This is a genomic window from Vibrio sp. 1F279, assembly GCF_041439815.1.
Classification (GTDB): domain Bacteria; phylum Pseudomonadota; class Gammaproteobacteria; order Enterobacterales; family Vibrionaceae; genus Vibrio; species Vibrio tasmaniensis_A.
Genome location: NZ_JBGOOU010000022.1, coordinates 1 through 57671, shown reverse-complemented (window position 1 = coordinate 57671; position 57671 = coordinate 1). Strand labels below are relative to the sequence as shown.

The following is a 57671-nucleotide window of genomic DNA, read 5'->3' as shown; positions in this document are numbered from 1 at the left end:
GAGCTCAATGGCTATCAGGAACTCGCTCATCGATACGCGAAGAATATACTACTTGGCAGTTGGCTTTGGAGAAATAGAGAGTGTCGACAATTGTCGATAGAAGTGACCACCAGTGATTCGCAAACCTTGACTATAGAAAACGCAACAAGGCTTTCTTGGTATGGTCATTGGGATGAGGCTTCAGCAGAATGCCTAGAAAAGCTCACAGCCTATTTGATGCGAGCCTTTTCCGATCCGACCGAATATTTCTACATGGATGTCAAAGCTAAAATTGGAGTTGGTTGGGGAGATGAGGTTTACCCAAGCCAAGAGTTTTTAGATAGCCGAGAAGATGGTGTTCCGACTAAGCAGTTAGCTACCGTCGAACTATTGAACGGAAAGGAAACCGTTGCGTTTCATGGTCAAAAAGTTGGAGCCGCGTTGCAATCGATTGACGATTGGTGGCATGAAAACGCAGATAAACCCTTAAGAGTGAACGAATATGGGGCAGATCGAGAATACGTTATAGCAAGGCGACACGTGTCCCATGGAAATGACTTCTATCAACTGCTCAGAAATACAGAGAACTGGATTGAAAGTATGACAGCTTCTCAAGTCATCCCAAATGATGTGCACTTCATCATGTCTGTCTTGCTCAAAGGCGGCCTATTCAATTGTTCTAAAGCGAAGTAAGGGATAGATATGACTAAGCGTTACTATTTCTTAATACGTTACATGCCTGCACAAGCCGACCATGAATTATTGGCTGGAAGGTGTATATCCCAAATGCACTTGTTTATGGTCAATAACCGACAAGCCATGAATAAAATAGGTGTGAGCTTTCCCGACTGGAGTGATGTTACGGTTGGTCAAACCATAGCTTTTGTTGCTGAAGATAAAGAGGTGATGATTGGGCTCTCTTTTCAGCCTTATTTTTCTTTGATGATAAATGAGGGTTTATTTGAGGTATCTAGTGTTTGTGAGGTGCCAGACACTGCGGCTGAGGTGAGGTTTGTCCGTAACCAAACGATCGGGAAAAGCTTTTTAGGCTCTAAGAAACGCCGAATCAAGCGTAGCATGGCGAGAGCCGAACTATCTGGTGTTGAACCATCGTTACCAGTAACGAACGAAGAGCGTGTCATCGATAGCTTCCATCGAATACCAATCTCCAGCGGTTCATCAGGGGAAAGTTATATTTTGTTTGTACAAAAGGAGTTTGTCGGTGAGCGCGGTGCAGCAAACTTTAATAGCTATGGTTTAGCCACAAACCAAGAAAGAAAAGGGACGGTACCTGAGTTACGTTTTTGCCCCTCTTTCTAAAGCTCTTTTTAGAGAAGTAAAAACAAGGGCTTACAGAAGTAAGAAGAAAAAGGGTACTTTGGTTAATTATGACTTAAAGCACGCTGAATCAGGTGGTTAGAGACTATATTCTACAGTGTCCTGCCGAATAGGCAGCTAAGAAATATTTTGACTGAAATTGAAGGTTTTGAGTTAGGTGTCCTGCCGAATAGGCAGCTAAGAAAGAAAGACAAGTTCACATGATGTCTAATGGTCAGTGTCCTGTCGAATAGGCAGCTAAGAATAGGCCAGGAAGAAAGCAACCTGCCTGCTGAACAAGCAGTTAGAATAAAAACCATCAAGTTTAAGCTTGGTGGTTTTTGTTTGTTTACAACCGGTTTTATTCGTCCCATTTTCTAACATGGAAATGCCGCGAAGTTTGTTTCAGCGCATTCACTCTAACGGTAGTCTAGCTGAATTTGCTATACTGTAACTTATCTGAAACCCCTGCTAGGTTGTATGAGATGAGCAAGAAAAAGCTGACCGAAAAAGAGCTGTTAGAAGGGATTACTCCTTATAATGCCCACAGTGATTTACTCACCAAGACCGAAACAAAGCCTGATTTGGTGTCTTTCGCCGACGAGGTAGAGCGGATTACAGATGATTTAATGGCTAACCGAGATGAGGTTTTCGATGAGCTTAGTTCAGGTTTGGTGAACCCAGATATTTTTCTTTCAAACCTCAAGTTAGCACTTGATCGCCTTCCTTATGGTGATATTGAGCTTTGTGATTTGGGCAATGAAATTGGTCGGGTTATAGCTAATTTTAATTCACCAAATAAGACACTCTTACGTGAAGTAACTCATGGTATTGAACATGGTTTTGACATGATTAGCAAAGAAAGAGGAACTTCGAATGAATAAGCTTGATGAATGGGTCGACAACAATATGACATTAACCAGTATCATCATAATGGTTGTGGGCTTAATACTCGGATACATCCTTTTCTAGTATCAATTACTAAGGTTTCGAGGAAAAACTCAGTTGTTGCCAATTCTGCAACAACTCCAATCTTCTAATTGTGCAACAGCCTGTTGCACAATTGCGGTACAACCTGTTTCGTGAATTATTTCTGCCCCATTTCATTTCAGGACACCCCCCTTACGCTATAACGAATAACTCAGTATGCTATAAATAATCTAATCTCATTTTGAATGGAAAGGCGTACTATGAGCAAAAAACGGTTGTCTGAAAAAGAACTGCTGGAGGGGATGACACCCCTTACTGCGCATAGTGATGATCTAGCCGAGGTAACATTGGATGAGTTGGGCCTTGAAATCTCTGAAAGTGATTACAAGGCCGCGTTAAAGCGAATTGAATCACTGTTTGATGTGGCCGAACCTAGCACTCCTGAAGGTGAAGAGCTAGAAAGGCTAGCGGCATTGGTTGAAGAGTATGAGGAAAAGCACTTCCCCATTTAATAACTGCAACGCACTTCTGCCCCGAACCTTCACGGGGCGAACACCTTTAAACCAATCATCTGAAACACGTTTTTGCCCCAGAGTTGCTTAGCTCTATAATCTTGACTCGTTACGGTTGTCATTTATTGATCTACTATGGTGTGTTAGGCCGATAGTGTCTGCATTTTGTGGACTGCTTATCCTATCGCAGAATTATATACAGCTACTTGTGCAAAGCTTGGCTGCGATGGATAAATGGTTCAAAGGATTACGTAAGGAGTTTTAGATGGATAAGTTCTGGTATATGTTGTCTGTCTAATAGCTGCTATACCTCTCGAATATGACACAAGTCTAGTAATTGTTTAAGCAATGAAATTATAATCTATCACTCTGAAAAATATAAAAAGGTTAAATATGGCATCAATGAACAGAACTGAAAGAGCACAGTCTTACCTTGATAGGCTTTTAGCATCTTCCAATCCTAAAGAAGAACTAGAAAAAATAATTCGAGATATAGATAGTTTAGTTTATGCGTCTTCTAAAAAGCCACTCGATGAAGCGGAAAAAATCCGCATTATCGAAGAGCTAGAACGTCTTATTAAACAATTACCGTATCCAATTTCTGAAAGTCGTTCTCAGCCGAGTTTAGAGCATTTTCAGAAAAGCGGTACAACAGCTTCAGATAACAGCGATATTCTTGATGTCATCAGTGCAATGAAACGAAGTAAAGGTGGGAAATGAGCTTAGAACCATCTGATATCGTTGCATTTGGAAGCTTGTTGGTGTCAATCGGTGCAGCATATTTCGCCAAGACTTCAAGTAAAGCTGCCAATAAAATATCTAAAGAAAACTTAGACTTACAACATGGCATGGTAGAGTTAGAGATGAGGCAAGCTATCGAAAGTGCAAAGTCAAAAGTCAACGATATATCAATTATAATGGCTCCTCTAGTCGCTAGAGAGGAAAGTGAGCAAGATTTAAGTGTTGAGGACACTAAAACATTGGAGATCTATCGAAAAAACTTCAATGCTGCTGTTCAAACGCTTATGAACACATACGATGATGCTTGTTCTAAATACATTGATGGTAAGGTCGACAAAGTTAGATTTAAGAAAAACTATCGCTACGAGATACGAAATTTATTGGAAAATAAAGAACTTAAAGAATACTTTGACCCTTTAACATCACGATACAAGCCAATTCTCAATGTTTACACTGAATGGGAAAATATGGAGTAAAAGGTATATAAAACGGTCAAGGATTCAACATGCTCGGTACTTTTCCTAATCTACTAGAAGCGTTTTAATGCGCCAACTCTAAAACGCTTCTGTCCAAGGACGTGCTGACACCGATCTTGGTGTTCACAACTTCCACCGATCTTGCCAAATAGCGTCTTTGTGTCAAAACTTTTCAGGGGCATAGTACAAGTTATAGGATTTTCTAAGTTCAGGACCGTTTTTTGATGAAGTAAGCTCCCAATTGTCCAACAGCCTGTTGGACAAATCAGTCAGAATCAAAAATGCCCTTAGTGTGCTTCGAATAATGTTCTACACTATGGCTTGTCGTCCACTATGCTTTAGACCTTTTACTTATTCATGGGCTTTACCTTATTAAAAGTTGTCCATTCTTCTAACACTGCCTGCTTTGAATCTCTGTTATGTAATATAGGATGAAAGCCTTTCAGCCTATTGAAATTACGAATAATAACCCTCATGTATATCAATGCCTTGCATAGGTGAGGTTTGTTTTTCTATTAATTTAAACTGAGGCACACATGTCAAAGAAAGAAAATGCTAAAAAAGTAGGAAAGTGGCTACGAGAAAATGCGGACCCAAAGCTTTCAGAAACTAGAACTGGTGGTGATGAGCCAGCAGTTAAGGAAGATCGAGAGTATCTTAATCGAAGTGAATTATATGAAGTAAGGGATGTAATTGTTCGCTATATTGACGAGGCGGATAAATCATACTCAGATACTATTTGTAAGAATGCTTACAATAAAATCAAAGAGTTTCGCTCAAGTTCAAAAGTTAAAACTCAAGATTTCATAGATCATCTGCATGGTAAACTAGATAAATAATTTAATAGGGGCTTTTAGCCCCTATTGTTTACTTTACTGATAGCTGAATAGCCTTCGAATTTGTAGACTGTAAGTGTTCATTTTTTTCAACCTCAACTTATTCAAAGTCACCTGATGAGAGTTGAAACTCTAAATCATCTCTATCCAAAAGTTTGTTACACACATGTCGATTATGTCTGCTAGAGGATTAATTTGGAGCGTAGTAAATTTACTACGTTGAATCTTAGTCGTTGTTCAAATTTGCAGACTTTCGATGCAATGTTATGCGAACTTATACTGCAAATAGTATTGTAAGTCTTTGATGTTTTGTTCGAGTTATGCTGACTTATCCTGCAAGCATCACATTAAAAAAGCCGCTCTTAATGAGCGGCTTTTTGCTATCTGCACTATGAGTTTTCAGACTCGACTTTTACTGTAGAGTCACAATAAAAGTGACTTTACTATGTTCGACCAAACTAAGAAATTATCCCACCCCTATAAGTTCGTTAGTTTATTATTGCTACTGCAGACTCGGAGCTTCGTGAGTTGATATCTGCCGTTTGCGATATGACTTGAGTTAGCTTTTCCAAATTTCTCCGTCAACGAGAACTGCTTGTGTATGATAGCTATCATTTAGAATTGTTGCTGCTGCAATATATCCTTCTTTCAAGTAACCGAGGGAGCTCCCACTTCGCAACGCATGTGCAGGGTAAGTCGATGCCATTTTAAAAGCTTCTTCTTCATCAATTCCCCATGCAATAATATTAGCAACAGATTGATCCATGCCAATATGCGCACCAGCTAGGTTGCCATTCGAATTGACCAATTTGTTCTCAACAACTTTGATAATTTCGTTGTTGAGAACGAAGCTATTGTCTGCGCTACCGACTGAGCCCATAGCATCTGAGACAATTAGCAATTTCCCTTTCGGTTTTGCTCGGTGGGCAAGCTTGATGTTTGTAGGGGCAACGTGAATCCCATCGGTAATAATTGAGCACCACGCGTGATCAGTCGTTAACGCTGTGCCAACAACGCCCGGCTCTCTGCCGGTTAGAGGAGACATTGCGTTGTATAGGTGTGTGAAGCCATCAATATGGGATAAGGTTTCTTCGCTTAGTTGCTGCTCTGTTGCATTACTATGGCCACAAGACACCAATACCCCTTTACGAGAAAGCCAGTCAATAGCGGCCGAATTTACAGCTTCAGGAGCTAAAGTAATAAGCGTTTTTCCCTGAGTTAGCCAAGGAAGGTCGAGGAGTCCAGCGACGGTAGGGTCGTAAAAATGACTGGTATCATGAGCGCCTTTTTTTTCCGGGCTTAACCATGGTCCTTCTAAGTGGACACCCAATACGCCCTTAGTTTTATTTTCTAGAGCGGAACGAGTAGCCAACAAGGCTTGTTTGATCTTTTCTGAACTGTCGCTGATTAACGTAGGTAGCAAGTAAGCAGTACCATGTTTTCTATGGGCATGGCAGATGGTTTCAATGCCTTTGACGTCGGTTTGTTGGTTGAACATGACACCGCCGCCACCGTTTACTTGGAGGTCGATAAACCCTGGTGTAAGCGTAGATGAAGGGTAGCGTATGACTTCGGCTTGCGCAGGAATACGATTCTCAGGCACGATTGAGACGATGTGGTTTTCCTGCCAAAGTAATGCGGATTCGTAGTGCATCTTCTCACCATCAAAAATACGCAGCGCTGAGATTGCTTTGAGTGTCATGAATAGTCCTTTCGCTCTTAATTGAAGAGCAGTCTTGATAAAATACGTGGTATATACAGAGCCCAAATACACTTAAACTCAGTGTTCAAAAAGAGCGGCGGCCCCTAATAGGCAAGCATCATGATTGCCCTTTGCTGGTGCTAACTTGACTTGAAATGGACGCGGACGCATCTCAATGTGCTGTGCTACCCGCTCTAAATAACCAGCCGCAAGACCCACTCCCCCCCCGATTACGATCACATCTAAATCAAGGGTGGCTTTTAAATTACAACATAACGTGGCGATAGCTTGGGCGCTTTGCTGAATAATGTGTTCGGCAGAGGGGTTAAGGTGCGCTTGCTCAAAAAGTTCGACGTTAGAAATGGTGTTATTAATTGTCTGTTGGGCGTATTTATTGATGGCTGTCCCTGAGGCGATGGCTTCGACACAACCTCTTTGACCACAGCCACAAATTGGCCCGTTGGGATCAATCACTAAATGACCTATATGTCCGGCAAAGTTGTTTTGTCCGCGATGAAGCTTCCCATCAAGAATCAAGCCGCCACCGACACCGGTTGATACCGTTAGATAGGCCATGTTTTTTTCTTGATCGGTTAAGTGCAAGTATTCATACCATGCCGCTGCCTGCGCATCGTTTAGCATTGCGACTGGCTTGCCTGTTTGTGCTTTGATTTCAGTATGGAGTGGGAAAGGAGTGGGAAAGGCCAATGTGTCTGGGTTAATGGCGCTGATCCCTTGTTCTGTAACCAACCCCGTAGTGGAGATGCCAATTTGATCCACATCTTCTAACCAAGGTTCGCAGTGCTGCAGTACATGGTTTGCAAATTGATTTGCAGAAGTTACGTCAATGGTCGGGATTTGCATTCGCTCACAGAGCTTGCCATTTGAGACAAACCCCAACGCGATTTTTGTGCCGCCAATGTCAATGGCTAGGATGTTCATTATTACGCCTCTACTGCTTGAGTTGCTTTATTAAACCAGTTCGTTACGACTTCTAATCGTGTCAAGGCTGAACCAACGGTTACTGCTGTTGCACCACACTCAATGGCCTTAGCGGCAAGTTCAGGTGTGTTGTACCTGCCTTCTGCCATAGTAAAGAAACCCGCTTTAGAAAACTGTTTAACCAGTTCAAAGTCTGGTTCAGTTGGTTCACTTTCTCCAACATAACCTGACAACGTTGATCCAATGATCTCGACGCCATGCTGATGGGCCCAAAGACCGTCTTCAAAACATGAACTGTCCGCCATCGCAAAGCAACCTGTTTCCTTAATTGCGGTGACGATTGCATCGCGGCTTTCTGGTCGAATTCGGTCAGTTGCGTCAAACGCTATGATGGTTGCCCCAGCCTCTGCCAGTGCAGTGACATCGCTGCAATAAGGCGTAATTCTTACCGGACTATTCTCTAAATCACGCTTCACAATACCAATAATTGGTATGCTGACATGTTCAGAAACCGCCTTCACATTGTTGATACTTTCAATGCGGAGTGCTTTCGCTCCAGCTTGTTCTGCGGCTTGTGCCATTGCGACAATAATCTCAGTTTTCGCAAGTGGGCTGAGTTCAACTGGTTGAATAGAGACAATGGTTTTTCCGTGTAAAATGCCTTTTAAGTCATTGATACAAATTGCTTTATTTCTCACGATGGGCCTCGTCTGTATAAGTTTTGTCACGGTATTACTTGAATGCATCACAGCAATGAATGAGCAACTGTAGTGCTATTTGAATTGAATATCTGTCCGTGATCACATTTTGTTAAATCTAGGTTTGAAAATAATCTTCACCGCAATAATAACCCATAACGAAGATTTTTTTCAAACAAAATAAAAATTTTTTTTGAAAGTGGTGAAATCAGACCGAAAACCAATATAAGGGAATAATATGAAAGCCATGAACAAAATCACTATTGCTATGCTGACTCTCGGATTTGCTGTTTCTACACAAGCGGCTACAACGCTTAAAATGGGGATGCAAGCCTCAGTAGGCTCTGTGGAATACACTTCTGCGAAACTGCTTGCGGATACCATTGACGAGATGAGTAACGGGGACATCAAACTGTCACTTTTTCCAAGCGCACAGTTAGGTGATGACCGCGCAATGTTACAACAGCTAAGCCTAGGTGATTTGGATATCACTTACGCAGAATTTGGTCGTATGGGTCTTTGGATTCCTCGCGCAGAAGCCGTAACATTGCCATACGTTGCGAAAGACTATGAGCATCTACGCCGTATGTTCGAATCTGATTTTGGCCAAGGCATCCGTGAGGAAATGTTGACTAAGTTCAATTGGCGAGCGCTAGATACTTGGTACAACGGAACACGTGAAACAACGTCTAACCGCCCTCTTGAATCAATCTCAGACTTTAAAGGCTTGAAGCTTCGTGTTCCAAACGCTAAACCAAACTTAAACTACGCAAAACTGTCTGGTGCATCCCCGACACCAATGGCGTTTTCTGAAGTGTACCTAGCACTGCAAACCAACGCCGTTGATGGCCAAGAAAACCCATTGCCGACCATTAAAACAATGAAGTTCTATGAAGTTCAGAAGAACCTCGCGATCACAAACCACATTGTGAACGATCAAATGGTGATCATTTCTGAGACAACTTGGCAAAAACTGTCCGAGGCTGATCGTAAGATCGTGACTGCCGCGGTAGCGAAAGCGGGCGCTGCTCATACTGCTTCAGTGAAAAAACAAGAAGCTGAGTTAGTTGCTTTCTTTGAGTCTCAAGGCGTGAATGTTACTTACCCCGACCTTGCTCCTTTCCGTCAAGCGATGGAGCCGCTATACACGAAGTTTGAAGACAAAATTGGTCAGCCAATTGTGAAAAAACTGGCGAGCATGTAAGCCATCGTCTATTGGTAGTAAATAAGCTTGGCTGGCCATTAGAGGCCAGCCTTGGAGCTAAAAAATGTTACGTAAGATTATTGATAATATCGAAGAGATCATCACCGTGCCTTTAATGGCCATTCTGCTCCTAGTACTGACTTGGCAGATCGGAACCCGTTGGTTATTGAATGATCCTTCGCTTTGGAGTGAAGAGCTCGCACGAGTTCTTTTTATGTATATGTCGTTAATTGGTTGTGCGATGGCCATCAAAACGGGCTCGCACGTCAAAATTACTTTTTTCTCAGATAAATTACCCAACAAAATACGCTTTTCGTTAGCGTTTACTTTGGAGTTAGCTGTACTCGTGTCTATTTTTGCCATCATTTATTTAGGCTACCAGCACGTTCAACGTACCGCTTTTTTTGAACTGATCACGTTAGAAATTTCGAGTAAGTGGATGAATTACAGTTTACCACTTGCGGGGCTGTTTATGGTGGCACGTCAACTGGAAAAAATGGTTCAGTTAGTCGGTGAGTTTCGTGTAAGTACAGCTAAGTCATCTGAACAATCATCTCAAACAGTCGTTAGGTAGGAGTCATTATGGCAGGTTCAATTTTTGGCTGGTTAGCACTTCTGTTTGCAGGGATGCCCGTCGGTTTTTCACTTATTTTCGTTGCACTCGTATTTTTGGTATTGACTCAAAGTACCGGAATTAACTTCGCGGCTCAGCAAATGCTGGGTGGCATCAACAACTTCACTTTGTTGTCGGTTCCGTTTTTTGTATTAACTGGGCACTTAATGAACAGTGCTGGTATTACAGAACGTATTTTTAACTTTGCTAAATCCATGGTCGGGCACATTACCGGTAGCTTGGGCCATGTAAATATTATGGCAAGTTTACTTTTCTCTGGCATGTCTGGATCGGCGCTTGCGGATGCGGGTGGCCTTGGGCAACTTGAAATCAAATCAATGCGAGATGCAAAGTATGATGATGACTTTGCTGGTGGATTAACCGCCGCTTCTTGCATTATTGGTCCTTTGGTTCCACCTTCTGTGCCGCTTGTCATTTATGGTGTGGTTTCAAATACATCGATCGGTGCTTTGTTTTTGGCGGGAGCCATCCCTGGATTGATGTGTGCAGCCTCATTAATGGTAATGAGCTATTTCATCTGTAAGAAACGTGGCTACATGACCTTACCTAAAGCGACTCGTGGTGAGCGATTTAAATCACTAAAAGAAGCTTTCTTGTCTTTGTTGACGCCAGTTATCATTATTGGTGGCATTTTCTCCGGGAAATTCACTCCAACAGAAGCGGCCGTTGTTTCTTCTTTATACGCTTTGTTCTTAGGTGTTGTGGTTTACCGTCAAGTTACGCTTACAAGCTTTGTCGGTATTTTAAAAGAAACCGTTAATACCACTGCCGTTGTCGCGTTGATGGTCATGGGGGTAACGGTATTTGGTTGGATTGTGGCTCGAGAACAATTGCCTCAAATGATGGCTGACTATTTCTTAACAATCAGTGATAACCCGCTTGTACTCTTGCTACTGATTAACTTACTGCTCCTGTTTTTGGGCACATTTATCGAATCGCTAGCCTTGCTTCTTTTATTGGTTCCGTTCCTTGTACCTGTTGCCGCGGCTGTGGGTATTGATCCGGTTCACTTCGGTGTAATGGCTATTTTGAACTTAATGATTGGTATTTTAACTCCGCCAATGGGCATGGCTTTGTATGTGGTTTCGAAGGTTGGAGACATTCCGTTCCATACCTTGACCAAAGGGGTCATTCCACTTTTGGTGCCATTATTTATCGTGCTGGCACTTATTGCGGTATTCCCTCAATTCACGCTTTTTCTTCCAGAATTGATGCTTGATTACGGAAAGTAGCCGCAGATTAAATAAACGACTAAGTAGATGGAATGGGTTCCGGTTTATTCCATATTTAAGACAATAAAATTAAGGTAAGAAGATGAAAAAGTTATCTGGACTAATTGCAGCGCCACACACACCGTTTGATGCCGCTAACAGAGTCAATTTTGGTGCGATTGACCAAATTGCAGAACTGTTAGTTGATCAAGGAGTAACGGGCGCTTACGTGTGTGGAACAACGGGTGAGGGGATTCATTGCTCGGTTGAAGAACGTAAAGCAATCGCGCAGCATTGGGTTAAGGCTGCTGCTGGTAAATTAGATCTCATTATTCATACTGGTGCGCTAAGTATTATTGATACGTTAGAGCTTACTCGCCACGCAGAGGGTTTGGATATTCTCGCGACATCGGCTATTGGTCCGTGTTTCTTTAAACCAGGCAATGTTGAAGATTTGGTCGAATACTGTGCGCAAGTTGCGGCCGCCGCGCCTTCAAAAGGATTTTATTATTACCACTCTGGTATGTCTGGCGTAAATGTCGATTTGGAACAGTTTCTAATTCAAGCCGATGATCGTATTCCTAACTTATCGGGTGCAAAATTTAACAACGTCGATTTGTATGAATATCAACGTTGTGTACGTGTAGCCAATGGTAAGTTTGATATCCCGTTTGGTGTTGATGAGTTTTTGCCCGCTGGTTTGGCTGTTGGGGCTGTGAGTGCTGTCGGTAGTACTTATAACTACGCTGCACCACTTTACTTGAAGATCATTGAAGCATTTAACAAGGGCGATCAAGTTCAAGTCGCAGCGTTAATGGACAAAGTAATTGCGCTTATTCGTGTGTTGGTAGAATACGGCGGCGTAGCAGCGGGTAAAGCCGCGATGGAATTGCATGGTATTGATGCCGGTAATCCTCGCTCCCCAATTCGCCCGTTAACGGCAGTACAAAAAGCCGATGTTGTAGCAAAAATGCGAGACGCTGACTTCTTGTAACAATAAAAGGGGGGGAATCCCCCTTATAATGCGCTTTAAGGTGGGGGGCTATGTCATTGTTTTATGGAGTCTGTTATTTTGGATCAAGCATTAAGTATTTAAAGGGGCCAATGTGAATACGCCTAAAAATTTATTAGTCAGAATGCGTTCAAATATAGAACCCTTGAGTAAAAAACTCACTATTGTGGCTAATTACATTATTGAAAATGCACACGATGTGCAATTTCAAACAATCACGGAACTTGCCAAAAATACTCAAACCAGTGAAGCGACAGTAGTCCGTCTGTGTCGTGATATGGGATATAAAGGGTATTCCGACTTCCGTATGGGGTTGGCTATCGATTTAAGCCAAACGGCTAGCCAAAATGCGCCAGAAATTGAAGGCGATATTTGCGACGTTTCCGCTCAGAATGCGGTAGCAAGTTTGAATGATACCGCCAAGCTAATTGACAGAAAATCGTTAGAGAGGATCTGTACGCTTGTTCATAACTCTAGTTTTATCAGCTGTGTTGGCGTTGGTGCATCGAGTATTGTAGGGCGATATCTTTCTTTTCGTTTGTTAAGAATTGGTAAAAAAGTCACTATGTATGAGGACACTCACCTTGCCGCAATGAATGCAGTTCGTTGTACTGAAGGTGATTTGTGGATATCTGTGTCCAGTTCCGGTTCGACCAAAGAGGTAGTCCACGCGGCGACGCAAGCGTATAAGCGCGGAGTTCCTGTCGTCTCCTTAACGAACATTAGTCACAGCCCTTTGTCTGCCATATCTACTGAAATGTTAGTGGCAGCAAGGCCTGAAGGCCCACTGACTGGAGGCGCGTTTTCTTCTAAAGTTGGTGCTCTGTTGCTCGTTGACGTATTGGTTAATACCTTGCTCGACATTTATCCAGAATACTCAGAGTCCGTTTTGGAAACAGCAGAAGTTGTCATGCCACTTATGACAACTTAATAAGCTAAAACTCATTTCTACCCAAAGCCTGCAATCGTAGGCTTTTATTTTATTTCTATATGAAAATAATTTTTTTGTTAACTTGATCTTATAAAAATAATTTCCTTCGATCAATACTGTGTATGAATCATAAACAAGAGAGTCATACGTATTCTCATTAACTGAATGACTGATTAGAGCCATTCAAATAAGGAAATTAATATAATGAATAAACGACACTTCAATCGCTTGGTTATGCCACTTTTGGCTGCTTCGGTATGCCTTAGTACAGCGTCTTTTGCAAAAGACCAATGGCCTGATTTACCTGTTGGTATGAAAAGCGGGATCAGCGCTCAAGTAGGGAGCAAGCTTTACGTGGGCTTAGGGTCTACCGGGCAAGACTTCTACATGTTGGATCTGGAGTATGTAAAGAAAGGCTGGCAAAAGAAAGCGGATTTCTCAGGGCCTGCGCGAAGTGGTGCAACAGCAAGTGTCGTTGGTGAAAATATTTATGTTTTTGGTGGCTCTGGTAAGAACAATTCCAGTGATGCGGCTCCTGTCCTTTTTGATACCGTTTACCGCTATGACGCTGGCGACAATACTTGGGCCCGTGTGAATACTCAGACGCCAGTAGGGTTACTCGGGGCGGCTTCGTATTCGCCTGATAACAAACAAGTGCTGTTTTTTGGCGGCTATAACAAAGGTTACTTTGATAAATACTTGGCAGACATTAATACGACAAGCAGAAAAGATCAGCCTGAAAAATGGCAAAAAATAGTCGATGACTACATGGGAATGAAGCCACTAGATTACAAATGGAATTCAAACGTTGTTAGCTATACACCTGAAACCGGGACATGGAAAGAGTTAGGCTCTTCTCCTTACCTGCCTAACTGTGGTTCCGCTTTGGTTAAGCAAGGTGCTAAGGCGACGTTGGTGAGCGGTGAGATAAAGCCAGGACTAAGAACTTCTGAAGTGAAGCAGTTTGCTTTTGGTGCGTCTCAACCTTGGATGAGCTTACATGACTTGCCTAAGCCATCAAACCAACAGACTCAAGAAGGCGTTGCAGGCGCGTTCGCCGGAGAAAGTAACGGTGTTGTGATCGTGGCGGGTGGCGCTAACTTCCATGGCGCGAAAGGGGCATTCGAACAAGGGAAAATGTTTGCGCATAACGGTTTTGGTAAAGCGTTTAATCCTGAAACGTATGTGTTGAAAAATGGGCTTTGGGCGCAATCTACCGATTTACCATATGGCCTGGCTTATGGGGCTTCTTTTACCACTGATGAGGGTGTATTGGTGATTGGCGGAGAAGATAGTAAGCGTGCGGCACGTAAAGAAGTGTATTTGCTTTCTTGGGACGGCAAAGCTGTTCAAGTCACTCATTAATTTACGGGGTTAAGTATGTCATTTTCTATCGTTACGTATCCTGACTTTCCCGTTGAAATTAAAAACGCTGTCGGTGCTCGAATTGGCGACCGAATCTTCGTAGGGTTGGGCAGTGCAGGAACGCAGTTTTATAGTCTAGATTTGAACGCAACTGAACGTGGTTGGAAATTGATGGCAGCGTTTACTGGTGTGGTTAGGAATGATGCCGTCATGGTCGCGAGTGGTAGTGCCATTTGGGTGTTCTCTGGCGCCGGATTACAGGAAGGTTGTGAGAGCGTCCAAGTGCTTACGGATATTCACTGGTTTGATATTGAAAACGACGAATGGCAAACGGTCGAATCGGAGATCCCAGTCGGTTTACTCGGTGCTAGCGGTTGTGAAATCGCACCTGGAAAAATCGCGTTTTGGGGAGGATATAACAAGCCCTTATTTGATGACTTTCTAGCGAAGCTAAGCAAGATAGACTCAGCGCTTGAACCCGAAAAACATCAAGCCGCTTTGGTTGAATTTATGTCGATGCTACCGGATCAGTACGGTTGGAATCAGGACATTTGGTTGTTCGATTGCGAAACGTTGCAATGGCGAATCCTAACAGAAAATCCATTTCCAGCTAACTGTGGTGCGAGCCTAATACAAGATGACAATCAGGTGGTGTTGGTAGACGGAGAAATCAAACCTGGGCTGCGCAGTACCCAAGTAAAACAATTTACTTTTTTGTCCATAGAAGAAGTGAAGAGCACTACGTTGCCGAGCATTCAAGATTCCCCCCAAGAGCATGAAGGTTTAGCCGGCGCGTATGCCGGGCTGGTGAAAGGCCAGTATTTGGTTGCCGGAGGCGCATTTTTCATCGGTAGCCAGAAGAAAGCGAGAGAAAAGCAGTGGTATACCCATCAAGGGTTAAGCAAGCATTATGCTGGTGATGTTTGGTGTTTACAGGAGCAACAATGGCGGCGGGTAGGTGAACTGCCCACAGGCCAAGCTTATGGCATCTCGATTTCCAGTGAACAAGGTCTAATTATCATTGGAGGTGAAAACGCAAAAGGACAAGGACTACAAAGTTGTTATTTGATTAATTGGCACGCATAAGCCGCTCCCCCTATAGGTGACTTACGCGTAAAGAGCCGACCCTAAACGTTATTTAATGGGTTCGGTTTGATTTAGGACCAATTGAACAGCAAACACTTTGATGGTTTACCTCAGAGGCGTGAAGCCTCTGAGGTTATTGTCTATTGATAGTAAACATCAGCAGTTGGTGCTTGTTGTTCTCCGTTCTATTTAAGGAGAATTAAAGTGAAAAATAGAGAACATTGTTTAAAAGGAATTAACCTGTTAGCGAGCGTTGCAATTGCTTCATCCTTACTCGTAACTTTTCAAGCTAACGCCGTTGCTCCTAACATTCGCGATACCATCGTTTTTAAAGGTGGAGAAGGTGGCAGTAGCCATTATCGTATTCCGTCTATGGTCGTCGCGGCCGATGGGTCTTTAGTCGCTTTTGCGGAAGGAAGAGGAACATCCGGAGATCCCGGAAATGGTGCTCCAACAAGTATAAAGAGCCGTCGTTCGACAGATAATGGCCAGACATGGTCTGCGTACCAAGTGATCCAAGAAAATTCAGCCGAGGCATACTCTGACCCTCGCCCGATGTTAGATGCCAGTAATGGCAGAATATTCGTCTTTTATACGAAGTGGGACATAGATTGTGCCCAAAACGGCAGTTGTGTTCCATTTGATGATCCAAACCATAAGCTATTGTTCAAAACCAGTGACGACAATGGACAAACGTGGTCGACAGAAACGGATGTTTTAGATCAAGTCCGCGATGTGAACTGGTTTGCAAATGGTGATTCGACTCATAACGGCAGAGCCACATGGTCTTATACACCAAGCGCTAGCCAAGTAGCGCAGGCAGCAGCCTCCGGTTGGCAACTCGATTGGAACTCTAGAGTCGCGAATGGAGCATGTAACGTCCAATATTATGGTGATGGCAATACTCGTTACCTTGTTGATTTGGTCGTAAATGATGATAAATCAGTCAAAGCGGTTTTATATGGAAATGGGAGCAACATCGAATACCCACTTAATTTTGATATTGGTGGCTACCATGATTATCAAATTGTCGGTAGTGGCAGTAGTGCGAGCTTTTACGTCGATGGGACGCTGATTGCGAGTGGTTGGAGCGGTCAGTCTCATAGCGGTAAAACGGTCACGTGGGGTAATGGGTGCTCGTCGACTTCGGGCAGTTCAGCTTATAAAACCATCGACTTTTCTATTGCTAACACTGCAGTGGCTCAGTTTGATGCTTCTTTAATGCGCCGAGTCGACGGTAGTGTGATTAACCATCCTGCGGAACAAGGTTGGGCTAAGACTGGGGCCAATGGTGGGCATGGTGACCCAGGTTGGAAGAGTATTAATGCAGGCCCGGGCCAAGGGATTCAACTGAATTCGGGTCGTTTGATTTTCCCTGCAATTGTTCTAGATGCGTTTGAACAATTGTCGGTTGTTTCTATTTACAGCGATGATCATGGGGTTTCGTGGCAGGCAGGCCAACAAACACCGACCTACGCCCAAGAACCAAGTGAAGCCGATATGGCTCAGCTTAACGATGGACGCATTTTACTTTCAGCTCGTAACGATGGAGTAACAGGAACGGGTAACTTTAATCGCTATCACTATATCAGCGAAGATAACGGTATTAGCTGGAAAGTGATTGAAGAAACCAGAAACTCAGTGAATGGCGCTTTATTTTTTAAACTTGATCAAGTTGACATTGGTCTAGTGAGATACGGCAACGACCGCATACTGATGTCTGGTCCACAAGGCAACGGCGCAGTCAGTTCAGATCGCAATGATTTGGCTATTTGGAGTGCGACGGATAATGGCAGTGGTGTGTACAATTTTACTCACAGAACCCAATTTCGTGATGGGTACAGCGCTTATTCAGACATTGTTATTCTTCCAAATAAAGGAGCGGCAGGCAACGAAGACTTGGGGGTTATTTATGAAGCTAAATCGAGCACTGAAATTCGAGTGATGGTGATGGACATTAATAGCGTCAATTGATTGGAACAGATGCCAGAGCCTTATTTACGCTAGGGCTCTGGCGTATTAATTCAATGAGATGTTTTCATTAACTATAACTTTGGATAAGGGGGAGAGAGTGTTTTCTACATGGATGAACAATATCGGGTTTAAGCAAAAAATAATCATTGGATCCATCATGTTAATGGTGGCCGGTATTGCGGTTAGCAATATGGTTTTGTTTAGTAAATACCAGCAAGATTTAGAGAAAAATCTGATTGAGAAAATAGAGCTGGGCTTGAGCTTAGAGTCTTACAAGATAGAGCAATGGCTTGCGTCTAATGTTGGTAATTTGGAACGTTCGGCAGAGTACTTCCAAACAAGGCGCAGCACCAAAGAGATGGTGACAGCGTTAGGCTTAATGGCAGAAACAGACAGCGTGGACGATGTGGTTATCGCGTTTGTTGATGGCACTGGGTTTTCTGCAAAAAATGGCATGTTAGACGTGACCGAGAGCGACCCGCGTAAGACGCAATGGTTTACTCTTGTGATGGAAACGAAACAAACCAGCGTGACCGATTTTTATCAAGATCCGAAAACGGGAAAATCGACGGTCAGTATTGCAGCTCCAGTCAAATACGGCGTGCTGACGCTAAATATACACTTAGAACGTTTTAGTACATTTCTTAAAAAATCCAATATCGAGACGGCAGAAGAAACCATCTATAACCAACAGCAGCAGGTTTTATTTTCAACGTCTTCGTCTGACATTCTAGGGCAGTCACTGCAAAATAGGTTCGTTGCGGATGCTATTGGTGACCGCTTTCTGGAACAATTACAGGGGGTGTTTAAATACACCAAAGACGACAATGTATCCCTTTTCTTATCTCAAAGCTTTAGAGTGCTTGGTGAACAAAAGTGGCACCTTACACTAGAAGCTAATGAACAAATTATTGATGAAGCGTTGAAAGATGCTTGGCAGCAGTTATTGATTGGGGGAGGGGTTTCTGTCGTTATTGCAGCCATGATTTTAATTGCAACTCTAGGGTATTTGTTCCGTCCCATTGTCGCACTTAAAAAAGTCGTGATTAGCCTGTCGTCCGGGGATTGTGACCTCACTCAGAGATTACCTGTAAAAAATAATGATGACTTAGGGCAAATAGCGAAGGCCATCAACGAGTTTATTTCTAATCTGCAATTGATGATGAAAGAGGTCTCGGAGTCATCAGATCAAATTACACACTCTCTTAATCTTGTACACGATCAAGCGGACTCAAACCTGAATAAGCTCAATAGCCATGCGTTAGAAACGGAACAAGTGGTGACCGCCATGACTAAATGACGGCTTCTTCTGAATCGGTCGCACAAAGCACGGTTTCCGCATCGGAGTTTACTCAGACCGTCATCGGTGACATGACGCAATCGCAACAGGTGGTTGGTGAAGCGGTGATTTGTGTTGAAGCTTTCGTTGATCAATTTGAGGTAATGGCTGAGCGCGTGACTCAAATGAGTGATGGAGCATCTCGAATCAACGAGGTATTAACCGTGATCGGTGGCGTTGCAGAGCAAACCAATTTATTGGCACTTAATGCCGCGATTGAGGCGGCAAGGGCTGGGGAGCAAGGAAGAGGTTTTGCGGTTGTCGCTGATGAAGTCAGGGCATTGGCGGCTCGTACTCAAACAAGTACCAATGAAATAGATGCGATGCTGTCAGAGTTAACGTCCCTTTCGCTTGGAGTGGCCAATAGTATGGGCAAAACGAGTGAAGCAAGTCGTTCTACTGTAGAGCGAACAGCTAAAATATCTCAACGTTTGGTGTCGATGGAACATTCGGTAAATAACGTTGCTAGTTTAACCTCGCAGGTGGCGGTTGCCTCGCAACAGCAAAGCCTTGTAGCAGAGGAGATTAACGGCAACATTAGTACCATTAACCTCATCGCTGGCGAACTTATCGTGAGTGCTAAGGCTACACAATCTAACATTGGCAATTTACTGGGTTCCAATGAAAAGTTGAAAAACGTGGTGCGGAAATTTCGTGTATGAAACGGATTCATGTAAGAAAAATAAATAATTCTATAGGTTAGGCATGATTAGCTTTGCCGCTTGAGGACTGAATAGCTATGTACCAAAAATTCTCTTTTTCTTTCAATGTGCCGAAACAAGTCATTCTATTTTTTGTGGTATTACTACAAGCTTGTTTGGGAGGAACGTACTCATGGTCTGTCTATGATGCCGTATTCATTAAGCAATACGATGTGCCTGCCGCGTTAGCCTCAGCCCCTTTTAACCTATTTTACGTTGTGTTCCCAATTATGCTGCTTTTTGCCAGTAAGCTGATTGATCGCTTTGGCCCTAGACAATGCGCAATATTAGGTGGGGCTCTATTCGGATGCGGCTGGATGCTTGCGAGTTTGGGTGCTCACAATTTCTACTACATTCTAGCGGGCGTAGGAGTGTTAAGTGGCTTAGGCGTCGGGATCGCTTATTTGATTCCAATTACTGTAGGGGTCGCTTGGTATCCAGAACAGCGTGGGCTCGTTACTGGTCTTGCCGTTGCAGGGTTTGCTGGTGGGGCGGCATTGGTGAGTCAACTCGCGCAGTATTTTCTTACTGCTGGAGTGTCTCCATATGAGTTACTTGGCGGTGTTGGTGTAGGTTACATTTTCATTGCTATTTTTTCTGGGTTGTTCATGTCCTACCCCGCAATCATGGCTTCAGGATCAACCGGGAAGGTGCGCCTAATTTCCGTTGTTCAAGGACGGTTGTTCCAAACGTTGTTTTTTGCCATGACAGCAGGTTTAACTGCAGGGTTTTTTATTAATAGTAAGCTTGCCCTTTTAAGTAATGATTATGGAATAGAACTGATCATCTCTGCTGTTGCTATGTTTGCCTTAAGCAATGCCGTGGGGCGTGTCGTTTGGGGTTATCTGAGCGATAAGTGGCTTCCTAGTAAGGCCATTAAGTTAAATTTGTTTATTCAGGCACTGGTACTTTCTATTAGTCCTTTGCTATTGCAATCAAATTTTGGGACGGCGTTTTTGGCTGTAGTCACTGGTTTTAACTACGGTGGTGTCTTGGTGTTATACGCGTCGACAGTGGGCTATTACTGGGGAAACAATGAGATGAAAAATGTCTATGCTGTTTTGTTTCTCTCTAACATTTTGGCTGCGTTGATTAATATTGTGTTGGGAATCTTGTATTCTTCGATAGGGCTTAATATACCGATTGTATCGGTACTGTTGTTACTGGGCATCGCCTATGTATTAACTGGGCAGTATTTGAAAATCAAAGCCAGCGCAACACCCCCTGCAATGGCAAATGATGCGCAGTAAAAGGAGGCGATAGAGTATATGCCGACATGGAAAATCGCCGGCTAACCCTCAGCCAGATGAGCTTAGTTAAGCCTATCGCCTTAAAATAGTTGCTATGGAGCGATTAAGCTTAAGACATTACAACGCACAGGTGGAAGAAACTTGCGTGATGATAAAAGTGTTGAACAAACTTACTGGGTTAGGAATACCTGAAACTTGTCGTATTGATTAAGAATCACTCGAAGCATAGCGACTCTGTCTCTAAAGTGAGTTGCGCAACAACGTTGGGTGTCACTGGCATATATTTTATTGAGCCAATTGTTAATCCAGAGGCTCATCCAAGCAGATAAGTTACGCGAGAGTATTTAAAACATAAAATCCGATACAGCGCCGTCGATGCCATAGTCTTGATTTGATTTTGCTGGTATTTTGGTTTCTTTCAAAATGAGCTCGTCATCTTTAAGTTGTAAGTAAATATCTTCTCCAGATTTAAGCTGTAGCTTATAACCAACAATCACGGAAGAGCTCATGCCATTGACCTCAAAGTGCTGTTCATCAGCAATAAAGTTAGAAACAGTTCGTAAGTGAATTCCATCATTTAGCTGGTATGTCGTTTTATTCGGAAATGTTTCATGTCTCAGTAAATTGCAAATTGACTCAATTGATTCGGTTGTAAATGTGATCATCGTCTTGTTTCTCCTTTTTTTTCAATTGTATGGCTTATATAAAAGAGCTAAAACTCTAATCTTAAATGTGCGTATGCGTGCGCATGTTGTGGGGTTCATATTGATTTAAAGGAATGGGAGTGATTATCACTCTTAATTTCTGTGTTTGATGCTAATTAACACTCTAGGTTTGCAATTTTCGAAATCTAAGTTTTTCATAATTAGGGTGTTGGCTTGTTTAAGAAAAAGAAAAGGATTCGCGTTTTTTGATGATGTATCAGCCAGATTGCTGATGATTTGAAGAGCGCGTTGGCATGTATGGTTAATTTATCGCCCTTTTCATACCAAGACTTTCCTCCCAGTTAGAAAGCGTTATTAAGGCAACGACAAAAACGGAATTAATAAACAAAAGCGCAATTTTGTACAAAAGCTGAAAGAGACTATAGAGTAGACTGATAAGTCGCTCGATAATTAACAGGCTTGGGAATTGTTATGGAGAACAAGAAGCGCTCTAAAGAAAAGGCCGAATATAAGATAACGGAAGAGCTCGGTGGCCTTGAAATCCTTGATGCTGAATACGAAAAGCAGAACTTCTCACGCCATAGCCATGAGGGTTACACGCTTGGGGTTATTGAGCAGGGCGCTCAGCGTTTCTATCGAACGGGCGGGCATCATATTGCACCACAAGATGCGATTATCCTGGTCAATGCCGACGAAGTTCATAGCGGTCACTCTGCCACTGAAGGTGGTTGGGCATATCGAGCCATGTATCCTCTCCCAGAGCAACTTGCAAAGATCACTCAAGAGCTTAACCTACCGAACTACGGTGCGCCTTACTTCCCAAGAGCGGTGGTTGAAGACCCTGAACTCGCCAATCAATTGAGGTTGGTCTTCAACACGATTGATGAATCCGACAATCGTTTGTTAAGAGAAACATTGATGTACGGGATGTTGGTTAAGCTGATTAGCCGACATGGAAAATCGCCGCTTACCCCTCTACTAGACGGGAAAACTCAGCGCCAGCTTGTGTTGGTGAAAGAGTTTTTAGATGATTTCCCACAGGCCGATGTGTCGCTAGAGGAACTATCTAAGTTAGCGGCTTTGAGCCCGTTTCACTTAGTGCGTTCTTTTCAAAAAGAGTTCGGCCTTCCGCCGCATGCGTATCAGATCCAATCTAGATTGAGGTTATCGCGTAAGTTATTGAAGCAAGGGTATACGATTTCAGATACCGCGCAAGAGTGTGGCTTTCATGATCAAAGCCATTTTCATCGACATTTCAAAAAGGCCAATGGTTACACGCCGGGGCAATACATCAAAATGCTCTAAATCGGACGCATTAATTCGTTCGCGAAATCGAGCAAGTTTGTACAATCGAACCGACTCCCCTCTTCTTACATTGAATAGCGAATGTGAAGAGAGAAAAGAATGATATGGATAGTGAAACAATGGATAGACGAACACAGTTATGGAAAGGTGTTTTGGCTGCGATGCCCTTGAGTATTGCGGTAATACCGTGGGGTATATTAGCTGGTTCATATGCGATAGATGCCGGATTGAATCAGCTTCAAGCGCAAGCGATGTCGGCTATTTTATTTGCGGGCTCGGCGCAACTTGTCGCCGCAGGGATGTTCAAATCGGGCATTGGGTTAGGGACTATGTTGTTGACCACGTTCTTTATTACTTCAAGACACTTTTTATACAGCGTATCGATGCGTGACAAAATCAGCCACCTTCCTGCTCGTTGGCGTTTATTGCTTGGATTTTGGCTGACGGATGAACTGTTCGCGATTTGTAGTGGCCAATCTCAGCAAGAGTTTAACCGCTGGTATGCAGCAGGGGTCGGGGGTGGTTTTTATCTTGTTTGGAATATTGCGAGTTTTGTCGGCATTGTCGCAGGTAGTCAAATTCCATCACTTAACGAGATTGGGCTCGACTTCGCGGTTGCAGCAACCTTTATCGCTTTGGTGTTTCCGTTAATTCGTACTTTGCCTGTCGTGGTGTGTGTTGTCGTTTCACTGGTCACTTCGGTTGCCATGTCGGTTAACAATATTGAGGGTGGGCTAATGATTGCAGCGATTGCCGGTATGTTAGCGGGCTTTATCAGCGAATCGTTCCAAGAGCGAAACAACGGCAACAAGACAATTGTGGAAGGGGAATAGAGATGATCTGGCTAACGATATTACTTATGACAGCGATTGTTTTCTTTAGTCGGTATCTGTTTCTAGAGCCTGCAATCCCGCTTCGATTAAATCAAACCACGCGTCGTCTATTGCGCTATTCAAGCCCAGCTGTGCTTACCGCAATTTGGGGGCCGATTGTATTCGCTCCTGAACAAGTATTTTGGCCAAGCTTTGAAAACCCTTACTTGATAGGCGCACTTGTGACTGGCTTGCTGATTTGGAAAACAGGCAATGTGCTACTTACGATCGGTGTCAGTATGGCGGTGTTTTTGTTCTATAACCTTGTCGCGGTTGATTTCCTTTTCTCGTGAGCTTCAACTTCAATGTCAACTTAGGCTTTGTGTTTCTCCTATTATTTAAGGGCTGTATAAATATGATTACTTGTTATGTTCGATATGTGATTGATCCTAAAAAGGTAAATGAGTTTGAGGCATACGCAAAAATGTGGATTCCTCTGGTCGCTAAATTCGGAGGTCAACACAATGGTTATTTCTTACCGTCGGAAGGGGCGAACAATATTGCCTTGGCGCTGTTTACCTTTGAAAGTTTGGCTGCCTATGAAGAATATCGGATTAAATCGTTGAACGATGCTGAGTGTATTAAAGCGTTTGAATTTGCAGACGAAGTTGATTGCATCGTGAGTTATGAACGCAGCTTTTTTAGACCTGTTTTATAGTGATAGACCTTGCAACGTATAGCGTGGTGGCATCTAATGTACTGATTCACTGTTTGTGTGTTTAGGTTTTGGTAAGGAGTTAGTTTGGCTAAGAAATATTATGTGGTTTGGAAAGGTCGCACACCGGGTATTTTTACCACTTGGAACGAGTGTAAATCCCAAGTTGATGGCTTTGCTGGGGCGAGATATAAATCGTTTCCAACACTAGGCGAGGCTGAGTCTGCTTTCGGTGGTAAAACGTCGTCTGCGTCAGGTTCTACTGCGACAAAGCCAAGCTCTGCGGGTAAGTCGACGAAAGCTAAGGTGCCGCCTCTTTCGGAGCAGCAAATCACAGATATGCATTTTGATATCAAGATCTTTACCGATGGTGCGTGTGAACCAAACCCTGGTGAAGCGGGGACGGGTTTAGCGGTATACCAAAACAACCAATTAACCGAATTATGGTATGGCTTGTATCAACCTGTTGGTACCAATAATACCGCCGAGTTACATGGGCTTAAGCAAGCGTTTATTCTCGCGAAAGAGAAGTTAAACGCAGGCCTCTCTGTTGCGATTTATTGTGACTCTAAGTACTCAATTGATTGTATTACTAAGTGGGCAACGGGCTGGGAGAAAAAGGGCTGGACTAAGTCGGGTGGCGAGATCAAAAACCTCGATATTATTAAGCCTGCGTATGCTCTCTACCAAGAACTGGCTTCAAAAATTACCATCTACCATGTGAACGGACACGTTGGCATTGAAGGTAACGAATTGGCCGATAGAATGTCGATTGTGGCTATTTCATCGAAAGAGCAGGAGCTAGCTCAATATCGTGACATCGAAGATCTTGAGTCTATTTTGGCGCTGCGAGCAGGCTAGCTAGGCTTCTTAATGAAAAGCTAATGAAAGTTACTGAAAGCATAAGTTGCCATCATTAGGCTGTGCTAAGTTGAGCGTTACATTTCAAATCAATGTAGCGCTCTTTTGTTTTTGTGGTGCTCCGTTTTCTTATGGTGCTTAGTTTTTAATGGTGCTGAGTAGTTAGTATGATGCTTAGCTGTCTGAGTTAGTCCTTATTGAGCCGGGTTCTCTATCCAACGAGATAATTGCTGAGCTTGTTTGATCGAATTAAAACTGTCTTTCACTCTCTCACGTGCCTTTAACCCCATCGATGTTTTATCGTTACTGCTTAGCTGTGCAAAACGCTCAATCGCTTCTCTTAATTCCTCAACGTTTTTTTCGCTGACTACAAACCCCGTCTCTGGTGAGACGATCTCTTTGCATCCCATGATGTTGGTGGTAATGACGGGTGTTCCCACGGCCATCGCTTCTTTTAAAACCAGTGGTCCTGTATCCACACACCCAGTTTCGGAAAAACAGAAGGGCGCGATTAGGCTGTCATAGTTCGATAGTTTCTCTTTCACCCACTCGTGAGGTTTAGCGCCAAGAAAGGTCACGTTTCGAGTGAGTTCTTGCTCTTTGACCTGCAATTTTAATTGTTGCTCTAAATCGCCCGTACCGATGATATCGAGATGAATGTCGAGAGGTTCGGCAATCGGCGCCAATGCATCAATAAGATGGTGGATGCCTTTTTGCTCCACTAATCGGCCAAGGAAAACAAAGCGAAGTTGTTTCGTTTCGGCTTTTGGGTTGAGTTGGAATTGTTTGGTATTAACTCCGCAGTGCAGGAGTTTAATGTTTCCTTTCGCCATGGTGTTGAAGTCAGCGAGCATGTCTTTACACACTGCAACCACAAAATCACTCGATGAAATCTTATGTTCAATGTCATAAGCGAACTCGTAAACATCATGACCGTGAGCAACGAACGAACAGGTGATATTCAGCAGCTTTGCCGCGACGATGGCGTGAGCTGTGGTGTGCTGACAGAAATGCGCATGAACGTGTTCGGCGTCGTTTTCCGCGAGTTGCAGCGCTAATTTAAACCCATAAGCGAACAATGACTTTTTGGGCATGCTGGTTTGCTTAGAAATAAATGAGACAGCCTTGATGAAACCTATCCAGTTAATGCTGGCGACTTTACCCATCCGAACATTTTTGCCTATTTCGACAATGTCGTAGTCGAACTGTTTTTCGTTGTTTTCAATTTTGAACGTCATTACACACACATCGTGCCCACACGCTTTCACAGAGTCGACTTCTGTTTGAATGAAGGTCTCACTGAGTACAGGGTAGGTTGGCGCCACAAATGCTACTTTCTTCATTCCTTACTCCTCAAATCCATATGACTAAAGCTATCAAGCCAAGGTAATAACCAACAAAGCAAGATACGAACCAAGATCAAATCGTAGCTTTGGAGGGCTTTCTGATTGCTTTTCGAAGGTTACCCCTTAAGAAGTAGCTCGTTTTCTCAAATTGATAATCAAATTGGAGTTGCAGTTTTTTTGGACATCTGTGTTTTGTCGTCATTTTGAGAATGGACGCGTAGGTGGCTGATCTAGAGGTGATTTCGTAGCAAAGCACTCTCGGCATAGAACATGCAACGTCAGCCATATAACGTATAAATCTGAGGGCGTCATTATGGCTAAAGTAAGTGTTGTTATTCCTACCTACAATTGTTTGGATTACCTGCCGAAGGCAATTGGCAGCGTACTGAAGCAGACTCATCAAGATGTTGAGCTCATTGTCATTGACGATAACAGCAACGATGGAACGTCGACGTATCTCGCTTCGATAGACGACGAGCGCATTATAATCATATCTACGTTGGGTGTTGGTGCGCCTCAAGCGAGAAACCTAGGGATTGAAAAGGCGACCGGAGAATACATCGCTTTTTTAGACGCGGACGACTTCTGGTTTCCGGAAAAAATTGAGCGCCAACTCGAATTTCATCAACGTTACCCAGATCTCTCGATGAGCTTTACTAACTACGAACACCTGACGGAAGATTACCAAGTGATAGTCGACTGCTTTAGTTACTGGTCGCAGTTTCAAGATCAAGACGAGCTGTTCATCAATATCGAAAACCCGTTGGAGTTCATCATTGAAAACAATGTGATTGGAACATCAACGGTCATGGTGAAAGCAGATGTGTTTTCTCAAACAGACAGTTTCAATGCTGACATCAAGTATGGGGAAGATTGGGAACTGTGGCTTCGAATGAGTGAAAACCATCAGATCGGTGTGTTGAACTCGGTGCAGGTTGGTTACTTGATGAGAGCGAGTTCAGTAACCCAAACTGAAAGTCTTAAATTGAGAAATTTGCAATCTATAGAAACCATTCTTCAACATTACCAAAATGACAGTCAACGATGGAATCTACCCACTTCTAGCTTCAAAATCGCAAAGGCGAGAATACTGGAAGGCTACGCTGACTATTACAGAGGCTTACAACAAAACCGATTGGCCATTTCATACAGTATTCGCTCGTTAGTTTTGGCTCCGCAAAAACGAACGTTACGACATCTTCTTGGAGACTGTAAGAGTTTCCTAATACCTGCATTGTAAGGAATAGGTGTCTGCTATGGGGTCACTAAAACAGTCTGCCTATTACGCCATTGGCATTGTGATGATGAAAGGGATCTCGCTGGTGATGATCCCCTATATCACCCATAAGATGACGTTGGCTGAATACGGTTCTTTAGAAGCCATCGTCTTGTTGGCTGACATCGGGACGATATTATTTAGCTTTGGCATTGTTGAAGCCATGTATCGATATGTTGGCGTTGCTGAGGGTGAAGAAAAAAGAAAGCTGGTCTCGAACTGTTTCACGTTGAGTGTCTTGGTCTGTGTGCTAGGAGGGGCTTTAATTGCTCTTAGTATGCCGTTGTTGTTACTGATGTTGCCCGTCGAGTTTCAACCTTATCAAATCCTACTTTTGCTAATACCGACCATGTTAGATGGTGCGATTTCTATCCCGCTAACATTGATGCGAATGAATGCGATGGCTAAGCGCTTTTGTATGCTAAATGTATTGAAGGCAACGGTGCAAGCTGCAATGACCTTTGTGTTGCTTGAGGCTGGATATGGCATTGATGGTGTTCTGATCTCTTCCGCTGTTTCGAGTGTGTTGTTGATGCTGTGTTTACTGCGTTATCAATGGCAGGAGATGGGCTCATTTGGCAGCCTAAAATACTCCGCTAAGATCCTAAAGTTTGGATTGCCCACGTTAGTCGGTGGTGCTTCTATTTACATGATTACAGGCCTAGACCGTTGGGTGATGGCAAGCTTTGTGGGTGTTGAAGAACTTGCAATCTATGCGGTCAGTGGCAAGTTTGCGTTGCTGCTTGGCTTGTTACTGCAGCCTTATGCTTTGTGGTGGTTTCCAAACCGGGTGGCCATGTTGCAACAACCTAATGGCAAGAAAGAGTGTGCGGACAGAGCGCTGGTCGGTGTTAATCTGGCCATTGTATTGGGTTGTTTGATGATCCTTACTGTACCTGGTTTTATTACTTTGATTCTGCCCAGCAGTTATCAATATGCAGGTACTATTGTTGTAGCACTCTTGGCCATTGGCGTGATTAAGAATGCAGGAGATTACCTTAACCTCGGTTGTTTTAGCGGTGACTCAAGTCAGTCGCAAATGTGGATACAGGGTGGTTGTGCGATCTTAGCAACCATTGGCTATTTTGTTGTGACACCGATTTATGGCGTGTGGGCCGTGGTAGTGGTGCTTTGTGGTACTTATGCCGTGAGGCTGTCACTGCTTTATATTGTGAGCCAAAAAATGGAGTACTTGCCTTACGATCATCGTAAATGGATGGCTGCGGTGAGTATCGCCATACTTGCGATTACCAGTGACCGGCTTCTTGGTTGGGTGCTGGTCGATGTTCATGACTTTGTTTTAGGCAGTTTTGTGGCAATAGTGACGTTAGTCGTCTTTGTTCGATACTCTGTTATTCCTGTTCCACAAGCGTTGCTCGATAAGCTCACGTTAGGCAAACATTCCCACGTAAGTTGAACCGATTTCACCCAGAGCGCGGATATTCTGATAAGCGTCTAGGGAAATATGAATTAATGATAATAAAACACTGTTCATAATTATTTTAATTAGATAGTATTTATAAATCTAGTGAATGCTAACTATGGAAAGATATATGAATAAGTGGATGCTGCTCCTCTCTCTGTTTTCAGCTGCCTCATACAGTGATTCTCATTTTGCAACCGAGAGTGTTGATACTCCCGACTTCAATTCATCGGGTTTCAAGCCGCCTGAGGTTTCTCGACAAGAACAAAACAATATCGTTTGTGAAAGTGTCGTTTGTAATTCAATCTCGCGATCGCAGCCCGTTCCTGAAGTGGGCGAAGTACCGGATCGAGAGCCGAATAAAACATTAGAAACGATAGCGAGTGCGATTTTCATCGCGGGCGAAATTGGTATTGCAGACAATTTGATTGAACCAGACGAGGAGCATTATATTGTCGAGTAATGATTAATTAAAATGGCGGCATGTGAAGCGGAAATACAGAGCTTTCTGCGTTCGTTCATTGATTAAATATTTACGAAGTTTTTAACAAGGACGAAAAATGGAAATCTGGAAGTTAATGCTATTCATCCCCGCTTGTTTCGCGCTCAACATGACACCGGGCCCAAACAATTTGTTATCAATGAACAACGCCCGTTGTTACGGATTTCAGGCCGCCTTTGTCGCTGGTCTAGGAAGAATCCTTGCTTTTTCCGGCATGATTGCTTTGGCTGCATCTGGTTTAGCGGTTGTGCTTTATACTTCTGAAACGCTGTTTTTCCTGATCAAACTATTTGGTGCAATGTATCTGTTGTGGATCGCGTTTAACCTATGGCGATCTCAAGCCAGCCCGGTCGCGGATATCGAGCGAAATAAGAACTGGTTTGGTCTTGTTAAACAAGAGTTCGCGCTCGCGGCGGGCAATCCAAAAGCGATACTCATTTTCACTGCATTCCTTCCTCAATTTGTCGATGTTTCTGCGAACGTAAATACTCAATTCTTTGTTTTGGGAAGTACGTTTCTTGTATTAGAAATGCTCGCAATTTCTATCTATGCCGCCTTTGGCTTATATCTACGACATTGGTTTTCAAAACCTCAGATGGCCAAGCGTTTCAATAAAGCATGTTCTGTGTTTCTTGCCTTGTCTGGTGCGAATTTATTGGTGAGTCGTCAGTAGGAATTGACTGGTTTGTGAGTTGTATTTGTCGATGGTTTTGGTGCCATTAAAGAAGAGATTGCCTATCTAGAGCCCGCATTTTGATGCCGGTTTAAATATGGGCGTACGCACGCCTAGGTCAACATCACGATACCGTGCATTAATACGACACTAGAGGTGAGGCGAGTTCTCATGTCAAAGTAGCCGTCGGGGCCTTCACTTTGATTCTCTTCTCTCATTGACCTCTCCGCTCGCCAAACCGCAATGTAGCCTAAGATCAGAATCAGAGTGGTGAGGAACTCTTGTTGCTCACCGAGTAGCACCGCTAGCCACGCTGCCAACACAATAACATTGCTAAGAATCAGAGCCTTGTTGCTGGATTGGCTTTCGAAGTTCTCTATCCCATTGCCCCACAAGATGCCCGACAAAAAGCTCAAGATAACCACGCTGTAGGTGATGAAGAGTGTTTCTCCGCTCAAGCTAAAGACTTGGCTGTCGATGAGTGATAATAGTAGACCGAATAAAAAGGGGATTAAACCCATATAACCGAGCTTGGCCATGGTGTTGCGTGTTTGAGTTGTCTCCATGTAACCCGACCTCATAACTGTTGCTCAATAGCATTTTTGAGGGTACTACTGGTTGGCGATGTAGAACTCGGGAAGGTTGCTATCACTTTGCCTTCTTTGCTGACCAAGAACTTGTAGAAATTCCATTTTGGTTTGATACCGGCTTGTTGTTGGATTTCGGCAAAGACTGGGTTTGCGTCTGGCCCAGAGAGTGAAGCGCGCGCCATCATTGGAAAGGTGACGCCATAATCTAGGTAGCAGATTTTAGCGGATTGCTCCTCGCTTCCTCTGTCTTGGCGAAATTCATTACTTGGGAAACCAACGACCGTGAAGCCTTCATCTTTATACGTTTGGTGAAGCTGCTCAAGTTGTTCGAATTGAGGCGTGAAACCGCATTGGCTTACCGTATTCACGATCAATAAAGTCTTGCCTTGAAACTCTTCACACAGCTCAATTTCTTCGTTTGAATTTAACAGCCTTTGTTTGCCGTTGAGTATCTCAGGGCAGCTTGCTGAAAAAGCGAATGAACTTGTTAGGCTCGCGATTAGGGCGGTGGAGCACAGCAGTGAATGTTTCATAGGTTTGGCTCATTTTAGTTGGCGTAACTGTTAGTACTCTTGCGCAGCACGAAATGATCACTCTGCTAATCATTAACCGTCACTATTTATGAACGAATCAAGTGTCATCGCTGATGAGATATGGAGCGACCAAACGACTTATGTTCACCCTAGCTCCAAGGCGAGCGGCTAACAGATACATGCCACCGATTTTACGATGGAGGAATAGGGCGCCTGCGGGTGGCGTGTGCCAATACTCTTGCTCCATGCTCAAAATGGTGCCAGCTTCACGAAGTCGTTGAGCGAGTCCGCTGGCTTTAAAATCGTAGTCTTCGTCTACTAACATAGGTTCACACGCCATAGTCACTAAGTTAAGAATGGCTTGGCGCTGATCGGGCAGTATGGCTTCGCTAAAGAACCCAATCTGTTCGAGTGCTTGATTGAGCCCTGATTCGTCTTGATTAACAACAGAGGTAAAGGCCAAACGATAGCCATCACTGAAGCGGTCGCTGTATTTTCGGGTTGCCCCAAAATCTAACAGCCCAATCTGGCGCGTGTTTTCAACGTACAGGTAGTTGGCGAAGTTAGGGTCGGTCTGCACCATCTTAAAATCGAACAATTCCCTGAACATGAGTTCGAGCAAGCTGCGCATGACAAAATCACGAGTACTTTGATTGTAACCTTCGATTTGCTCTATCGAGACACCTTCAATGAAGTCCATCGCGAGCACTGATTCTGAAGACATTTGAGGGTGAATCTTAGGCACGACGAAGTGAGCGTGTTCTTTCAGTGCATGATAGTAACGTGTCGCATAGTCAGCCTCGCGAGCATAATCCGCTTCATCATGGAGCTGTTTCTTAGCTTCTTCTAATAAGCCTTTATAATCGACGGACTTGGGTATCAACCCAACGATGTTAAGTAATGTGCCTACGTTATCGACATCACTGTCGATGCTTTTTCGAATGCCTGGATATTGGACTTTGATGGCAAGTTTGTCTCCCGCGTCACTGTAAGCTTGGTGAACTTGTCCTATGGACGCACTGGCGATGGGCTTAAAGTTGAAGGAGATAAACTCCGCCTTCCAGTTGATTCCGAGTGAATTTTCCAACACTTGGCTGAGCTGTTTGGCTGGCAGTGGGTCGGCGTCTGAACGTAGGCGAGAAAGAATATCGGCTAATTCAGGTTCTAAGACATCGCCTGCATCCATTGATAGCATCTGCCCCAGTTTCATTGCTGCACCGCGCAGGTGTGCGAGTTGATCGGTGAGCCGAGCAATGTTTTGTGGCGTTAGCAGTAAGTCTTTTGCTTTGGGCCTGTTGCCTTGTGCTATTTGCTTGGTGCCTTCCGTCAGCACATTACCCGCGACCCTTGTTGCCAGCGAGGCGAACTTACTGAATCTTGAAATACGATGGGTAGGTAGATTTCTTTCTTTTGCCGACATAAAGGTTCTCTCTAGTTATCAAGATTGATACCAATCGTAGTAAATAACTGTTCACCCTAGCTTGTTAAAAATCTCGATAACGTCGTTAGATTTTTTGATTGTAGAATAACTACTTATCGAAACTTCTTGTCGAAAAGAGCCGCCTTGTTCTCCAGCTTTTTCCCTGCGCTATTTTTGACCACTTACTTACTGTGATTGGTATGACTACAAAGTTCTATAAATCATTACCCAACCGAATGTTCTGTTGTGGTAACTTGTCTCGCGAAACAGTAAACAGAATTTAAAGGACAAAACATGAAGTTTATTTGGTTAAAAGTCGCGGTTACCGTTTTAGTTTTTGCTGCGCTGTTTGGTGTGGTGTATTACAAAGTCGCGAGTGGTATGTCTTAACCAAGCGCTATTTTGTGCAGCTGTTACCATCGCAGCGCGACTTTCCGGTTAACCAGAAAGAGACTTTGTATCGGTTCTTGGCAAACCGAAGAGAACACCAGTCGGCCACTGGCTTGAATATCGCCCAACGTAAAGGGGCGTATAGCCAACCTTTTCCTACTAAGCGCCACGCTTGGTAGGTCACGTCTAAACCTAGCAGCAGTTTTCCATTCTCATCCAGTGCATGCAAAACGGTGTTGGCTGCGTCGGCATCAATCTGAGGGTAGTCTGAAAAGGCTTCACTGTAGATATCGATGGTTTGAATCTTATTCTCGACATCATGCTTTGCAAGTGCCGCCATCTCCTTTGCGCACAATGGACATGTCCCATCGTAAAATATCGTAAGTTGTGTCATCGTCTGTTCGCCTATCATTTCACGAGTGAACCTTCAGTTACCCGTTAAGTCGGCACCCGTCAATTCAATCGCTTGTTATTCAATAATCTAGCAATGGCTACGTGATTGTACCTTTTAAAGATCACTCTCCTCGTATCAAAGCTAAAAAAATGTCTGACGTAGACACTTTGTTCATCCTTTTAAGTCCTTGATTGTTTGGTTAAATCTCGGGTTTATGGACAAAGGATAACAAAGCGTCCAATAAAGGTGTGCCTTCAATATATAAACATCAATCAAATCAATTAGTTGAACTTGGCTTGGAATATGCTCTATCGAACCTACGAATTGCCAAAGGATTTTCTCTAATTTGGGCAGGCAGAAAACCCTAAAAGCATAAGTATGAACAAATGGAGAGAGAACATGAAGGTTATAAATTATTTACTTAGTGTGCTTTTGTTGTTTAGTAGCCCCCAGTTGGCGTGGGCTACTGTTGATGTGATGGAACTCGATGGTAACGCGACCAGTGATAATAGTGCTATCGATTGGGATGACGTAAATGATCCTAACAGCATGGTTGGGATTGCAGAATTTTTCCAAAAAGACCGTAACGGTATCGACCAAATCTTTTGGAAGGGTGGATCAAAAGATGATTCCGACATTACAGATTGGGCGTTCCGTACCGCGTCACCACAACCAAAAGATGACTTTACCAATGCGTATGCCGCTGCCTTTGAAAGCGAAGGCGATTTGCTAATTTACTTTGGTGCAGACCGATATGCGAACAATGGTGATATGTACATTGGGTTTTGGTTTTTACAAGACCAAGTAGGATTGCCGGATGGGAAAACTAAGGGCGACTTTGTTGGACTGCATATCAATGGAGATATCCTTGTGCTGATTTCATTCCCACAAGCAAGTGGCGGTAATCCGTATATAGAAGTGTTGCAGTGGGATTTAAATAATGGTGATGTCACCGACAACATGACGAGAATTTTCCAAACGGACGGTGACCCTAAATCGAATGACTTCGTTGGTGCAAGATGTGGCAGTGGTGCTGTCGGTGTCGAGAAGATCTGTGCGATTTCAAATGATGATTCTATCGGGGCAATTGCTCTACCCAATGTACAAGGTTGGGACTATCTCGCGAAAACGGGTGAAACAACCTCTATTCCGACAGAAAGCTTTGTGGAAGGTCGATTAAACTTGTCAGCTCTGTTGAATGATGAGTTTGGTATTGAGGATATTCCTTGTTTCAGCAGCTTCTTAGTGGAGTCACGAGCTTCTCGTTCGATTGATGCATCTTTGGCTGACTTCGTTGTCGGTTCATTCAGTTTATGTAGCATCAATATAGCGGCGACTTGTAACACAACCAGCTTTACGGTTGATGGTATGTTCAACATAGATTACACCGTGACGGTCACCAACACTGGCCCTGGTTCGTTAGGCACCAATGGTGACTACGAAGTGGCCTTTTTATCTGAGTCACCAATCTTAGGTGCGCTTCCAGTGGTTGGTAACGGCGATGAAGTGTGGAGTGTCGGTGAGTCATTCGCAATCATGGGTAATTACTTGTCGGTAAATAATGGTGCCGTCGGTGTAATAGATGGTGCGGTGGATCTTGATGGGCTTATCGTGAATGCTCAAGCGCCAGTGGCCTACAATTGTCCACCAATAGACTTGAGCCCGATGGTTGAAATTTCTAAAGTGTGTAATAGCTTCTTAGAGGTTGATGGTGGCCAAGTTGTGCTTAAGAAAACCTATGATGTTGAAATATGTAATACCGGTGATATCCCATTGGCCATTGAATCGCTGGTGGATTCTAAGGATGACTCTTTGAGCCGTTCTGATTTACCGACTGAAGTAGTCAACAGCAGTTATTACCTCGACTTTGCTTTACCTTGTGATGATCTTGAGGGTGTGACCACATGTGGTGCTGGTAATATGTGTAGTGCATTAAGTGCCGATCCTGAGTTGTTTGCTTGTAAAACAGGTGAAGGAGAGTGGATACCGAACTTTGGTGATGCGATTGGTCAAGTGTGTACACAAGTAAGTAAAACTTATGCACCAAATGTGTTACCAACCGGGACTGCAGGGATGCTATCTAATCAAGTGACAGCAACGTTTGACTCGCTGTTCTTGCAAGAAGCATTTATGGAAACATCGAACATTGCAACCTGTGATGTTTGTCCATTTACTGTACCTGAGCCATAAGTACTTTCATTAATTGAGTACGACTAAACTCTAAAGCAGCCTAGTTCGTTAGGCTGCTTTATTAGTTATTAGTTATTAGTTATTTAGTTATTTAGTTATTTAGTTAGCTAGTTAGGCGACTTAAATTACTATCTGATGTTTTTTGATCAGCTTGTACAAGGTTGTCCGGGAAATAGACAATGCTTTAGCGGATTGGGAAATATTGTAGTGGTGTAGCTGAATCACTCGACGAACATTTTTTGAAGAAAGTCGAGTGTCACTCTCAGTATCGGGCGACGCGTCTTTTAATTGAATCCCCATATGACGAGTAGAGAGGGCGCTTGAATTAGAAAGAACAATCGCCCTTTTTATGCAGTTGAATAACTCTCTAACATTGCCCGGCCAATGGTACTGTTTCATTTGCTCAAGGGTGTCACTAGGCAGTTTGGTTTTGGATGCGTAATTGTGCTTCAGTTCAAATCGAACCAAATCTTCAATGTCTTCTTTGTGATCATTGAGTGGTACTAGGTCTAATGGAAGTACATTGATGCGATGAAAGAGATCCTTTCGAAATTTACCCACAGCAACGGCTTGTTCGATATTGACGTTGGTGGCGAAAATTACACGGCAATCTACGGGCAATTGGTTATTACTGCCTAATCGCTCTATCAAGTTATTTTCTAGAAAGTGGAGTAAGTAGGTTTGTAGTGAAAGCTCAAGGTCGCCGATCTCATCCAAAAATAGTGTGCCACCATTCGCTTTTTCCACGTGTCCGACGTAGCGTTTGTTTGCACCCGTGAACGAGCCTTTTTCAAAGCCAAATAACTCTGAGTGAATCAGGGATTGTGGAATTGCGCCACAATTTACAGCGATGAAAGGTTTTTGACTGCGGGCTGAGGCCTCATGTATTAAACGCGCACATAGGCTTTTTCCTGTTCCGGTTTCCCCTTGAATCAGCACTGGGAAATCGTTGTTAGCGATCTTGGCTATCTTCTTTTTAAGTTGCTGGATGGTTCTGGATTGCCCCACCAATTGACATTCATGGCACGAGACAGGCTTAGGTTTAGTTTGCTTGGTGTCTACCATGCCATACGCATGCCCTAAATTTCGACAAAGCCATTCTGTATCAATAGGCAGGTGGTAATAATCCCAAAAGGTTTGCTTAATGAGTGATAAGTTGCGGCTTGGTGGTTGGTTGCAGATAGCGATTGCTTTTAAACTTGGAGAGTGAGCCTTTAACGCTGATATTTGCTCACATTGTTTGTCGATTGAGGATGATGTTAGACAAGAAACCACAATTGGTGCGTAGCTTTCGCTGCGTGTCTCGAGTAAGTGAATGGCCTGTTCGGTCGTTTCTGCAACTTGAGCTTCCCAGTTATGGAGACGCAGTTCTCCAACCCACTGACTATGGTGCAGGCATGCGGTGTTGCATAACAAAATCACAGAACGAGTTATTGGCTCAGGTGATACTCTTTTTGATGGCATTGTGCTCACTCTTCATGTTTCGATATCCATGATGAAACCTTCAGTAAGCCCCCTAAATATCCTATAAGCTTAGAAGCAAAATTCAATTAATTCGAGCACACAAATCTGATGGCGTTTGGCTGACAAGTGTCATTATCTCAAGCGGGAAAGCCAATCTGGTGCTTTACTTACTGATATTCATGCTATTAGTAAATATATTCACGGATATCGTGTTTTTACTTTTTGTTTGCTGATGAACACACAGTAAACCCCGCGCTAATCACTAACGATAAAGAGCTGATATTGATGATAATTAACGTAGCAAAAAAGTTCATTTTAGCAGCTTCTGCGCTGATGCTCGGCGGTTGTGTTAGCTACAGTGTGACTGAACAAGAAATGACGAACTACCTGCAAGATTCGGTGATGTTAGAACAAGAAGTCGGTGTGCAAAACGTTATGTATGCGCAAGTCGCTGTTGATGATTTAGCGGTGCAGATTGGTAGAGCTGATACCGAGCGTGTGTCTGTTTTAGCGAACACCAATGCAAAAGTTCAGGTGTTCAACATGCCCAATATGGGGTTGGACTTGGATATCGAGTTCAGTGCGATTCCTGAATACGACAAAGAGAGCGGCGAGATTTATTTGAAATCACTGCGTTTAGAGCGCTTTGAAGAAAAAGATAAACAGCTTTCGCCAGAGATTGCCAAACTACTTAAGCCTGCCGTTTCTATGATTGGTTTTGCTTTGTCCCAGTCTCCAGTTTACAAGCTCGACAGCAATAAAGTGCAAGAGTCGTTGATTAAATCATCGGAACCCAATCTAGTGATTAAAGACAATAAGCTGGTCATCGAGTTATTCGATTAACCTTTCACGTTTAGCTTAGACTCATATTTAAAACACAATGGCTACCGATTAGGTGGCCATTTTTGTTTGTGTTGATTCGGTTCACTAACTTATCAATCTATCTCATTTATTGAATTCGCCAGGCATCTCACCTTTACTTTACTCTTGTGAGCAAGTCATCGCTTCAGTCATCAAATCATAAGAAAGAAAAGGTGAACGAACTATGAATAATCCAGTAATAGCGGATAACAAGCCAATCAAAGTGGAACTAACAGAAGGGGAGGAGTATTACTTCTGTACCTGTGGGAAATCGAAAAACCAACCGTTTTGTGATGGTTCTCATGCCGGAACTGGCTTTAAACCTAAGAGTTTTGTGGCCGAAGAAAACGGCGACGCGTACCTATGCCGCTGTAAATATTCAAACAACCTCCCTTTTTGTGATGGCACTCATAAACAGTTTACGGCGGAACAAGTGGGGCAAGAAGGCCCAGAGGTTCACATCCAAGCGGCTGCGCCAGACTTGTCTCCTGCTGCGAGCGCAACCAAAGAAGAACCTACCGTCGAGTTTATCCATCAACTGGCGCGCGATGGTTTATCCAAAGTGGGTCACCATGGACCAATGACTTCAATGGGCGTTCCAAGATATCTATTACCTCACTGGGATGATATTCAAGTGATGGTCGCACAAATGGCGACTAAACCGTTATTGGAACATGTGCCCGTCGGTACTGAGCTGATTATTGGGCCAAAAGCGAAAAAGCCGCTTAAATTGAACATCTCTTTATTTGTGTCTGATATGAGTTTTGGTTCGTTATCTGAAGAAGCGAAAATTTCTTTAGCGACAGGCGCGGAACTCGCAGGGACAGGTATCTGTTCTGGTGAGGGCGGTATGTTACCCGAAGAGCAAGCCGCGAACTCACGTTACTTTTATGAACTGGCCAGTGCTCAGTTTGGTTACGATGAATCTAAGCTAAAAAACGTTCAAGCCTTCCATTTTAAAGGCGGGCAGGGGGCGAAAACCGGAACCGGCGGTCATCTGCCGGGAGTTAAGAACATCGGTAAGATTGCGGAGGTACGTGGCATTGAAGCGGGTACGGCTGCGATTTCTCCACCAACCTTTGTTGATCTAAAAACCGTCGAGGATTTCAAAAATTTTGCCGACCGAGTTCGAGAAGTGACGGGCGGGATCCCAATAGGCTTCAAGTTGAGTGCTAATCACATCGAAGAAGACATTCAGTTCGCGCTTGATGCCAGTGCTGATTACATCATCTTGGATGGGCGCGGAGGTGGTACAGGCGCTGCGCCTGAAATGTTCCGAGACCATATCAGTGTTCCCACCATTCCAGCACTTGCTCGTGCCAGATCTTATCTAGATAAACAAGGTGTAAGTGACAGAGTCACCTTAATCATTACTGGCGGACTTCGTGTTCCGATGGACTTCGTAAAAGCGATGGCGCTTGGTGCAGATGGGGTCGCTATCTCGAACAGCGCCATGCAGTCGATTGGTTGTGTGGCGGCGAGAATGTGTAATACCAACAATTGCCCAGCAGGTATCGCGACTCAAAAAGCCGATTTACGCCAACGCTTGAATGTCGAGAAGGCATCGAATCAACTCAAGAACTTCTTCGAAGCCTCGACAGAATTAATGCAAGTGATGGCGAGAGCGTGCGGCCATGATCATTTGAATCAATTTAACCCGCACGATTTAGCGACGTGGAATCGTGAAATGGCAGAGTTGTCAGGCGTTACTTATTCGGGCGTCAGCCCTTTAAATCAATCTAAGTAAATCACACCTCAATAAAGCACACCCACTGCACTTTTGGGTGTGCTTATTCTTGCCATGCAATACAAACCCATATTCCACATGCTGTAATCCACTGCTTTATCAGCGTTTTTAAATTATTTCCTATTTCTTGAAAATATAGCTTTACCTAAAGTTAACTTGAGGTTTTATCATCCTGCTTAATCCAAAAACATCAAGCATCACCTTGTCATTTTTCAAGAAATGTTTCTAACCGAATTCGAGGGTAAATAATGAAAGTATTAGCGATTGGCGCCACCAACAGTAAGACATCGATTAACCAACAATTAGCGGCTTATACCGCAAGCCTTGCGAACAACGCGCAAGTTGAAGTGCTTGATCTTAATGATTTTGAAATGCCGATTTACAGTGAAGACAGAGAAAAGGCGTCGGGTATTCACCAGCACGCGCAGCGCTTTTTTAGCAAGATTGGCGAAGCTGACGCTGTGGTCATTTCGTTTGCAGAATATAATGGTTCTTATACCGCGGCTTTTAAGAATGTGTTCGATTGGGCATCTCGAATTGATATGAAGGTTTACCAAGGCAAGCCTGTCGTTATGTTGGCCGCATCTCCGGGCCCAGGCGGCGCAACATCGGTGCTATCTTCTGCTGTAAACTCTGCACCATATTTTGCTGCAGACATCAAAGGTACACTGTCTGTACCCAGTTTTTACGACAATTTTAATGTAGAAACGGGTGAGATCATCAATGCCGAAATAGTAGAGAACTTGAAATCGATCATGAGTCAGATCTAACTGCTTCAGTAAGTGAGATAATTACTACATCGGTGCGCAGATAAATAGATAAATAAATAGATACATAAATGGCCATCAAGCGATGGCCATTTAATTGCGTGATTGTCTATTGTGATAGCTCTGCCGCGGTGTCTACGAAGATGCCTTGAATATCCTTTGCTTCACGCTCGGTTTGACCGCCGTGTTTTAGAAACGCACCGATTATTGCCGCTGTTTTCTGCTCTTTTGCGCGCTCTAAGAAGTAACGCAATTCTAGCTCGGCACCCGCTTGCTCATCTTTGATTGAGGCTGCGATGATCTCTTTGTACATCACGATATCACGTACTTCTAATTGACTGATCACACCGAGTGTCGCTGCTAAGAAATCCTCTAGCTCAGCCTTCGGTACGAACTACGTAATGATGTTACGGTCTTCTGCTTGCTGAGCCGTAAAGTCGTTGCCGAGCAGCAAAGCTTGTAGCGCTTTGTTTTTGCCCATGCGTCTTGCAAATTGCACTGCGCCTTGGCCACCGGTTGGGATGTTTACATGAATTTCTGGTTGTGCGAACGCTGAGTTTTCAGTGCCGTAAGCAAGGTCACAAGCCATCACAAATTCATTACCGCCCCCGCGAGCTACGCCATCAACTACCGCGACAGAGACTTGTTTCATCGCTTTAATGTTCTCAATCATGTGGTTGAATTCAATCGAACCAGCTTGTCCACCTTGTGTGCCGTTGATCACATTGAGATCTAGGTGAGCCAGAAAAAAGCTCTCATGTAATGATTTAAAGACCACAACCTTAGTATCACGATCATCTTTCAATGAAAGTACAAAGGCATTGATCTCGTTGATCAAGTCGAAAGTCAGCACGTTCACTGGTGGGTTGTTGATTGATACTGTTGCGATGCCATTTTGGTTAGTCACAGATAGTAGTGTCATGGGGTGTTCCTCTATTAGGTCGGGACTGAATGTTGTCTCCGTTATGTGCAGCTACTATAGATTTGTAATAAGATGAGAAAAACAGTCATACTGGCACTTTATTGGTGCTTTAAATGCAACAAAGGGCGTTATGGATATATCGAGTCGTTTATTATTGTTACTTGAAGTGGTTGAGCTGGGTTCGTTTGTCAAAGTGGCGGAGCAAAGAAACGTCGACCGTTCCGTTATCTCTAAACAGATCAGCCGTCTTGAAGAAGAGCTAGATGTTCGATTACTCAATCGCACCACTCGTTCGTTATCTCTGACAGCTGCAGGCAATGAGATGGTCAATCAAGCGCATCAGCTTCGTGCACTATTGAACGATACTCGACGCTTGGCGCAAAATTATCATGCAGAGCCTCGAGGGTTATTAAGAATCACCAGCTCGACCATGTTCGGTCGACAATATGTTCAGCAGGCGATTGCGGTTTTCCAGAAGCAGTATCCAGATGTTGATTTTGAATTGAGACTCGAAGACCGAATCGTCGATATGGTTAAAGAAGAGTTTGATATCGGTTTTCGTATCGGTAAGCCAAAGAATTCGAGCCTGATTAGCCGTAAGATTGCCAGAAGTCGATTGCTGATTGTTGCTTCCCCAGAGTTCATTGCTGAGCATGGAGAGATCAATACCATCGAAAAGCTAGAGTCATTACCTGCCACCATTTATGCCGCACCGGGATTGCTGATCGACAAGTTTTCCTATGTTGACCAAAAAGGGCAAGCGCAGCATTTTCAGCTCAACGCGACTTATAAAGTGAATGATGTTGAGATGATTTCCAAGAGTGCTTTAACGGGCAGTACGCTCGCAGTAGTCACGGCACAGATGATTGAAGATGAAGTAATCAGTGGTGAGTTGGTGCCTATCATGACTCATTTACACTTGGATGACTTTGGTACTTTCTATGCGGTGTATCCACATCGAGATGCTCCAATCAAAACCAAGCTTTTCATTGATACATTGAAAAGCATTGTTGGTGAAGATAAACCTGTGTGGGAGCAAGGCATTCCCGGGTTTGACGACATGTATGGTAATCATCGAACAAAATCATAGCTCAAAAAAATCAATACGTTAGGTTGCTTTGTTGCGCGTATTTTGTAATCTAGCCCAAACCTAAGTTTGAACCCAAACTTCAAGTTAAAGTGAACTCTATTATACTGGTTATTATCAGGAAGAAACGGCTATTCAAACAGGAAGTGAAAGATCATGAGAAACATCGTATACCTCACCATAGGCCAGTTGGCTGAGCGCAGTGGCGTGGCTCCTTCGGCCTTACGTTTTTACGAAACCAAGGGGTTGATTGCTTCGATTCGTACTAACGGAAATCAGCGTCGGTATCAGTCGGCGATGTTGAGACGAATTGCGTTGATACAAGTCGCGCAGTCGATAGGCTTCACGCTCGAAGAGATCACCGAAGAGTTATCAACACTGCCAATGAACCATACCGCGACTAAGCGAGATTGGGAACGCGTTGCGAAGAAATGGCAGGGGCAACTGGACAGCAAGATGGCGCAGATTAAATCGCTACAAGAAAACCTAACTGGTTGTATTGGTTGCGGGTGTTTGAGTATGCAGAAATGCCAATTGTTGAACCCTGAAGATATTCTGCATGACCAAGGACAGGGCGCACAACGCATTGTTGATTAGCTAACTGAGTTCCTGATGGAAACAAGATCTGTGCAACTCACTTTATGCCATAGTGGCGTATACTTATACCATAATGGCTTATACTTAGATGACATGGACTGTTAAGGATCGCTGGCGAATGCGAAGAACCAACAAAATGACACCTAATGAACTGTTTTATGAAAGCTTTGAGCGTTGCAGGATCGATGAAGAATTTCTAGAAACATTTTTGGCGGACTTCTGCGAACACAACCCTAGGTTTTCAGAGCGATTTGAAAACATAGGGTTAGAGCAACAAACCAAGATGCTTAAAGCTTCAATCATCCTTATCTATAACTCTGCAGGTCTGCCGAGCGTACGAAACTCGGTGAGAAAGCTTGGGAAGCGACATAAAGATTTAGGCATGGATATTTCTGAGCAAGAGCTCAACGAGTGGTTTAATTCCTTGCTCAATACGGTTAAAAAATACGATCCACTTTATGATGAAAATATCGAACAAGCTTGGGCACATACCTTGGAAACAGGACTTGCTATCATGAAGAAAGAGTGTGTAGTCTGAATCAAAAAATGTACAAAGTAAGCCCCACACAACAAGAGGCTTACTTTTTTATCGACTCAATTAAAAGGTAAAGCCTGCTTGGATACTCAGTACCGACTCAGCGGTATACCAACCAGTACTTCCGCCGAACTCATACCAATCAAATCCAGCTCGAGTCACAAACTTGGAGTGGCCGAAAACTGGTTTTAGTGACTTGTATTCTGCGCCGATGCCGTAAGTTAAGCCAAAATCACCATGGGACCCTTTGTGGACTTCATTATTATCGCTAGATCGGAACACCAATTTGGTATCTGAGTGTGCGTAAAACGCGCCCGCCTTACCATAAACAGCGAAGTTTTCGCTGAAGCTGTGCTTATACATAGGTGTTAATGAAAGCATTAAAGAATCGAACTCTTGCTCTGTTTGAAGCACCTTGTCACCATTATAGCTAGTAGACTTATCGTCAGTGCTGATAACAAGTAACGTCGATTCAATATACCAATTGCTTTGAACGATCTGGCTACCTAACGTGAATTGAGCGCCAACGTCACCGCTATCCATACCTACACCACCTAATGTGTACATTTCGTTTGATGCGAAAGCTGAAGTTGATGCGATCCCCGTAACTGAGGCAATCGTAAGAGCCGCTAAGACTAATTTTTTCATTGTTTTTACTCTGGTTTGTAAATTTCGGGAGAGGATTTTAGCGGCATTTTCAAAATAAAAAACACCGTTCGAATGGGCGGTGGTAAGATTAAATGAAGATTAAATATCTCAAAACATAAGCCTGTATTTCCATGACCTAAAATTACAATTTTTTAGATGGATCAAATGCGCGGTGTGCGAGAGTTAGTCTATGATTTAATGGGTTTTCTATGAGGGAGGGCGGTGCATGTTTCACGCAGAAAAACCTCTGGCGACGGAGGTCATCACCAGAGATAAGAATCATTCGAGGCTTACGTTTTAATTGAAATTAAATCCAAATGACCAATGTTGGGTTGGCATTGGATTGGCCGAGGGTTCTAACACGTTACGATAATCGGATTAAAAGTGAGCAGCCCAACCAATCAGGAACCCTTGCGATGCGGTATCGTATTCAAAGGTACCTTTGTTTTCGTAATCAACCCAAGTGGATTTATACGCCAGATTTAAATCCGACCAGTCGTTAATTTGATAGCGAGCGCCGGTTAACAGAGATGAGGTAAAGTCGGTATCGCTTCCAAGGCCCATATCTAAGCTCGTGTGCACAGTCCAATTTTTGTTGAGTTCCTTGGTCCAACGAACGCCTATCAGATAATCAATCCAATCTTCTTCTAAAGATCTTGAATTCAGGGTTGTCCCGCTGTTTGTGTAGAGTTTGGAATCAATATCGTTATCCCACCAGCGTAATCCAACCATATAATCAATGGCACCAATGTCGTATTGGTAGCGTTTAAAGCCTTTTGCTTCTAAAACGCCTTGTCTGATCTCAAGCTTGCCATTAAGAATACCTGTGTTGCCGATGATTGAATCTGACTTTCCGCTCAGTTTCATGTAGCTGTAGTCAACGTAATAACCCCACTGATTGTTATAGATCCCCTCTAGTCGAAGCATCGCTCCCATATCCAAATGACCCATGATGAATGCAGGGTCGACATCAACATCGCTAGAAATATCACCAATTGTTGTATTACCACGGATATTTAAAGCAAGCGCATAAATTTCTATGCTGTGTTGCCACTTTTTCGTGTCCGATTGTGAACTTGCTTCTTGTGCATTTACGGTTGAACTAACAGCCAACGCTGATGCGAGTAGGTAATGCCATTTAGCCATATTGATATCCTTATCTTCGATGTGAAATAGCACGAATGTGAATGTGTGTTTTAACTATCCATTTTTCACATATGCAACTTGTATATTGCTGATTGTAGACTATGTTTTTTGAAAAGAGCCAAATTAAAAGAGTAAGGATATGAAGCCACAAAGCATTTTTTTGTTCGTTGCTGTTTTGGGTTTAACACCGATTGCGTTGTCGTACGGTTATGCCCCCGTTGTCTCCCTTGATTATCTTTTCGGAATTGATGCTAGCCCTATCAATGTCACTCATATCTTTCGTGCTGTGATGGGGTTGTACTTAGCGTTGGCTCTGTTTTGGATAGTAGGGGCGTTACTAAAGAAATACCGACTGGCAGCACTCTACAGTTTGGTGGTCTTCATGTTGGGTTTGGCTGCCGGCCGAGTCATTAGCTTGTTGATAGATGGCATGCCTTACTGGCTACTTGTCGTTTATCTACTATTGGAGCTTGGCTTTGGTTTGGTAGGAATAAAAATGGTTCACAAAGAGCAATCTGAAACAGTATAAGGACATTCTATGAAAAGGATTTTCCACCTTGTTGTGATGAGTGTGTTGAGTAGCTTTTCGCTATCGGCATGGTCAGCACAAGAGCAACCGAATATTTTTGTTATCTTCACGGATGATATTGGGATCTCAAATCTGAGTGCTTATCACAATGGTGTGATGAGTAGTGAAACACCGAACATCGACAGTATTGCTGAAAAGGGCATGCTACTGACGGATTATTACGCTCAGCCTTCTTGTACGGCGGGTCGTTCTGCATTCTTAACGGGTCAACTTCCTGTGCGAACAGGCATGCACTCAGTCGGGTTGCCAGGTGGCCCTGTTGGTTTAAGTGCCGACACACCAACGCTTCCTGAAATCCTTAAAACCATGGGTTATGTGACTGGACAGTTTGGTAAAAACCACCTTGGTGACCGAGATGAATTCCTACCGACAATGCACGGTTTTGATGAGTATTGGGGTTGGTTGTATCACTTGAATGCAATGGAATACACAGAAGATCCAGATTGGCCAAAAGATGGCTCTTTGGATGCCTTTGCACCTCGTAATGTTATTTACGCAAGATCAGACGGTAAAGGTGGTCAAACGATCGAAGACGATGGTGCATTGTCGATCGAGCGTATGCGTACACTCGATGACGAAGTGAATAAACACGCGATCAACTTCATTGAAAGGGCGGTTGAAGCGGATAAGCCATTCTTCACTTGGTACTGTCCATCACGTGGTCACGTTTGGACGCACCTGTCACCTGAATACGAAGCTATGCTTGGCCAAAACGGTTGGGGACTTCAAGAAGTGGTCATGAAAGATCTTGATGACCATGTTGGTGAAATGATGGCCAAAATGGAAGAACTCGGTATTGCCGATAACACCATCATCATTTTCACTGCGGATAATGGTCCTGAGATCATGACTTGGCCAGATGGCGGTATGACACCTTATCACGGTGAGAAAGGCACAACTTGGGAAGGTGGCGTAAGAGCCCCTGCACTGGTTAGCTGGCCGGGTAAAATCCCAGCGGGTACTGTAGGCAATGGCATCTTTGATGGTATGGATTGGTTACCCACTCTTGTCGCTGCGGCTGGTGGTCCAACGGATCTAAAAGAAAAACTGCTGAAAGGTCACGATGGCTTTAAAGCGCACCTTGATGGTTACAACCAAGTGGATATGCTGACTGAGAAAGGTGAGTCAAACCGTAAAGAGATCTACTACTACGAACGAGACAAGCTGCAAGCGGTTCGTGTTGGTGATTGGAAGGCGCACTTTGTGGTCCAAAATCATGGTTGGAGTGGTCCGAAAGAGGAGCTAAATGCACCATTACTGTTTAACTTACGTCGTGACCCATACGAGAGAGCGGCGGAAGAGTCGGGCATGTACTTGAAGTGGATGGGGCAAAAAATGTGGGCATTTGGTCCTGCTCAAGCTGCTGTACAACAACATCTAGCAACCTTCCAAGAGTGGCCCCCAGTGACACCAGATTTACCAGCTGAAAAAACAGGTGGTGTGGGTAACTAATACGCACTTGTAAAAATTAAGTGCCCGGTTAACAAACCGTTGACTGGGCATTTTTTGTTTGGTCTATCAATCTTTTCTTTGAGTAAAAATAAGCCCGAGTTAATAGAGTTCTGAGTAGATGGTAGCGCAAGCTAATCCCCAAGAGGCAACTTATAGCTGTTTTTCAACTCTTTAACCGAGATATTCGACTGAATCGCACTTACACCTTTTACTCGTCTGATCGAGCTAATACGCTCAAAGTACTCTTCTAAATCTTTCGCTAGCACTTGAATCATATAGTCGGCGCCGCCTGCAATACAGTGACACATAGGAATCCAATCGGTTACTTCGACAAACTCTTCAAACGGTTCTGTGTTTTCTACTTCATGGTTGCCTAAAGTCACAAGAGTAAAACCAGCTACATGAAAGCCTAATTTCTTACGATTCAGCTTCGCGGCATAACCATCGATATAGCCAGTTTCTTCCATGCGTTTCCAACGACGCCAGCATGGGGTTTCGCTGAGGTTAACTTTCTCCGCGAGCTTGCTGTTGCTCATGCGTCCGTCTTGTTGGATATGTTCTAAGATGGCGATATCTGTGTCATCTAACACTTCTTTGGTGGATTCTTTCTGTTTCATGGTGTTTTTAGGAAAGTCTTGCTCAAATTTGCATTAATATTAGCCTATATAGCAATTTAATTCCTAGTCGAATCTGTAAACTCTCTCCGTATAAATACTTTACTTATTAGGAGTGAGAGGAAATGAGCTCTCAATTAATGCTGGCGTTCTTGCTATTTTCAACATCAATTGCAATTACACCTGGGGCAGGCAATATCGCATTACTTGGGATTTCAAGTCGTTATGGATTTGCTGCGACTTTACCTTTTATCTCTGGGAACGCTGTTGGCATCATCATCGTACTGGCGGGTTCCAGTGTCGGTTTGGTGAGCCTATTTACCCTTTACCCAGAGCTATACAACATTTTGAAATACGCGGGTGCGGCTTATTTGCTGTTCATGGCGTGGTCGATTGCGAACATGCAAATCGAAGAAAGCACCACAGATAAACGTTCAGGTTTTATGTCAGGTGTGTTGGTGCAGGTGTTAAATCCTAAAGGTTGGATAGCTTCATTAACCGTGTTTTCGCAATTCATTACTCCGAATGCAGATTACTTGATTCAAGTCGTGACCATTATCGCGGGTATGGTTATTACCGGTGTGCCGTGCATGTTGGTGTGGGCGTATTGCGGCACCATGCTGAAAAAATTACTGCAATCACCAAAACAGATGATGTTTGTGAACCGTTGCTTGGGTGGAAGCTTAGCGATGGTGGTTGCCTTTATGCTTTATCAACCGGCATAAATCACAAAGAAAAAAACCACTCCTAAATCCATAGGAGTGGTGTCTAAATGTCGACTAAGTCGTTAACAGTAAAGAAATAAGTTAACAAATATTTAAGGAACTTGAGCTAATAGCTTTTAAGCCTAGAAGCTTTTAAGTTTAAAGCTTAAGCCGTTTCAGCCTCTTTAACTGGAGCTGAGTTACGGATTAGGTGGTCAAATGCACCTAAGCTTGCTTTTGCACCTTCACCCATTGCAATGATGATCTGTTTGTAAGGTACGGTTGTTACGTCACCCGCTGCGAATACACCTTTCATTGATGTTGCGCCATGAGCGTTAATTTCAATTTCACCGCGTGGTGAAAGCTCAACTTTCGAACCCTTCAACCATTCGCTGTTTGGCATTAGGCCGATTTGAACAAAGATACCCGCGAGTTCGATCTGTTTAAGTTCACCCGTATTGCGGTCTTTGTATTCCAGACCGGTTACACGGTTGCCATCACCAATCACTTGTGTGGTTTGCGCCATCTTGATGATTTCGATGTTTGGTGTTGCGTTCGCTTTGTCGATAAGCACTTGGTCGGCACGCAGTGTGTCTGCAAATTCAAGTACGGTTACGTGTTCAACGATACCCGCTAAATCAATCGCCGCTTCTATGCCGGAGTTACCGCCACCAATAACCGCTGTTTTCTTACCTTTGAATAAAGGACCGTCACAGTGTGGGCAGTAAGCGACGCCTTTGTTGCGGTAGTCTTGCTCACCTGGAACGTTCATTTCACGCCAGCGAGCACCAGTACTTGTGATGACCGTGCGAGATCGTAATGTTGCGCCGCTCTCTAGTTCAACGTGGATGTAGCCGTCTTCTGTGTCTTCTGCCGCAATGATGTTCGCAGCGCGCTGCTCGGTTATTACCTCAACGCCGTACTCTTTTACGTGCTCTTCTAAGCTAGCCACTAGCTTAGGGCCCGTTGTCGCTTTCACTGAGATAAAGTTCTCAATCGCCATAGTATCCATGACTTGACCACCGAATCGGTCTGCAACCACACCAGTGCGAATGCCTTTACGTGCAGCATAGATAGCGGCTGAAGAACCTGCAGGGCCACCGCCGACAACCAATACATCAAACGGTGCTTGTTGGTTTAGGTTTGCTGCTTTCTTTTCTGCTGCGCCTGAATCGACTTTGTTAAGGATTTCAGCCAGTGACATACGGCCTTGACCAAATAGCTCACCGTTAATAAACACGCTTGGTACTGCCATGATGTCGCGAGACTTCACTTCGTCTTGGAATGCTGCGCCATCAATCATCGTTGTCTTAATTAGAGGGTTAATCGCCGACATCATGTTGAATGCTTGAACCACTTCTGGACAGTTTTGGCATGATAGCGAGATGAAAATCTCTACATTAAGCTCTTGATCGAGTTCTTTAATTTGCTCGATTACGTCAGCTTCAAGCTTGATAGGGTGACCACCACTATGAAGCAGTGCAAGTACCAGTGATGTGAATTCGTGACCCATTGGTAAACCGGCGAAACCGATCGCAGTGCCTTTCTCTTGGTTTACGACCTGCATGATAGGGCGGCGAGTGCTTGCGTTATCATCACGAATTACTTCAATTTTGTCGGTGAGAGAGGCGATATCATTCGCCAGATCTTGAAGTTTGTTCGCGGTATCGCTGCTATCAAGGCTCAGTACTAACTGAACATTGGTTTTTAGGTTTTCTAGGTATGCTTTTAGCTGCTGCTTCATTGCTTGATCTAACATAATCGTGCCTGCTCTTAAATTCTGTGTCTTGGTATTGACCAATACCTTCTTGCTGAAAAAGGGAAATAAAAAGGGGGCGCAAGTCGGCAAATATTGTGGTGTTGATGTTTTGAAAGGGTGGCGCGCGACTGCCCTTTAGGAGGGGGGCCGAAGCGCGCCTGTAGAACCGTTTAACTGTTCTGTTTTACTCGTTCTTTCTTGGCTATTCTTGTTTAGCTAGGCTTAGATTAAATCTTGCCTACTAGGTCTAGAGATGGCGCTAGAGTCTCTTCGCCTTCTTTCCATTTAGCTGGGCAAACTTCACCTGGGTGAGCGGCTACGTATTGTGCTGCTTTAACCTTGCGTAGTAGGTCTTCAGCGTCACGGCCGATGCCTTCAGCTGTGATTTCCATTGCTTGGATAACGCCTTCAGGGTCGATTAGGAACGTTGCACGGTCTGCAAGGCCTTGACCTTCACGCATAACGTTGAAGTTGTTTGTGATGTTGCCTGTTTGGTCGCCGACCATGAAGTATTCGATAGTGCCGATTTTGTCAGAAGTATCGTGCCATGCTTTGTGAGAGAAGTGCGTGTCAGTTGATACTGAGAAAACTTCTACGCCGCGAGATTGAAGCTCTGCGTATTTGTCTTGTAGGTCAACTAGCTCAGTTGGACATACAAACGTGAAGTCTGCTGGGTAGAAGAAGAATACAGCCCACTTGCCTTTAACGTCTTGCTCAGTGATTTCTACGAATTCGCCGTTTTTGAATGCTGTTGCGTTGAATGGTTTGATTTCTGTGTTGATCATGATTCGACTCTCTTTCTAATTTGTAGTGTTTAACGCTATCCCGCGTCGATGGAGCTATATTGCATTCGCACCGAAAATTAGTGAAATCGGACATTTCTATAGATTCAATAGGCAAATCCTATCTTCGTAAGAAGATCGCTATCGACAAAAACTATCGATAAAAGTTATCAAACTAGGGCTACGTTCTATTTGGGTAGCTATGCTCTTTAGGCTGTTCTCTATTTCGGCTTATCTCTATTCACGTAAGCCTCTATGTATCTATGTATCTATCTATGTATCTATCTATGTATCTAAGTAGGCAAGGGCAGGCGTGGCTTCTTTAAGCGAGCTGGGATTTGATGCTAAATCTGTAAATAACAAAAAATTATCATTAATATAATTTATGATAATTTCAGTTAATCGTTACATCTCCATATACTCTCTCCATCGAAACGAAACATCGAAGCCAGTCTTCGAAACGCACAGAATTAAAAACGAATTTGGAGCAAGTTATGAAAATGAATCACGTAGGCATCATGGTTGGCGACATGGACAAAGCAGTCGAGTTTTACACGAAAGCTCTGGGTCTAAGAATCGTAATGAACAACACCAAAGTAATGGAAGAGCGCGAATCAGCAATCGGCCGTATGTGTATCGCTGTGTTCGGTGAAGGCTTTAAAGGCTTCAACATTGCACACCTAGTAACTTCTGATGGTATTGGTGTTGAGCTGTTCGAAATGAAAGATCGCCAAGAGCGTCACGAAGTTGATTTCTCTCGCCTAGGTATCTTCCACTTCTGTCTGCAACTTCCAAAAGAGCAGTTTCATTCAGCGATTAAGCGTGTTGAAGAGTATGGCGGTAAGGTTCGTATGGACATCATGCGTTACCACCCAGAAGACGAACTAAAACAAGCGCAAATGGTTTATCTAGAAGACCCGTTTGGCAACCTATTCGAATTCTACTCGCACACATACGAAGACACGTACGCGACTGATTACGAGTAATCGCGTTACCTGCCTGTCATAAGGTAGAAAACCGAAACACCCCCTAAAGAGGGTTGGTAGAGATACCAATCCTTTTTGTATTTGGATCGACTTCGATTGGCCTGACACATAAGAATGCCGTCGAGAAGAAGCTTCCGCTGAAGCGTATAACTCGCCGGAAAGTGACCTTACGATTTTAGTTCGGTAGGAGAGTGCCCAGTCCAATTTTTGAATGCTCGGCTGAATGCGCTCGAATCTGAGAAGCCAAGTTCGTGAGCGACATAAGTAATATTACCGTCGTTTTGGTTAAGTAGAGTCATGCTCAGTTCAAGTCGATACTTATCAAACAAACGACGGAAACTCACACTTTCTTGTTTAAGTTTACGGTTCAAGGTTCGAGGGCTTATGTGCAGGTTGCTTGCTACGCTATCTAGGTTTGTGTCTTTCACTGCAAGCACCTTGAACGTTTCATTCACTTTGTAGATTAAGTTGGTTTTTAACACCTTTTCCATCTGTTGGTCAGCAATTCGTACTAACTCTGCATGAAAACCAGGTTGGAATTGGCGAGGCTTTCTCTGTGCCAGTTCGTTAGAGAAAAGGAGATATCGGGCAGGGTAACCTTCTTTCATTTCTATATTGAATACGCGCTCGAAGATAGCCAAGAACTCATCGCCAATGGTGCTCTTGTTGATATGAATGGTAAGTTTTTGCTTGGGCGCATTGAGGTACTTTCGAATGAGCTTGAGAATAATACTGAAATAGAGCCCCAAGCTAATGTGTGTCATTAGCGTTGACTCATCAATGTATTCGGGTGTCACTGTCCAAAGTTCCAGTTCACCGTTATCGGTTTCACGACTGAATATCTTCAATAGTGGGTGTATATGAATTGAATATCGACTTAGTAGTTCACAAAAGCTGGAGATATTGGGGGCGGTTAGCATGGCCATGACCGGAGCGCCCATTTCAAGCTCATCAAAGTAACGGGCTGACTCATCAAACAAGTCGCTCAGTTCATGATCAAAACGTTGGTAGATATTGGCGATACCGGTTTGAAGCTGGTGGGCCGAAATTGTTTCGGCGGAGCAAAGTTGTTCATATACCTCTGCCTCTGCCTCTGCCCCTGACCAGATGTCACTGCTGTCTCCAATTCTAGCTTGGATCGCTGAATCTAAAGTTTTAAACCAAAATATGGGCAACTGAGTACTAAAACTTTCCACCATAACTTCCTGTTATTGCTGGTTGTTGAAGAGTGTTCTTCTCGTTAATGTGCCCCAAATTATAGGATTTTTTTACTGGTTACAAGCAGTGAAAAGCTCAGTTAGACCTTAGAACTTGTAATCAACACCTACTGAAACCACATATTGTGACGATTGGTAATATTCAATATTCGAAGTGGTTGTTTTAGCACCTAATAGTGATACCAGAGACCAGTTTTTTGCATCAAAGATATTGGCATATTCATAGGCGATGAATGCACCGAAATCTTTATCTTCACGCGTCTTATTGAAGATAGGGTTCTCTTTATCATAGTCGCGTTTTGCTGCGTTGATTGTGAAAGCAAGGCCATGATTTCCAAATCTTTTCGCTAAGTTCACTTCTGCTCCAACACTTAGGAACGATAACGCATTACCCTCAGAGTTCGACGAGAAAACATTGATTGAAGGCGTGAGAATGCCAGACCCATCTTTTAAGAAGTACTGGTAATCCGACTTTAGATAAAAATACTCTCGTTCTCGCGTCATTAATGCTCGTTCTTCGTCAGTTAAATCAAGTCCTTTTAATCCTGTGTTTTCTTTTTTTACATCGGACTCGCCAAAAGCCATATCGATATTAAAGTTAGTCCCCATCATTTTAGACAGCTGCATTCGAACCACGTTGCCGGTTAGGTCGGTTTCTTCTCTCTTCGAATCAACGGCATAAGGGTCATCCCACACCTCACCACAGATCAGAGTCGGTAAGATGGAAAAGTCGATAACCATTCCGCTCTCCAGTTACTGCCTATAGCCAACTTCAAATGCCAACGTACCTGTAATGATGTCGTCTCTAGAAGTGCCTAAGAAAATTTGCTTGTGATTCAAAGCGCCAAAGGTGTACTGCATCGAACCTAAAATAGCGACCATTCCATTGGCTTCAGTTGCACCAGACGACATTAAATCGGCTTGAGATTGATGATTACTTTGGCCAATATCTAAGTTGCTTGAGTTTGCGGTGAAGCCGGTTAGGAAGGTCATGTTGCCGCTGAAACCTTCGCTTGGTGCCAAAGCTGCGTATGAGGGAGAAGCAAGCATCATAGTTGCCAAAAATAGGGAGATAATATGTTTCATCAATAGACTCGTACTTGAATAGTTTTTAATCGAACTGATTTCGAAATCGAATAGCTCTTGAAAATAAATAGCTCTTGAAAGTGAATTGCTTTTTAAAGTGCTATTGGGGCTTTTTTATTTGCCCAAGGCTTGGCGCTTTCTAGTTGATAGGCCAATTCAAATAAGAGACGGTCGTTGCCTCTTGCTGCGGAAAAATGACTACCAACTGGAAGGTTCTGCTTGTTCCAATAAGAGGGAGGCGACTTGATGGGAGAACACGCAATATTCGCTAAAGTAGGAAGAGAGTTCGTTGCAGCTGAAACTGCACCTTTTCCCATAACTTTGAAAAAATCTCTGCGCTTTAATTCATTGATATTCATAGTTTCTATCCCAAGTTAGAAAGTCACTATCCTTGTTTCGAAATCTAGCTTGCTAGATCTATCTTCACTCCGTGTGCTGATTTATGGGACTAGAATAAAGATCGGAGTGTTTGCGTGCAGTGCAAATACCGCCAACATTCATACCATTCACGCCAACTCGTTTGTTGGGTTATGTATAGGTAGGCGTTATTACTACTCAAACAAAGTCGTTGTGGGTGAATGGCATGGAATGGTTGAGAAATAAGCAACTTTAAGACGTTGTTAAAGTTGACGTTTTAAGGATAAAACCTTTCATGAAAATGACGGAAGAAAACGTAGTTTATGGAAATATTGCGGGCTCATACCGAATGGTAGCCTTGATTGAGTTGTGACTATACTCAGCACAATATTGCTAACCAACAACAACGAAAATAGAGAAACATGCAGAGATTAGCGTTCCCAAATCACATGAAAAAACGACATATCATATTTACCGCTCTTATTCTTATGATATTAGCTGGATGCACCTCAACGTCGGCTGTCGGCAGTTCTAAAACAAAGGACTATGCCAAGTCACATGCTCTTGTGGGTAAAGCTTCTTGGTATGGCGATAAATTCCATGGAAAACTCACAGCAAGTGGTGAGACATACAACATGAATGCCTACACAGCGGCTCATAAAACCTTGCCCTTTGGGGCGATCGTGAGAGTGACCAATACAGACAATGGCAAGTCGGTCGATGTGAAAATTAACGATCGAGGCCCTTACGTAAAAGGCCGAGTTATCGACCTTTCTCACAAGGCATTTGCACAAATAGGTAACGTTAAGCAAGGCACTGTGCCTGTCAAAATTGAGATTGTTGATGACAGTAATACCTTTAGGTATAAGCACTAACCAACTTCAAGTATTCCTTTGAATTGTCAACCACTACTATAAACGGTGCTAAGAGCTAGGCCGGTACTGGTTAGTAATCAAAAGTGAAATTGTATTCGTTAAGCAGGCTCACATCTTACTAAACTTGTGAGACATAAAATGGCCGACGGTTAAGTTGGGAATATAGAATTGAGTCGCTCCGCCAGGTAGGCCTTGCGAATTACCTCTCATTTCAAGAGCTGTATTTCTTTTGGATTGTGAGCCTGCATCAATACGGTCCATCCCTTTAAAACCGCCAAACCAAGCATAAACCGGAGATTTTAGTCTCATCTCCAATAAGTAATCCAATGAACTCCAGTTCTCTTTGATAACTGAGGTCAAACGTCCCCATTCTCTAAGAGATACGCCATTACGCTGCGCAATTTTTTTCTTTTGTTCTAGTCCTGCATCATGTTGGAAAGGGTCGGTTGGTGACCACCATGGTGAGAGTGTGGTCTCATCTGTAATTTCGCCTCGCCCTAAAGTTGGATAACCATTAAATTTATATATCGATGTCCCAGCTGGAAGGAGTTCTCTAGTGGGTTGGCCATATTGTAATTGAAAGGCATCTCTTACAAATGTTCCAGGGCCAGTTGGTATAGCGCCAACAATACTCCAGTCTAAATTATGATTTAGTATCACTTTAATACTCCTGCGTGATTCATTATAAATAATTGAATTTGCGAATCGAATAACTGTCTGAAAAATATCTATTATTATTTTCTTACAATATCACCACCAAGCATTATCTAGCAATATTACTCAGTGTTCATATATGTTCGGTTTTAATGTATTTGACAAGTGCGCAGGAGGCATGAGTTGATTCGCTATGTCTATATTTCCCCGTCGAAAATCTACATATAGGGTGAAGATGATTAGGGGCAAAAATAAGTGAACTTAGGTGAATTAAGGAGATTAAAAAATCGGCTTTCAATGCTGAACCAACAAGTGACATGCTGACTTTGGAGGGCGTCACTTCTCGTAAGCGCCAGATTGGCCCTGCAGTGCAAAAGGCAATTGAGAGCTTGTAAGTAGAAAGAGATTTTTGGGAGAGGGATTGGTATAGATCCCCCCCCCTTCTTTTTGATAAGCTAATTAACTTGGACTTTAGGACTAAATTCACCAGTGTTTTCTTTGGCAAAATACTAATACTCGCATTGTATAAATATGGTAAAAAGTAGAGTTTGGTTGTTTATATGAAGTGTATAAATAAAAATTTCTTTTTATTTGAGTAGAAATGTATTTTCTGTTGTCCAAAACACACAATGTTTCTACCTAAAGGATTTTATTCTGTATGAGAAAACTAATAATAACCGCTCTTTGTCTTTATATATCTGGCTGTGCAACCAACGGTGCTGTCTGCATTCCTACAGGAGTTAGTATTTACTGTGGTAGTGGTGTCTAAATAAACAATATCAATTGTGGACAACCAATAGTCAATTAATCTTAAAAATTATTTTCATTGGCATTATACCCAGTTAACTTGAAGATGCGCAGTTGAGCACCTGAAAATTATCATTTAT

The 57671-nt window shown here is 43.4% G+C and carries 57 protein-coding genes and 4 pseudogenes (1 of these 61 running past the window's edge); 41 read left to right on the top strand and 20 right to left on the bottom strand.

What is annotated here, in order from left to right; genetic code table 11:
• The 7 genes from csy3 to ACED60_RS16015 all read left to right on the top strand — a co-directional run.
• On the top strand, positions 1-672 hold the 3' portion of the coding sequence (csy3, locus tag ACED60_RS16045; protein ID WP_371727984.1) for a type I-F CRISPR-associated protein Csy3. 360 nt of this gene lie to the left of the window's left edge; the window shows 672 of its 1032 coding nt (coding positions 361-1032); the start codon falls outside the window, past its left edge; the stop codon is at positions 670-672.
• A 9-nt stretch (positions 673-681) separates the two neighbouring features.
• Entirely contained in the window at positions 682-1299 is a 618-nt protein-coding gene (gene cas6f / locus ACED60_RS16040) for a type I-F CRISPR-associated endoribonuclease Cas6/Csy4 (RefSeq protein WP_371727983.1), read from the top strand.
• Positions 1300-1781: 482 nt separating this feature from the next.
• Positions 1782-2180 carry a hypothetical protein gene (locus tag ACED60_RS16035; protein WP_371727981.1) on the top strand — a complete coding sequence of 133 codons (399 nt, stop codon included), beginning with the start codon at positions 1782-1784 and terminating at the stop codon, positions 2178-2180.
• A gap of 306 nt (positions 2181-2486) precedes the next feature.
• Positions 2487-2738 carry a hypothetical protein gene (locus ACED60_RS16030; protein WP_371727980.1) on the top strand — a complete coding sequence of 84 codons (252 nt, stop codon included), beginning with the start codon at positions 2487-2489 and terminating at the stop codon, positions 2736-2738.
• A 393-nt stretch (positions 2739-3131) separates the two neighbouring features.
• On the top strand, positions 3132-3458 hold the full coding sequence (locus tag ACED60_RS16025) for a hypothetical protein (RefSeq protein WP_371727979.1): 327 nt from the start codon (positions 3132-3134) through the stop codon (positions 3456-3458).
• The gene (locus ACED60_RS16020) at positions 3455-3955 is read left to right on the top strand and encodes a hypothetical protein (RefSeq protein ID WP_371727978.1); all 501 of its coding nucleotides are present in this window, start codon (positions 3455-3457) and stop codon (positions 3953-3955) included. Before ACED60_RS16025 ends, ACED60_RS16020 begins: the two co-directional genes overlap by 4 nt.
• 536 nt (positions 3956-4491) lie before the next feature.
• Positions 4492-4794, top strand: a complete 303-nt coding sequence (locus ACED60_RS16015; RefSeq protein ID WP_102582368.1) for a hypothetical protein — start codon at positions 4492-4494, stop codon at positions 4792-4794.
• A gap of 556 nt (positions 4795-5350) precedes the next feature.
• On the opposite strand, the gene nagA is transcribed toward ACED60_RS16015, so the two are convergent.
• The 3 genes from nagA to ACED60_RS16000 form a co-directional block, all read right to left on the bottom strand.
• Positions 5351-6493 carry an N-acetylglucosamine-6-phosphate deacetylase gene (gene nagA / locus ACED60_RS16010; protein WP_371727977.1) on the bottom strand — a complete coding sequence of 381 codons (1143 nt, stop codon included), beginning with the start codon at positions 6491-6493 and terminating at the stop codon, positions 5351-5353.
• 78 nt (positions 6494-6571) lie between these two features.
• Positions 6572-7435, bottom strand: a complete 864-nt coding sequence (locus ACED60_RS16005) for an N-acetylmannosamine kinase (RefSeq protein WP_371727976.1) — start codon at positions 7433-7435, stop codon at positions 6572-6574.
• A gap of 2 nt (positions 7436-7437) precedes the next feature.
• Positions 7438-8118, bottom strand: a complete 681-nt coding sequence (locus ACED60_RS16000) for an N-acetylmannosamine-6-phosphate 2-epimerase (RefSeq protein WP_371727999.1) — start codon at positions 8116-8118, stop codon at positions 7438-7440.
• 253 nt (positions 8119-8371) lie between these two features.
• Between ACED60_RS16000 and ACED60_RS15995 the strand changes: the two genes are divergently transcribed.
• From ACED60_RS15995 to ACED60_RS15940, 12 genes and pseudogenes are all read left to right on the top strand, one after another.
• Positions 8372-9337, top strand: coding sequence for a sialic acid TRAP transporter substrate-binding protein SiaP (locus tag ACED60_RS15995; protein WP_371727975.1), 966 nt, complete (start codon positions 8372-8374; stop codon positions 9335-9337).
• Between the two features lie 64 nt (positions 9338-9401).
• Positions 9402-9911, top strand: coding sequence for a TRAP transporter small permease (locus ACED60_RS15990; protein WP_009847245.1), 510 nt, complete (start codon positions 9402-9404; stop codon positions 9909-9911).
• A gap of 8 nt (positions 9912-9919) precedes the next feature.
• The gene (locus tag ACED60_RS15985) at positions 9920-11203 is read left to right on the top strand and encodes a TRAP transporter large permease (protein WP_009847244.1); all 1284 of its coding nucleotides are present in this window, start codon (positions 9920-9922) and stop codon (positions 11201-11203) included.
• An 82-nt stretch (positions 11204-11285) separates the two neighbouring features.
• A complete protein-coding gene (locus tag ACED60_RS15980) occupies positions 11286-12176 on the top strand; it encodes a dihydrodipicolinate synthase family protein (protein WP_102257792.1) in 891 nt (296 codons plus the stop codon).
• 112 nt (positions 12177-12288) lie between these two features.
• Complete coding sequence (locus ACED60_RS15975; RefSeq protein WP_102257793.1) at positions 12289-13125, top strand: MurR/RpiR family transcriptional regulator; 837 nt, start codon at positions 12289-12291, stop codon at positions 13123-13125.
• Positions 13126-13329: 204 nt separating this feature from the next.
• Positions 13330-14490 carry an N-acetylneuraminate epimerase gene (locus ACED60_RS15970; protein WP_102257794.1) on the top strand — a complete coding sequence of 387 codons (1161 nt, stop codon included), beginning with the start codon at positions 13330-13332 and terminating at the stop codon, positions 14488-14490.
• A 15-nt stretch (positions 14491-14505) separates the two neighbouring features.
• Entirely contained in the window at positions 14506-15576 is a 1071-nt protein-coding gene (locus ACED60_RS15965; RefSeq protein WP_102257795.1) for a YjhT family mutarotase, read from the top strand.
• A gap of 204 nt (positions 15577-15780) precedes the next feature.
• Positions 15781-17550 (top strand): exo-alpha-sialidase, encoded by a 1770-nt coding sequence (locus tag ACED60_RS15960; RefSeq protein WP_371727973.1) that lies wholly within the window; start codon positions 15781-15783, stop codon positions 17548-17550.
• 97 nt (positions 17551-17647) lie between these two features.
• Positions 17648-18850 carry a HAMP domain-containing protein gene (locus ACED60_RS15955; protein ID WP_371727972.1) on the top strand — a complete coding sequence of 401 codons (1203 nt, stop codon included), beginning with the start codon at positions 17648-17650 and terminating at the stop codon, positions 18848-18850.
• The gene (locus ACED60_RS15950; protein WP_371727971.1) at positions 18847-19551 is read left to right on the top strand and encodes a methyl-accepting chemotaxis protein; all 705 of its coding nucleotides are present in this window, start codon (positions 18847-18849) and stop codon (positions 19549-19551) included. Before ACED60_RS15955 ends, ACED60_RS15950 begins: the two co-directional genes overlap by 4 nt.
• 77 nt (positions 19552-19628) lie before the next feature.
• Positions 19629-20840: an MFS transporter gene (locus ACED60_RS15945; protein WP_135384727.1), complete on the top strand. Its 1212-nt coding sequence runs from the start codon at positions 19629-19631 to the stop codon at positions 20838-20840.
• A 97-nt stretch (positions 20841-20937) separates the two neighbouring features.
• Positions 20938-21051 (top strand): annotated as a pseudogene (locus tag ACED60_RS15940) (IS5/IS1182 family transposase); the annotation flags it as partial.
• Positions 21052-21184: 133 nt separating this feature from the next.
• Here ACED60_RS15940 and ACED60_RS15935 read toward each other — a convergent pair.
• Positions 21185-21505, bottom strand: coding sequence for a hypothetical protein (locus ACED60_RS15935; RefSeq protein WP_102257799.1), 321 nt, complete (start codon positions 21503-21505; stop codon positions 21185-21187).
• 471 nt (positions 21506-21976) lie between these two features.
• Between ACED60_RS15935 and ACED60_RS15930 the strand changes: the two genes are divergently transcribed.
• The 5 genes from ACED60_RS15930 to ACED60_RS15910 all read left to right on the top strand — a co-directional run bounded on the left by ACED60_RS15930 (position 21977) and on the right by ACED60_RS15910 (position 25198).
• Positions 21977-22810: an AraC family transcriptional regulator gene (locus ACED60_RS15930; RefSeq protein WP_371727970.1), complete on the top strand. Its 834-nt coding sequence runs from the start codon at positions 21977-21979 to the stop codon at positions 22808-22810.
• A gap of 104 nt (positions 22811-22914) precedes the next feature.
• Positions 22915-23643: an AzlC family ABC transporter permease gene (locus ACED60_RS15925; protein ID WP_371727969.1), complete on the top strand. Its 729-nt coding sequence runs from the start codon at positions 22915-22917 to the stop codon at positions 23641-23643.
• 2 nt (positions 23644-23645) lie between these two features.
• The gene (locus ACED60_RS15920) at positions 23646-23975 is read left to right on the top strand and encodes an AzlD domain-containing protein (RefSeq protein WP_371727968.1); all 330 of its coding nucleotides are present in this window, start codon (positions 23646-23648) and stop codon (positions 23973-23975) included.
• Between the two features lie 62 nt (positions 23976-24037).
• Positions 24038-24340, top strand: coding sequence for an NIPSNAP family protein (locus ACED60_RS15915; RefSeq protein ID WP_371727967.1), 303 nt, complete (start codon positions 24038-24040; stop codon positions 24338-24340).
• Between the two features lie 84 nt (positions 24341-24424).
• Complete coding sequence (locus ACED60_RS15910; RefSeq protein ID WP_371727966.1) at positions 24425-25198, top strand: viroplasmin family protein; 774 nt, start codon at positions 24425-24427, stop codon at positions 25196-25198.
• Between the two features lie 194 nt (positions 25199-25392).
• On the opposite strand, the gene ACED60_RS15905 is transcribed toward ACED60_RS15910, so the two are convergent.
• Positions 25393-26541, bottom strand: a complete 1149-nt coding sequence (locus ACED60_RS15905; protein WP_371727965.1) for a glycosyltransferase family 4 protein — start codon at positions 26539-26541, stop codon at positions 25393-25395.
• 316 nt (positions 26542-26857) lie between these two features.
• Between ACED60_RS15905 and ACED60_RS15900 the strand changes: the two genes are divergently transcribed.
• The 4 genes from ACED60_RS15900 to ACED60_RS15885 all read left to right on the top strand — a co-directional run bounded on the left by ACED60_RS15900 (position 26858) and on the right by ACED60_RS15885 (position 30418).
• On the top strand, positions 26858-27784 hold the full coding sequence (locus ACED60_RS15900) for a glycosyltransferase family 2 protein (protein WP_371727964.1): 927 nt from the start codon (positions 26858-26860) through the stop codon (positions 27782-27784).
• A gap of 16 nt (positions 27785-27800) precedes the next feature.
• Positions 27801-29237, top strand: a complete 1437-nt coding sequence (locus ACED60_RS15895; RefSeq protein ID WP_371727963.1) for a lipopolysaccharide biosynthesis protein — start codon at positions 27801-27803, stop codon at positions 29235-29237.
• Between the two features lie 136 nt (positions 29238-29373).
• A complete protein-coding gene (locus ACED60_RS15890; protein ID WP_009847226.1) occupies positions 29374-29706 on the top strand; it encodes a hypothetical protein in 333 nt (110 codons plus the stop codon).
• A gap of 97 nt (positions 29707-29803) precedes the next feature.
• A complete protein-coding gene (locus ACED60_RS15885) occupies positions 29804-30418 on the top strand; it encodes a LysE family translocator (protein WP_012604468.1) in 615 nt (204 codons plus the stop codon).
• Between the two features lie 113 nt (positions 30419-30531).
• Here the strand turns inward: ACED60_RS15885 and ACED60_RS15880 are convergent, their stop codons facing one another.
• The 4 genes from ACED60_RS15880 to ACED60_RS15865 all read right to left on the bottom strand — a co-directional run bounded on the left by ACED60_RS15880 (position 30532) and on the right by ACED60_RS15865 (position 33745).
• A complete protein-coding gene (locus ACED60_RS15880) occupies positions 30532-30999 on the bottom strand; it encodes a DUF3429 domain-containing protein (protein WP_371727962.1) in 468 nt (155 codons plus the stop codon).
• Positions 30996-31541, bottom strand: a complete 546-nt coding sequence (locus ACED60_RS15875; protein WP_371727961.1) for a glutathione peroxidase — start codon at positions 31539-31541, stop codon at positions 30996-30998. Before ACED60_RS15875 ends, ACED60_RS15880 begins: the two co-directional genes overlap by 4 nt.
• A gap of 97 nt (positions 31542-31638) precedes the next feature.
• Positions 31639-32961, bottom strand: coding sequence for an ABC1 kinase family protein (locus ACED60_RS15870; RefSeq protein ID WP_371727960.1), 1323 nt, complete (start codon positions 32959-32961; stop codon positions 31639-31641).
• 397 nt (positions 32962-33358) lie between these two features.
• Complete coding sequence (locus tag ACED60_RS15865; RefSeq protein ID WP_371727958.1) at positions 33359-33745, bottom strand: thiol-disulfide oxidoreductase DCC family protein; 387 nt, start codon at positions 33743-33745, stop codon at positions 33359-33361.
• A gap of 399 nt (positions 33746-34144) precedes the next feature.
• On the opposite strand from ACED60_RS15865, the gene ACED60_RS15860 reads away from it, so the two are divergent.
• Entirely contained in the window at positions 34145-35935 is a 1791-nt protein-coding gene (locus tag ACED60_RS15860; RefSeq protein WP_371727957.1) for a hypothetical protein, read from the top strand.
• Positions 35936-36055: 120 nt separating this feature from the next.
• On the opposite strand, the gene ACED60_RS15855 is transcribed toward ACED60_RS15860, so the two are convergent.
• Entirely contained in the window at positions 36056-37399 is a 1344-nt protein-coding gene (locus ACED60_RS15855; RefSeq protein WP_371727955.1) for a sigma-54 interaction domain-containing protein, read from the bottom strand.
• Between the two features lie 285 nt (positions 37400-37684).
• On the opposite strand from ACED60_RS15855, the gene ACED60_RS15850 reads away from it, so the two are divergent.
• From ACED60_RS15850 to ACED60_RS15840, 3 genes are all read left to right on the top strand, one after another.
• Entirely contained in the window at positions 37685-38242 is a 558-nt protein-coding gene (locus tag ACED60_RS15850) for a DUF1439 domain-containing protein (protein WP_102249522.1), read from the top strand.
• Between the two features lie 202 nt (positions 38243-38444).
• Positions 38445-40007 (top strand): glutamate synthase-related protein, encoded by a 1563-nt coding sequence (locus ACED60_RS15845; protein WP_371727954.1) that lies wholly within the window; start codon positions 38445-38447, stop codon positions 40005-40007.
• 248 nt (positions 40008-40255) lie between these two features.
• Positions 40256-40777 (top strand): NADPH-dependent FMN reductase, encoded by a 522-nt coding sequence (locus ACED60_RS15840; protein WP_371727953.1) that lies wholly within the window; start codon positions 40256-40258, stop codon positions 40775-40777.
• A gap of 106 nt (positions 40778-40883) precedes the next feature.
• Here the strand turns inward: ACED60_RS15840 and ACED60_RS15835 are convergent.
• A pseudogene (locus tag ACED60_RS15835) lies at positions 40884-41696 on the bottom strand (enoyl-CoA hydratase/isomerase family protein).
• Positions 41697-41826: 130 nt separating this feature from the next.
• Between ACED60_RS15835 and ACED60_RS15830 the strand changes: the two are divergent.
• The 3 genes from ACED60_RS15830 (at position 41827) to ACED60_RS15820 (ending at position 43918) form a co-directional block, all read left to right on the top strand.
• The gene (locus ACED60_RS15830) at positions 41827-42786 is read left to right on the top strand and encodes a LysR family transcriptional regulator (protein ID WP_371727952.1); all 960 of its coding nucleotides are present in this window, start codon (positions 41827-41829) and stop codon (positions 42784-42786) included.
• A 153-nt stretch (positions 42787-42939) separates the two neighbouring features.
• Positions 42940-43380: a redox-sensitive transcriptional activator SoxR gene (soxR, locus tag ACED60_RS15825; protein ID WP_009847217.1), complete on the top strand. Its 441-nt coding sequence runs from the start codon at positions 42940-42942 to the stop codon at positions 43378-43380.
• Between the two features lie 136 nt (positions 43381-43516).
• Positions 43517-43918 carry a globin gene (locus ACED60_RS15820; protein WP_029224030.1) on the top strand — a complete coding sequence of 134 codons (402 nt, stop codon included), beginning with the start codon at positions 43517-43519 and terminating at the stop codon, positions 43916-43918.
• 60 nt (positions 43919-43978) lie between these two features.
• On the opposite strand, the gene ACED60_RS15815 is transcribed toward ACED60_RS15820, so the two are convergent.
• A complete protein-coding gene (locus ACED60_RS15815) occupies positions 43979-44563 on the bottom strand; it encodes a hypothetical protein (protein ID WP_017098731.1) in 585 nt (194 codons plus the stop codon).
• Between the two features lie 378 nt (positions 44564-44941).
• A complete protein-coding gene (locus tag ACED60_RS15810) occupies positions 44942-45709 on the bottom strand; it encodes a hypothetical protein (RefSeq protein ID WP_009847213.1) in 768 nt (255 codons plus the stop codon).
• Between the two features lie 139 nt (positions 45710-45848).
• On the opposite strand from ACED60_RS15810, the gene ACED60_RS15805 reads away from it, so the two are divergent.
• Both ACED60_RS15805 and ACED60_RS15800 read left to right on the top strand, forming a co-directional pair.
• Complete coding sequence (locus tag ACED60_RS15805; RefSeq protein WP_371727951.1) at positions 45849-46238, top strand: DUF4345 domain-containing protein; 390 nt, start codon at positions 45849-45851, stop codon at positions 46236-46238.
• A 9-nt stretch (positions 46239-46247) separates the two neighbouring features.
• The gene (locus tag ACED60_RS15800) at positions 46248-47750 is read left to right on the top strand and encodes an arylsulfatase (RefSeq protein WP_009847211.1); all 1503 of its coding nucleotides are present in this window, start codon (positions 46248-46250) and stop codon (positions 47748-47750) included.
• Between the two features lie 131 nt (positions 47751-47881).
• On the opposite strand, the gene ACED60_RS15795 is transcribed toward ACED60_RS15800, so the two are convergent.
• Positions 47882-48367, bottom strand: a complete 486-nt coding sequence (locus ACED60_RS15795; RefSeq protein WP_004736367.1) for an Lrp/AsnC family transcriptional regulator — start codon at positions 48365-48367, stop codon at positions 47882-47884.
• A gap of 122 nt (positions 48368-48489) precedes the next feature.
• Between ACED60_RS15795 and ACED60_RS15790 the strand changes: the two genes are divergently transcribed.
• Positions 48490-49089: a LysE family translocator gene (locus ACED60_RS15790; RefSeq protein ID WP_004736366.1), complete on the top strand. Its 600-nt coding sequence runs from the start codon at positions 48490-48492 to the stop codon at positions 49087-49089.
• Positions 49090-49234: 145 nt separating this feature from the next.
• On the opposite strand, the gene ahpF is transcribed toward ACED60_RS15790, so the two are convergent.
• Both ahpF and ahpC read right to left on the bottom strand, forming a co-directional pair.
• On the bottom strand, positions 49235-50827 hold the full coding sequence (ahpF, locus tag ACED60_RS15785; protein WP_371727950.1) for an alkyl hydroperoxide reductase subunit F: 1593 nt from the start codon (positions 50825-50827) through the stop codon (positions 49235-49237).
• A 227-nt stretch (positions 50828-51054) separates the two neighbouring features.
• On the bottom strand, positions 51055-51612 hold the full coding sequence (gene ahpC / locus ACED60_RS15780; protein WP_004736364.1) for an alkyl hydroperoxide reductase subunit C: 558 nt from the start codon (positions 51610-51612) through the stop codon (positions 51055-51057).
• Positions 51613-52103: 491 nt separating this feature from the next.
• On the opposite strand from ahpC, the gene ACED60_RS15775 reads away from it, so the two are divergent.
• Positions 52104-52595 carry a VOC family protein gene (locus ACED60_RS15775; RefSeq protein WP_029406249.1) on the top strand — a complete coding sequence of 164 codons (492 nt, stop codon included), beginning with the start codon at positions 52104-52106 and terminating at the stop codon, positions 52593-52595.
• 167 nt (positions 52596-52762) lie between these two features.
• On the opposite strand, the gene ACED60_RS15770 is transcribed toward ACED60_RS15775, so the two are convergent.
• From ACED60_RS15770 to ACED60_RS15760, 3 genes and pseudogenes are all read right to left on the bottom strand, one after another.
• Positions 52763-53794 (bottom strand): helix-turn-helix domain-containing protein, encoded by a 1032-nt coding sequence (locus tag ACED60_RS15770; RefSeq protein WP_371727949.1) that lies wholly within the window; start codon positions 53792-53794, stop codon positions 52763-52765.
• A 105-nt stretch (positions 53795-53899) separates the two neighbouring features.
• Positions 53900-54898 (bottom strand): annotated as a pseudogene (locus tag ACED60_RS15765) (DUF2860 family protein).
• A gap of 92 nt (positions 54899-54990) precedes the next feature.
• On the bottom strand, positions 54991-55257 hold the full coding sequence (locus tag ACED60_RS15760; RefSeq protein ID WP_371728000.1) for a hypothetical protein: 267 nt from the start codon (positions 55255-55257) through the stop codon (positions 54991-54993).
• A 420-nt stretch (positions 55258-55677) separates the two neighbouring features.
• On the opposite strand from ACED60_RS15760, the gene ACED60_RS15755 reads away from it, so the two are divergent.
• Positions 55678-56130: a septal ring lytic transglycosylase RlpA family protein gene (locus ACED60_RS15755; RefSeq protein WP_371727948.1), complete on the top strand. Its 453-nt coding sequence runs from the start codon at positions 55678-55680 to the stop codon at positions 56128-56130.
• 108 nt (positions 56131-56238) lie between these two features.
• Here the strand turns inward: ACED60_RS15755 and ACED60_RS15750 are convergent, their stop codons facing one another.
• A complete protein-coding gene (locus ACED60_RS15750) occupies positions 56239-56790 on the bottom strand; it encodes a hypothetical protein (protein ID WP_009847203.1) in 552 nt (183 codons plus the stop codon).
• Positions 56791-57059: 269 nt separating this feature from the next.
• On the opposite strand from ACED60_RS15750, the pseudogene ACED60_RS15745 reads away from it, so the two are divergent.
• Positions 57060-57179, top strand: a pseudogene (locus ACED60_RS15745) (manganese-dependent inorganic pyrophosphatase); the annotation flags it as partial.
• Positions 57180-57671: the final 492 nt, after the last annotated feature.

Coding starts and splice junctions, on each gene's coding strand:
- cas6f (WP_371727983.1), top strand. CDS start 682: ATGACTAAGCGTTACTATTTCTTAATACGTTACATGCCTGCACAAGCC.
- ACED60_RS16035 (WP_371727981.1), top strand. CDS start 1,782: ATGAGCAAGAAAAAGCTGACCGAAAAAGAGCTGTTAGAAGGGATTACT.
- ACED60_RS16030 (WP_371727980.1), top strand. CDS start 2,487: ATGAGCAAAAAACGGTTGTCTGAAAAAGAACTGCTGGAGGGGATGACA.
- ACED60_RS16025 (WP_371727979.1), top strand. CDS start 3,132: ATGGCATCAATGAACAGAACTGAAAGAGCACAGTCTTACCTTGATAGG.
- ACED60_RS16020 (WP_371727978.1), top strand. CDS start 3,455: ATGAGCTTAGAACCATCTGATATCGTTGCATTTGGAAGCTTGTTGGTG.
- ACED60_RS16015 (WP_102582368.1), top strand. CDS start 4,492: ATGTCAAAGAAAGAAAATGCTAAAAAAGTAGGAAAGTGGCTACGAGAA.
- nagA (WP_371727977.1), bottom strand. CDS start 6,493: ATGACACTCAAAGCAATCTCAGCGCTGCGTATTTTTGATGGTGAGAAG.
- ACED60_RS16005 (WP_371727976.1), bottom strand. CDS start 7,435: ATGAACATCCTAGCCATTGACATTGGCGGCACAAAAATCGCGTTGGGG.
- ACED60_RS15995 (WP_371727975.1), top strand. CDS start 8,372: ATGAAAGCCATGAACAAAATCACTATTGCTATGCTGACTCTCGGATTT.
- ACED60_RS15990 (WP_009847245.1), top strand. CDS start 9,402: ATGTTACGTAAGATTATTGATAATATCGAAGAGATCATCACCGTGCCT.
- ACED60_RS15985 (WP_009847244.1), top strand. CDS start 9,920: ATGGCAGGTTCAATTTTTGGCTGGTTAGCACTTCTGTTTGCAGGGATG.
- ACED60_RS15980 (WP_102257792.1), top strand. CDS start 11,286: ATGAAAAAGTTATCTGGACTAATTGCAGCGCCACACACACCGTTTGAT.
- ACED60_RS15970 (WP_102257794.1), top strand. CDS start 13,330: ATGAATAAACGACACTTCAATCGCTTGGTTATGCCACTTTTGGCTGCT.
- ACED60_RS15965 (WP_102257795.1), top strand. CDS start 14,506: ATGTCATTTTCTATCGTTACGTATCCTGACTTTCCCGTTGAAATTAAA.
- ACED60_RS15950 (WP_371727971.1), top strand. CDS start 18,847: ATGACGGCTTCTTCTGAATCGGTCGCACAAAGCACGGTTTCCGCATCG.
- ACED60_RS15945 (WP_135384727.1), top strand. CDS start 19,629: ATGTACCAAAAATTCTCTTTTTCTTTCAATGTGCCGAAACAAGTCATT.
- ACED60_RS15935 (WP_102257799.1), bottom strand. CDS start 21,505: ATGATCACATTTACAACCGAATCAATTGAGTCAATTTGCAATTTACTG.
- ACED60_RS15930 (WP_371727970.1), top strand. CDS start 21,977: ATGGAGAACAAGAAGCGCTCTAAAGAAAAGGCCGAATATAAGATAACG.
- ACED60_RS15925 (WP_371727969.1), top strand. CDS start 22,915: ATGGATAGTGAAACAATGGATAGACGAACACAGTTATGGAAAGGTGTT.
- ACED60_RS15920 (WP_371727968.1), top strand. CDS start 23,646: ATGATCTGGCTAACGATATTACTTATGACAGCGATTGTTTTCTTTAGT.
- ACED60_RS15915 (WP_371727967.1), top strand. CDS start 24,038: ATGATTACTTGTTATGTTCGATATGTGATTGATCCTAAAAAGGTAAAT.
- ACED60_RS15905 (WP_371727965.1), bottom strand. CDS start 26,541: ATGAAGAAAGTAGCATTTGTGGCGCCAACCTACCCTGTACTCAGTGAG.
- ACED60_RS15900 (WP_371727964.1), top strand. CDS start 26,858: ATGGCTAAAGTAAGTGTTGTTATTCCTACCTACAATTGTTTGGATTAC.
- ACED60_RS15895 (WP_371727963.1), top strand. CDS start 27,801: ATGGGGTCACTAAAACAGTCTGCCTATTACGCCATTGGCATTGTGATG.
- ACED60_RS15890 (WP_009847226.1), top strand. CDS start 29,374: ATGAATAAGTGGATGCTGCTCCTCTCTCTGTTTTCAGCTGCCTCATAC.
- ACED60_RS15885 (WP_012604468.1), top strand. CDS start 29,804: ATGGAAATCTGGAAGTTAATGCTATTCATCCCCGCTTGTTTCGCGCTC.
- ACED60_RS15880 (WP_371727962.1), bottom strand. CDS start 30,999: ATGAGGTCGGGTTACATGGAGACAACTCAAACACGCAACACCATGGCC.
- ACED60_RS15875 (WP_371727961.1), bottom strand. CDS start 31,541: ATGAAACATTCACTGCTGTGCTCCACCGCCCTAATCGCGAGCCTAACA.
- ACED60_RS15870 (WP_371727960.1), bottom strand. CDS start 32,961: ATGTCGGCAAAAGAAAGAAATCTACCTACCCATCGTATTTCAAGATTC.
- ACED60_RS15865 (WP_371727958.1), bottom strand. CDS start 33,745: ATGACACAACTTACGATATTTTACGATGGGACATGTCCATTGTGCGCA.
- ACED60_RS15860 (WP_371727957.1), top strand. CDS start 34,145: ATGAAGGTTATAAATTATTTACTTAGTGTGCTTTTGTTGTTTAGTAGC.
- ACED60_RS15855 (WP_371727955.1), bottom strand. CDS start 37,399: ATGCCATCAAAAAGAGTATCACCTGAGCCAATAACTCGTTCTGTGATT.
- ACED60_RS15850 (WP_102249522.1), top strand. CDS start 37,685: ATGATAATTAACGTAGCAAAAAAGTTCATTTTAGCAGCTTCTGCGCTG.
- ACED60_RS15845 (WP_371727954.1), top strand. CDS start 38,445: ATGAATAATCCAGTAATAGCGGATAACAAGCCAATCAAAGTGGAACTA.
- ACED60_RS15840 (WP_371727953.1), top strand. CDS start 40,256: ATGAAAGTATTAGCGATTGGCGCCACCAACAGTAAGACATCGATTAAC.
- ACED60_RS15830 (WP_371727952.1), top strand. CDS start 41,827: ATGGATATATCGAGTCGTTTATTATTGTTACTTGAAGTGGTTGAGCTG.
- soxR (WP_009847217.1), top strand. CDS start 42,940: ATGAGAAACATCGTATACCTCACCATAGGCCAGTTGGCTGAGCGCAGT.
- ACED60_RS15820 (WP_029224030.1), top strand. CDS start 43,517: ATGACACCTAATGAACTGTTTTATGAAAGCTTTGAGCGTTGCAGGATC.
- ACED60_RS15815 (WP_017098731.1), bottom strand. CDS start 44,563: ATGAAAAAATTAGTCTTAGCGGCTCTTACGATTGCCTCAGTTACGGGG.
- ACED60_RS15810 (WP_009847213.1), bottom strand. CDS start 45,709: ATGGCTAAATGGCATTACCTACTCGCATCAGCGTTGGCTGTTAGTTCA.
- ACED60_RS15805 (WP_371727951.1), top strand. CDS start 45,849: ATGAAGCCACAAAGCATTTTTTTGTTCGTTGCTGTTTTGGGTTTAACA.
- ACED60_RS15800 (WP_009847211.1), top strand. CDS start 46,248: ATGAAAAGGATTTTCCACCTTGTTGTGATGAGTGTGTTGAGTAGCTTT.
- ACED60_RS15795 (WP_004736367.1), bottom strand. CDS start 48,367: ATGAAACAGAAAGAATCCACCAAAGAAGTGTTAGATGACACAGATATC.
- ACED60_RS15790 (WP_004736366.1), top strand. CDS start 48,490: ATGAGCTCTCAATTAATGCTGGCGTTCTTGCTATTTTCAACATCAATT.
- ahpF (WP_371727950.1), bottom strand. CDS start 50,827: ATGTTAGATCAAGCAATGAAGCAGCAGCTAAAAGCATACCTAGAAAAC.
- ahpC (WP_004736364.1), bottom strand. CDS start 51,612: ATGATCAACACAGAAATCAAACCATTCAACGCAACAGCATTCAAAAAC.
- ACED60_RS15775 (WP_029406249.1), top strand. CDS start 52,104: ATGAAAATGAATCACGTAGGCATCATGGTTGGCGACATGGACAAAGCA.
- ACED60_RS15770 (WP_371727949.1), bottom strand. CDS start 53,794: ATGGTGGAAAGTTTTAGTACTCAGTTGCCCATATTTTGGTTTAAAACT.
- ACED60_RS15760 (WP_371728000.1), bottom strand. CDS start 55,257: ATGAATATCAATGAATTAAAGCGCAGAGATTTTTTCAAAGTTATGGGA.
- ACED60_RS15755 (WP_371727948.1), top strand. CDS start 55,678: ATGCAGAGATTAGCGTTCCCAAATCACATGAAAAAACGACATATCATA.